Origin of the sequence: Microbacterium sp. LB12 (assembly GCF_037150835.1) — a bacterium.
Lineage (GTDB): Bacteria > Actinomycetota > Actinomycetes > Actinomycetales > Microbacteriaceae > Microbacterium.
The window spans coordinates 618,137-674,235 of sequence record NZ_JBBCPF010000001.1 but is presented as its reverse complement, the minus strand read 5'-3'; the positions used below and the strand labels follow the sequence as shown (position 1 = coordinate 674,235).

Annotated in this window: 53 protein-coding genes, 1 pseudogene and 1 riboswitch (2 of these 55 running past the window's edge); of the genes and pseudogenes, 16 read left to right on the top strand and 38 right to left on the bottom strand. The window is 69.9% G+C overall.

All coding sequences use genetic code 11. From position 1 onward, the window contains the following. On the bottom strand, positions 1-173 hold the 5' portion of the coding sequence (locus WFM69_RS03320) for a TetR/AcrR family transcriptional regulator (RefSeq protein WP_337001613.1). Its footprint begins 400 nt before the window's first position; the window shows 173 of its 573 coding nt (coding positions 1-173); its start codon is at positions 171-173; its stop codon lies off the left edge, out of view. Positions 174-238: 65 nt separating this feature from the next. On the opposite strand from WFM69_RS03320, the gene WFM69_RS03315 reads away from it, so the two are divergent. After that, positions 239-859: an NAD(P)H-dependent oxidoreductase gene (locus tag WFM69_RS03315; protein WP_337001611.1), complete on the top strand. Its 621-nt coding sequence runs from the start codon at positions 239-241 to the stop codon at positions 857-859. Between the two features lie 39 nt (positions 860-898). Here WFM69_RS03315 and WFM69_RS03310 read toward each other — a convergent pair whose 3' ends face one another. The 3 genes from WFM69_RS03310 to WFM69_RS03300 are packed head-to-tail and all read right to left on the bottom strand — an operon-like array spanning position 899 to position 3,626. Beyond that, positions 899-1,966, bottom strand: a complete 1,068-nt coding sequence (locus WFM69_RS03310; RefSeq protein WP_337001609.1) for an alpha/beta fold hydrolase — start codon at positions 1,964-1,966, stop codon at positions 899-901. Next, a complete protein-coding gene (locus tag WFM69_RS03305; RefSeq protein WP_337001608.1) occupies positions 1,963-2,859 on the bottom strand; it encodes an alpha/beta fold hydrolase in 897 nt (298 codons plus the stop codon). Before WFM69_RS03305 ends, WFM69_RS03310 begins: the two co-directional genes overlap by 4 nt. Next, the gene (locus tag WFM69_RS03300; RefSeq protein ID WP_337001605.1) at positions 2,856-3,626 is read right to left on the bottom strand and encodes a 3-hydroxybutyrate dehydrogenase; all 771 of its coding nucleotides are present in this window, start codon (positions 3,624-3,626) and stop codon (positions 2,856-2,858) included. The genes WFM69_RS03305 and WFM69_RS03300 overlap by 4 nt, the downstream gene beginning before the upstream one ends. Before the next feature lie 92 nt (positions 3,627-3,718). Here WFM69_RS03300 and WFM69_RS03295 point away from each other — a divergent pair, with 92 nt between their 5' ends. After that, entirely contained in the window at positions 3,719-4,627 is a 909-nt protein-coding gene (locus tag WFM69_RS03295) for a LysR family transcriptional regulator (RefSeq protein ID WP_337002096.1), read from the top strand. 31 nt (positions 4,628-4,658) lie between these two features. On the opposite strand, the gene rlmN is transcribed toward WFM69_RS03295, so the two are convergent. After that, complete coding sequence (rlmN, locus tag WFM69_RS03290) at positions 4,659-5,948, bottom strand: 23S rRNA (adenine(2503)-C(2))-methyltransferase RlmN (protein ID WP_337001603.1); 1,290 nt, start codon at positions 5,946-5,948, stop codon at positions 4,659-4,661. A gap of 71 nt (positions 5,949-6,019) precedes the next feature. On the opposite strand from rlmN, the gene WFM69_RS03285 reads away from it, so the two are divergent. The 3 genes from WFM69_RS03285 (at position 6,020) to WFM69_RS03275 (ending at position 8,156) form a co-directional block, all read left to right on the top strand. Continuing rightward, positions 6,020-6,577 (top strand): ribosomal protein L7/L12, encoded by a 558-nt coding sequence (locus WFM69_RS03285; protein WP_337001601.1) that lies wholly within the window; start codon positions 6,020-6,022, stop codon positions 6,575-6,577. A gap of 76 nt (positions 6,578-6,653) precedes the next feature. Further along, positions 6,654-7,292 (top strand): bifunctional 4-hydroxy-2-oxoglutarate aldolase/2-dehydro-3-deoxy-phosphogluconate aldolase, encoded by a 639-nt coding sequence (locus WFM69_RS03280; protein WP_337001599.1) that lies wholly within the window; start codon positions 6,654-6,656, stop codon positions 7,290-7,292. 117 nt (positions 7,293-7,409) lie between these two features. Continuing rightward, positions 7,410-8,156: a sulfite exporter TauE/SafE family protein gene (locus tag WFM69_RS03275; protein ID WP_337001597.1), complete on the top strand. Its 747-nt coding sequence runs from the start codon at positions 7,410-7,412 to the stop codon at positions 8,154-8,156. Positions 8,157-8,170: 14 nt separating this feature from the next. Here WFM69_RS03275 and WFM69_RS03270 read toward each other — a convergent pair whose 3' ends face one another. Continuing rightward, a complete protein-coding gene (locus tag WFM69_RS03270) occupies positions 8,171-9,001 on the bottom strand; it encodes an SDR family oxidoreductase (RefSeq protein ID WP_337001595.1) in 831 nt (276 codons plus the stop codon). 42 nt (positions 9,002-9,043) lie between these two features. Further along, on the bottom strand, positions 9,044-9,802 hold the full coding sequence (locus WFM69_RS03265) for an SDR family NAD(P)-dependent oxidoreductase (RefSeq protein ID WP_337001593.1): 759 nt from the start codon (positions 9,800-9,802) through the stop codon (positions 9,044-9,046). Positions 9,803-9,913: 111 nt separating this feature from the next. Between WFM69_RS03265 and WFM69_RS03260 the strand changes: the two genes are divergently transcribed. After that, positions 9,914-10,648: an aminoglycoside 3'-phosphotransferase gene (locus WFM69_RS03260; protein WP_337001591.1), complete on the top strand. Its 735-nt coding sequence runs from the start codon at positions 9,914-9,916 to the stop codon at positions 10,646-10,648. Between the two features lie 15 nt (positions 10,649-10,663). Here the strand turns inward: WFM69_RS03260 and WFM69_RS03255 are convergent, their stop codons facing one another. The 5 genes from WFM69_RS03255 to WFM69_RS03235 form a co-directional block, all read right to left on the bottom strand. After that, entirely contained in the window at positions 10,664-12,169 is a 1,506-nt protein-coding gene (locus WFM69_RS03255; RefSeq protein WP_337001589.1) for an amino acid permease, read from the bottom strand. A 9-nt stretch (positions 12,170-12,178) separates the two neighbouring features. Further along, positions 12,179-13,549, bottom strand: a complete 1,371-nt coding sequence (locus WFM69_RS03250) for a glutamate decarboxylase (protein ID WP_337001587.1) — start codon at positions 13,547-13,549, stop codon at positions 12,179-12,181. A gap of 105 nt (positions 13,550-13,654) precedes the next feature. After that, positions 13,655-14,446, bottom strand: a complete 792-nt coding sequence (locus tag WFM69_RS03245; RefSeq protein ID WP_337001585.1) for an energy-coupling factor transporter transmembrane component T family protein — start codon at positions 14,444-14,446, stop codon at positions 13,655-13,657. Continuing rightward, positions 14,443-15,900 (bottom strand): ABC transporter ATP-binding protein, encoded by a 1,458-nt coding sequence (locus WFM69_RS03240; RefSeq protein WP_337001583.1) that lies wholly within the window; start codon positions 15,898-15,900, stop codon positions 14,443-14,445. The genes WFM69_RS03245 and WFM69_RS03240 overlap by 4 nt, the downstream gene beginning before the upstream one ends. Next, complete coding sequence (locus WFM69_RS03235) at positions 15,900-16,544, bottom strand: ECF transporter S component (RefSeq protein ID WP_337001581.1); 645 nt, start codon at positions 16,542-16,544, stop codon at positions 15,900-15,902. The genes WFM69_RS03240 and WFM69_RS03235 overlap by 1 nt, the downstream gene beginning before the upstream one ends. Beyond that, positions 16,535-16,646: riboswitch (TPP riboswitch) on the bottom strand. Its footprint overlaps the gene before it by 10 nt. Positions 16,647-16,726: 80 nt before the next feature. Here WFM69_RS03235 and WFM69_RS03230 point away from each other — a divergent pair. Further along, positions 16,727-18,385, top strand: a complete 1,659-nt coding sequence (locus tag WFM69_RS03230) for a D-alanyl-D-alanine carboxypeptidase family protein (RefSeq protein ID WP_337001578.1) — start codon at positions 16,727-16,729, stop codon at positions 18,383-18,385. A gap of 138 nt (positions 18,386-18,523) precedes the next feature. Here WFM69_RS03230 and WFM69_RS03225 read toward each other — a convergent pair whose 3' ends face one another. From WFM69_RS03225 to WFM69_RS03210, 4 genes are all read right to left on the bottom strand, one after another. After that, positions 18,524-20,911, bottom strand: coding sequence for an arylsulfatase (locus WFM69_RS03225; protein ID WP_337001576.1), 2,388 nt, complete (start codon positions 20,909-20,911; stop codon positions 18,524-18,526). Between the two features lie 170 nt (positions 20,912-21,081). After that, positions 21,082-23,343 carry an ABC transporter ATP-binding protein gene (locus tag WFM69_RS03220; protein ID WP_337001574.1) on the bottom strand — a complete coding sequence of 754 codons (2,262 nt, stop codon included), beginning with the start codon at positions 23,341-23,343 and terminating at the stop codon, positions 21,082-21,084. Continuing rightward, a complete protein-coding gene (locus WFM69_RS03215; RefSeq protein WP_337001572.1) occupies positions 23,340-25,067 on the bottom strand; it encodes an ABC transporter ATP-binding protein in 1,728 nt (575 codons plus the stop codon). The genes WFM69_RS03220 and WFM69_RS03215 overlap by 4 nt, the downstream gene beginning before the upstream one ends. A gap of 241 nt (positions 25,068-25,308) precedes the next feature. Continuing rightward, positions 25,309-26,376: an enoyl-CoA hydratase/isomerase family protein gene (locus WFM69_RS03210; RefSeq protein ID WP_337001570.1), complete on the bottom strand. Its 1,068-nt coding sequence runs from the start codon at positions 26,374-26,376 to the stop codon at positions 25,309-25,311. A gap of 113 nt (positions 26,377-26,489) precedes the next feature. Between WFM69_RS03210 and WFM69_RS03205 the strand changes: the two genes are divergently transcribed. After that, positions 26,490-28,370, top strand: a complete 1,881-nt coding sequence (locus WFM69_RS03205) for an ATP-binding cassette domain-containing protein (protein WP_337001568.1) — start codon at positions 26,490-26,492, stop codon at positions 28,368-28,370. A gap of 59 nt (positions 28,371-28,429) precedes the next feature. On the opposite strand, the gene WFM69_RS03200 is transcribed toward WFM69_RS03205, so the two are convergent. From WFM69_RS03200 to WFM69_RS03150, 11 genes are all read right to left on the bottom strand, one after another. Further along, the gene (locus WFM69_RS03200; RefSeq protein ID WP_337001566.1) at positions 28,430-28,879 is read right to left on the bottom strand and encodes a hypothetical protein; all 450 of its coding nucleotides are present in this window, start codon (positions 28,877-28,879) and stop codon (positions 28,430-28,432) included. A gap of 158 nt (positions 28,880-29,037) precedes the next feature. Next, positions 29,038-30,360, bottom strand: a complete 1,323-nt coding sequence (hemL, locus tag WFM69_RS03195; protein ID WP_337001564.1) for a glutamate-1-semialdehyde 2,1-aminomutase — start codon at positions 30,358-30,360, stop codon at positions 29,038-29,040. Between the two features lie 70 nt (positions 30,361-30,430). Then, on the bottom strand, positions 30,431-31,408 hold the full coding sequence (hemB, locus tag WFM69_RS03190) for a porphobilinogen synthase (RefSeq protein WP_337001562.1): 978 nt from the start codon (positions 31,406-31,408) through the stop codon (positions 30,431-30,433). Beyond that, positions 31,405-32,202, bottom strand: coding sequence for a uroporphyrinogen-III synthase (locus WFM69_RS03185; RefSeq protein ID WP_337001560.1), 798 nt, complete (start codon positions 32,200-32,202; stop codon positions 31,405-31,407). The genes hemB and WFM69_RS03185 overlap by 4 nt, the downstream gene beginning before the upstream one ends. Next, entirely contained in the window at positions 32,199-33,194 is a 996-nt protein-coding gene (hemC, locus tag WFM69_RS03180; protein WP_337001558.1) for a hydroxymethylbilane synthase, read from the bottom strand. The genes WFM69_RS03185 and hemC overlap by 4 nt, the downstream gene beginning before the upstream one ends. A gap of 4 nt (positions 33,195-33,198) precedes the next feature. Continuing rightward, on the bottom strand, positions 33,199-33,879 hold the full coding sequence (gene hemQ, locus WFM69_RS03175; RefSeq protein WP_337001556.1) for a hydrogen peroxide-dependent heme synthase: 681 nt from the start codon (positions 33,877-33,879) through the stop codon (positions 33,199-33,201). A gap of 79 nt (positions 33,880-33,958) precedes the next feature. Next, on the bottom strand, positions 33,959-34,231 hold the full coding sequence (locus WFM69_RS03170) for a hypothetical protein (RefSeq protein ID WP_337001554.1): 273 nt from the start codon (positions 34,229-34,231) through the stop codon (positions 33,959-33,961). Continuing rightward, complete coding sequence (locus WFM69_RS03165; RefSeq protein WP_337001552.1) at positions 34,218-34,625, bottom strand: phage holin family protein; 408 nt, start codon at positions 34,623-34,625, stop codon at positions 34,218-34,220. The genes WFM69_RS03170 and WFM69_RS03165 overlap by 14 nt, the downstream gene beginning before the upstream one ends. Before the next feature lies 1 nt (position 34,626). Continuing rightward, positions 34,627-35,076: a hypothetical protein gene (locus WFM69_RS03160; protein ID WP_337001550.1), complete on the bottom strand. Its 450-nt coding sequence runs from the start codon at positions 35,074-35,076 to the stop codon at positions 34,627-34,629. 150 nt (positions 35,077-35,226) lie between these two features. Continuing rightward, the gene (locus tag WFM69_RS03155) at positions 35,227-36,810 is read right to left on the bottom strand and encodes a protoporphyrinogen/coproporphyrinogen oxidase (RefSeq protein ID WP_337001548.1); all 1,584 of its coding nucleotides are present in this window, start codon (positions 36,808-36,810) and stop codon (positions 35,227-35,229) included. 24 nt (positions 36,811-36,834) lie between these two features. Continuing rightward, positions 36,835-37,167: a metalloregulator ArsR/SmtB family transcription factor gene (locus WFM69_RS03150; RefSeq protein WP_337001546.1), complete on the bottom strand. Its 333-nt coding sequence runs from the start codon at positions 37,165-37,167 to the stop codon at positions 36,835-36,837. A 66-nt stretch (positions 37,168-37,233) separates the two neighbouring features. On the opposite strand from WFM69_RS03150, the gene WFM69_RS03145 reads away from it, so the two are divergent. Beyond that, positions 37,234-38,133 carry an NAD(P)H-binding protein gene (locus tag WFM69_RS03145; RefSeq protein ID WP_337001544.1) on the top strand — a complete coding sequence of 300 codons (900 nt, stop codon included), beginning with the start codon at positions 37,234-37,236 and terminating at the stop codon, positions 38,131-38,133. 3 nt (positions 38,134-38,136) lie between these two features. Here WFM69_RS03145 and hemE read toward each other — a convergent pair whose 3' ends face one another. Then, complete coding sequence (hemE, locus tag WFM69_RS03140) at positions 38,137-39,159, bottom strand: uroporphyrinogen decarboxylase (RefSeq protein WP_337001542.1); 1,023 nt, start codon at positions 39,157-39,159, stop codon at positions 38,137-38,139. An 85-nt stretch (positions 39,160-39,244) separates the two neighbouring features. On the opposite strand from hemE, the gene WFM69_RS03135 reads away from it, so the two are divergent. From WFM69_RS03135 to WFM69_RS03125, 3 genes are all read left to right on the top strand, one after another. Then, the gene (locus tag WFM69_RS03135) at positions 39,245-40,543 is read left to right on the top strand and encodes a glutamyl-tRNA reductase (protein ID WP_337001540.1); all 1,299 of its coding nucleotides are present in this window, start codon (positions 39,245-39,247) and stop codon (positions 40,541-40,543) included. 187 nt (positions 40,544-40,730) lie between these two features. After that, on the top strand, positions 40,731-41,303 hold the full coding sequence (locus tag WFM69_RS03130; RefSeq protein ID WP_337001538.1) for an HhH-GPD-type base excision DNA repair protein: 573 nt from the start codon (positions 40,731-40,733) through the stop codon (positions 41,301-41,303). Next, on the top strand, positions 41,300-41,725 hold the full coding sequence (locus WFM69_RS03125; RefSeq protein ID WP_337001537.1) for a DUF1801 domain-containing protein: 426 nt from the start codon (positions 41,300-41,302) through the stop codon (positions 41,723-41,725). The genes WFM69_RS03130 and WFM69_RS03125 overlap by 4 nt, the downstream gene beginning before the upstream one ends. A 156-nt stretch (positions 41,726-41,881) precedes the next feature. Here the strand turns inward: WFM69_RS03125 and WFM69_RS03120 are convergent, their stop codons facing one another. Both WFM69_RS03120 and WFM69_RS03115 read right to left on the bottom strand, forming a co-directional pair. Continuing rightward, complete coding sequence (locus WFM69_RS03120; protein WP_337001536.1) at positions 41,882-42,364, bottom strand: hypothetical protein; 483 nt, start codon at positions 42,362-42,364, stop codon at positions 41,882-41,884. A 139-nt stretch (positions 42,365-42,503) separates the two neighbouring features. Then, positions 42,504-43,649, bottom strand: a complete 1,146-nt coding sequence (locus WFM69_RS03115) for an epoxide hydrolase family protein (protein ID WP_337001535.1) — start codon at positions 43,647-43,649, stop codon at positions 42,504-42,506. 68 nt (positions 43,650-43,717) lie between these two features. Between WFM69_RS03115 and WFM69_RS03110 the strand changes: the two genes are divergently transcribed. Then, positions 43,718-44,674 carry a helix-turn-helix transcriptional regulator gene (locus WFM69_RS03110; protein ID WP_337001534.1) on the top strand — a complete coding sequence of 319 codons (957 nt, stop codon included), beginning with the start codon at positions 43,718-43,720 and terminating at the stop codon, positions 44,672-44,674. 125 nt (positions 44,675-44,799) lie between these two features. Here WFM69_RS03110 and WFM69_RS03105 read toward each other — a convergent pair whose 3' ends face one another. Next, on the bottom strand, positions 44,800-46,185 hold the full coding sequence (locus WFM69_RS03105; protein WP_337001532.1) for a glycine--tRNA ligase: 1,386 nt from the start codon (positions 46,183-46,185) through the stop codon (positions 44,800-44,802). 117 nt (positions 46,186-46,302) lie between these two features. On the opposite strand from WFM69_RS03105, the gene WFM69_RS03100 reads away from it, so the two are divergent. Next, complete coding sequence (locus WFM69_RS03100) at positions 46,303-47,772, top strand: peptide MFS transporter (RefSeq protein WP_337001530.1); 1,470 nt, start codon at positions 46,303-46,305, stop codon at positions 47,770-47,772. Positions 47,773-47,787: 15 nt separating this feature from the next. On the opposite strand, the gene WFM69_RS03095 is transcribed toward WFM69_RS03100, so the two are convergent. Genes WFM69_RS03095 through WFM69_RS03085 form a run of 3 tightly spaced genes read right to left on the bottom strand, consistent with a single transcriptional unit; the run spans position 47,788 to position 50,096 of the window. Further along, positions 47,788-48,477, bottom strand: a complete 690-nt coding sequence (locus WFM69_RS03095; protein ID WP_337001528.1) for a GNAT family N-acetyltransferase — start codon at positions 48,475-48,477, stop codon at positions 47,788-47,790. Positions 48,478-48,524: 47 nt separating this feature from the next. Continuing rightward, positions 48,525-49,850, bottom strand: coding sequence for an alpha-hydroxy-acid oxidizing protein (locus WFM69_RS03090; protein WP_337001526.1), 1,326 nt, complete (start codon positions 49,848-49,850; stop codon positions 48,525-48,527). A 9-nt stretch (positions 49,851-49,859) separates the two neighbouring features. Beyond that, complete coding sequence (locus WFM69_RS03085; protein WP_337002108.1) at positions 49,860-50,096, bottom strand: hypothetical protein; 237 nt, start codon at positions 50,094-50,096, stop codon at positions 49,860-49,862. Here WFM69_RS03085 and WFM69_RS03080 point away from each other — a divergent pair. Next, positions 50,014-51,355, top strand: a pseudogene (locus WFM69_RS03080) (MFS transporter). The gene WFM69_RS03085 and the pseudogene WFM69_RS03080 sit on opposite strands and share 83 nt — an antisense overlap. Before the next feature lie 6 nt (positions 51,356-51,361). Here WFM69_RS03080 and WFM69_RS03075 read toward each other — a convergent pair. The 4 genes from WFM69_RS03075 to WFM69_RS03060 form a co-directional block, all read right to left on the bottom strand. Beyond that, the gene (locus WFM69_RS03075; RefSeq protein WP_337001524.1) at positions 51,362-51,763 is read right to left on the bottom strand and encodes a hypothetical protein; all 402 of its coding nucleotides are present in this window, start codon (positions 51,761-51,763) and stop codon (positions 51,362-51,364) included. A gap of 85 nt (positions 51,764-51,848) precedes the next feature. Next, positions 51,849-52,814: a serine hydrolase gene (locus WFM69_RS03070; protein ID WP_337001521.1), complete on the bottom strand. Its 966-nt coding sequence runs from the start codon at positions 52,812-52,814 to the stop codon at positions 51,849-51,851. A gap of 120 nt (positions 52,815-52,934) precedes the next feature. After that, positions 52,935-54,899, bottom strand: coding sequence for a M13 family metallopeptidase (locus WFM69_RS03065; RefSeq protein ID WP_337001519.1), 1,965 nt, complete (start codon positions 54,897-54,899; stop codon positions 52,935-52,937). A gap of 159 nt (positions 54,900-55,058) precedes the next feature. Beyond that, complete coding sequence (locus WFM69_RS03060) at positions 55,059-55,604, bottom strand: J-domain-containing protein (protein WP_337001517.1); 546 nt, start codon at positions 55,602-55,604, stop codon at positions 55,059-55,061. 95 nt (positions 55,605-55,699) lie between these two features. On the opposite strand from WFM69_RS03060, the gene WFM69_RS03055 reads away from it, so the two are divergent. Next, positions 55,700-56,099, top strand: partial view of an MATE family efflux transporter gene (locus tag WFM69_RS03055; RefSeq protein WP_337001515.1) — the beginning only. The gene runs 923 nt beyond the window's last position; 400 of the gene's 1,323 nt are visible here — the first part of the coding sequence; its start codon is at positions 55,700-55,702; its stop codon lies off the right edge, out of view.

Below are 56,099 nucleotides of genomic sequence, written 5' to 3'. Positions count from 1 at the left end.
CCGAGCCGGTCCGAGAAGTGGTGGTAGGGCGCGTTGTGGCTCACGTTCGCCGCGCGTGCGACCTCCCGGAGGCTGATCTCGGCCGCGGGCATGCGCTCCAGCAGCTGCATCGCGGCGTCTTCGAGGGCGCGGGCGAGGTCGCCGTGGTGGTAGCCGTCCTTCGAACTTGACATGCGCAACATCCTCTCTTATCTTGACAGTGTCCACCAGCTTGACAGTGTCCAGATTGGAATCCCAGATGTCCGCTCTCGTGATCGACGGCCACCCCGACGGCCGCTCTCTGACCGCCGCACTCGCCCGCCGCTACGCCGACGCGCACGGCGACGCCCGTGTGCTCGCGCTGCGTGACCTCGACTTCGACCCGCACCTGCGCTTCGGCTACCGCGAGCGGATGACGCTCGAACCCGACCTCGTCGACGCGAAGCGCGCCCTGCACGACGCAGACACGATCGTCGTCGCCACACCCCTGTGGTGGGGGTCGGTGCCCGCGGTGCTCAAGGGCTTCTTCGACCGCGCCCTGCTGCCGCAACAGGAGTACCGGTTCACGACGCTCGGCCTCCCCCAGGGGTTCCTGCCCGCACGACGCGGACGACTGCTGCTGCTCGCCGACACCCCTTGGTACGCGGCGCCCTTCACCGGACTGCCCGCGCAGCGTCAGGTCGCGCAGAACACGCTGCGGCTGTGCGGCGTGCGCACCGTGCGGACGCACCGCATGCTCGGCGTGAAGAACGCGGATGCGGCGACGATCACGCGCTGGCTCGACCGCGCCGAACGGCTCGGCGCGCGCGACGGACAGGATTCCGTCCAGGTTCGCCGCCGGGAGGAGTTGGCACCTGTCGTCGGAATCAGCGCGCCGTGACGACCACGGGTGCCACCTCGAGCACCCGACCGCCCGCCCTCAGACGGCGATGTGGGCGGCGAGCTCCCGGTCGAACGTATCCGCCTCATCCAGGTGCGGCGCGTGGCCAGCGTCAGGCAGCGACACCTCGCGGTACACGCCTCCTGCCGCGGCGTAACGGTCCAGCACGGCGCGCGTCTGGAGCACCATCGGCTGCGGCGGTGCGACCTCGGCGCCCGGCCATCCGGGGATCACGCCGAGCGCTCCGAGCTGGTTGAGGTCGAAGAACGACGCGTCCGACACGATCGCATCCTTCTCACCGCGGATCCAGAGGATCGGCGGCTTCACCGCCAGGTCGACGATCCCGGAGAGGTCGAGGTGCTGCGGAGCCATCGTGTTCAGCACACCCCGCGTCCCGGCTGCGAAACCAGGCCAGTTCTCCGATGCCACGCCGTCGCCCGGGTAGTTGTCGAGCCCCGTCTTCGTGGTGAGCATCGACGCCACCCAGGCATCCTCGTTCGCGGCCTGCTTCTCCGGTTGCGCGACATACGCGGTGCGATACACCGTTCTCGGCGAGGTCTGCTCGTCGGCACCGGTGTCCCCGCTCTCCAGTCGCGCCACGAAGTCGGGGTTCGCTCCACCTCCGCCCGTGCCCGCGCCGTCGGCGTCGTTGCGCACACCGTCGGGGCCGTGCGTGCCGCCGAAGCCGTAGGGCGAGACGGGCGACTCCAGCGTGAGCGAGAGCACCCGCTCGGGAGCATCGAGCGCGACCTGCAGCACCACTCCGCCACCCATGCTCCACCCCACGAGGTGCACGGCGTCGAGGTCGAGCGCGTCGAGCACCGCCCGCACGTCGTCGGCGAAGTCGCGCAGTCCGCGCGTCGCGTCCACCGGCTTGGTCTCGCTGTCGCCGAAGCCGCGCAGATCGATCGCCAGGGCGCGAACACCCGACGGCAGCGCGAGCATGGTCGGCTGGTAGAAGTGCGCGGACGAGACGTTGCCATGCACGAACACGACGGTCGCCGTGGGCGCCGAGGGATCCGAAGCCGCGCGCTCGAGCACGTTCGCGGTGTAGCGCGGGGTCTCCACCCGGTGCGCGTGGATGCCGTCGAAGAGGGCGGTGGTCAAGGTGACTCCTTCGTCGTGGTCTCAGTTGGCGATGCGAAGTGCGACGCCGCCGCGGCGACACGTGCCGCACCCCGGTCGGCGAACAGGATCGTGTAGTGGTTCACGTCGTCGACCTCGATGATGTCGAGCTGCGGCACGAGCGCGCGGAAAGCCTGGAGCGCACCGACCGGGTAGAGCGGATCCTCGTCGGTCAGCCCGCGCGGGGCACGCAGCACGACGACCGGCATCCGCAGCGATCGCAGTGCTTCGAGGTACCACTCGGGTCCGTAGAGCTCGGCGCCGTCTTCGAGCATCGCCGCCGCAACCGTCGAGGGGCGCAGTTGCGGGGCCTCGCCGTCGAGGTCGTACCGGGCGTAGTCCTCGACAGCCGTCGACCAGTCGCGCCGGAACGCCGGGTGCACCCGCCAGAAGTCGAGATAGGCGTCGTCGTCGGCGAACTGCATCGAGAGCCGCTGCGCTGCGGGACCGAGCAGAGCAGCGATGTCGAGGTCGTCGACGTCGTGCGCGTTCGCGGGGAGTTCCAGCGGGAGTCCCCCGTCGACCAGCACCAGGCGCGCGACGAGGTCGGGGCGGGACGCGGCGAGCGCGACCGTGACGAAGGCCCCCATCGAGTGCCCGAGCACGACGCGTGCACCGCCGCCGTCGGCGTCGAGCAGTGCCGCCAGGTCGGCGGCGTGCCGACGCAGGCCGTAGGGCCCCGGCATCCGGTTGCTCCGACCGCGCCCGCGGAGGTCCGGGGCGAGGAGGCGCTGTTCCGGGAGGTGCGCGGCGACGGTGGCCCAGGAGAGCCCGTTCGCCGTGATGCCGTGGACCGCGAGCAGCGCGGGGTGCGCAGCATCGGTCCCGAAGGCCGTGACCGCGAGAGCCTCGCCGGGCGTGGCATCGACGCTCATCGCGCGCTCCATCCGCCGTCCATCGCATACGAGGCGCCGGTGACCGATGCGGCGGTCGGCCCGCAGAGCCACAGTGCGAGGTCGGCGACCTCGGCGGGTTCCAGCAGTCGTTTGACGGCCGACTCGACGAGCATGACCTTCTCGACCACCTCGGACTCGGGGATGCCGTGCACGCGCGCCTGGTCGGCGATCTGCTTCTCCACGAGCGGCGTGCGCACGTAGCCGGGGTTGAGGCAGTTGCTGGTGACACCGTGCGCCGCCCCCTCGAGCGCCGTGACCTTCGAGAGCCCCTCCAGCGCGTGCTTCGCCGTCACGTAGGCCGATTTGTACTCGCTCGCCCTGATGCCGTGCACCGAGCTGATGTTGACGATGCGCCCCCAGCCTCGCTCGTACATGCCCGGCAGCACCGCACGGGTGAGCAGAAAAGGCGCGGTGACCATGATGTCGAGCATGCGCCGGAACGCCGACGGATCGAACTCGACGATGGGCGCGACGGTCTGGATGCCGGCGTTGTTCACGAGGATGTCGGCGTCGAACGCCCGGTCGGCGAGGGCGGCGAGGTCGGCGAGGTCGAGCACGAGCACCTCTCCCCCGATCTCGGCGGCGACGCGCTCGGCACCCACGGCATCGCGATCGGCGATGAGCACTCGGGCCCCGGCATGCGCGAGGGCGACGGAGCACGCGGCACCGATCCCACTGGCTGCGCCCGTGACGAGCGCGGTCCTGCCCTTCAGATCGATGCCGCGTGCGGCCCCCAGCTCTGTCATCGGGTATGCGTCCGCTCCGTTGCCATGCCTGCACAGTAGTTCAGGTCTCAGCACAGACACCAGGCAACCGGATATGCAAAACTGCAGACGTGATGGCGCATTTCCCCGCACCGCCGCTGAGCGCAGACGACCTGCTGGTGCTGCTCGCGGTCGCCCGCAGCGGCAGGTACACGACAGCGGGCCAGCAGCTCGGCCTCAATCACACGACGATCGCCCGCCGCATCGCCGCGCTCGAAGCGCAGCTCGGCGGGCGGGTGCTGAGCCGGGTCGAGGGCGGATGGGAGCTGACCCCGCTGGGCACGCGTGCGCTGACCGCGGCGGAAGACGTCGAACGCGCACTCGGCGGCCTCGACACCCACGATGATGCACGCGTGGCAGGGCTCATCCGCCTGTCCGCGACCGACGGCTTCAGCGGCTTCGTGGCCGCGCCCGCGATGGCGGCCCTGCAGGAGCGTCATCCCGACGTGCGGCTCGAGATCATCACCGGCACGCGGCAGGCGTCGCAGCAGCGTGCGGGCGCCGACCTCGAGGTCGTGGTCGGCCGTCCACAGGTGCGCCGAGCCCGCGCAGTCCACCTCGCCGACTACACGCTGGGCCTGTACGCCAGCAGGGACTACCTGCGTCACCACCGCGCACCGACCGCGGTCGAGGAGCTCGCCGGGCGGCCACTGGTGTACTTCATCGAGTCGATGCTGCACGTCGACTCGCTCGACGACGCCCGTCGCGCGGTCCCGGGGATGACGGATGCCGTCGCCAGCACCAACGTGTACGTCCATGTGGATGCGACGCGCGGCGGGGCCGGCTTCGGCCTGCTGCCGGCGTTCCTCGCGGATCAGCACGACGATCTCGTGCGGGTCCTGCCGGAGCTCGTCGAGGAGCGGCTGCCGTACTGGCTGGTGGCACGGCCGGAGGCGCTGAATCAGCCGGCCGTCTCCGCGTTCCTCGACGAGCTGCATGCACGCCTCGCCGCGGTGCGTCCGCAACTCCTCGGCGAGCGCTGAACAGTCCGCGCGGTGCCCGCGCGAGCGCGGCTCAGGCCATCGCGGCGGACGCGGCCTCGTCTTCCGTGGTCGCGACCAGCTGACCGCACGCCCCGTCGATCTCCTTGCCGCGGGTGTCGCGGAGGGTCGTCGGGATGCCGGCGTCGTTCAGGCGGCGCACGAACTCGTTCGTGACATCCTTCTCGGATGCGGTCCAGATCGACCCGGGCGTCGGATTCAACGGGATCGGGTTCACGTGCACCCAGCCGCGTCCGCGGGCGTTGAGCTTCTCGGCCAGCAGGTCGGCGCGCCAGGCGTGGTCGTTCATGTCCTTGATGAGGGCATACTCGATCGACACGCGGCGGCCGGTCTTGGCGTAGTAGTCGTACGCGGCGTCGAGCGCCTCGTCGACCTTCCACCGCGAGTTCACCGGAATGAGCTCATCGCGCAGGTGGTCGTCGGGGGCATGCAGCGACAGGGCGAACGTGACCGGGATGTTCTCGTCGGCGAGCTTCTTGATCGCCGGCACGAGACCGACGGTCGACACCGTGATGCCGCGGGCACTCATGCCGAGCCCCTCGGGCTGCGGGGCGACCATGATGCGCACCGCATCCATCACGCGCTTGTAGTTGGCGAGCGGCTCACCCATTCCCATGAAGACGATGTTCGACACGCGCTCCATGCTGTGGTCGTCGGCCTTCTTGCCGCCGAGCCCGCCCTCGGCGATCAGCCGGTTGGCACGCACGATCTGCTCGACGATCTCGGCGGTCGACATGTTGCGGGTGAGCCCCGCCTGTCCGGTCGCGCAGAACGGACAGTTCATTCCGCACCCGGCCTGGCTCGACACGCACAGCGTGATGCGGCCGGGGTAGCGCATGAGCACGGACTCGACCAGGGCGCCGTCGTGCAGCCGCCACAGGAACTTGATGGTGTCGCCACGGTCGGTCTCGAGGCGTCGTACCTCGGTGAGCAGCGGCGGCAGCATCCCCGCGACGAGCTGCTCGCGGGTGTCGGCCGGAAGGTCGGTCATGTGCTCGGGGTCGGACGTGTAGTGGCGGAAGTAGTGCGTCGACAGCTGCTTCGCGCGGAAGCCGGGGAGCCCGAGCTCCTTCACCTTCTCCGTGCGCTCGGCCGGGGTGAGGTCGGCCAGGTGCACGGGCGGCTTGCCCCGCTTCGGGCTCGCGAACTGCAGGAGCGGACGCCCCTCGGCGTCCTTCTGCTGGGTCCATCCCTCGGTCGCCGGGCGCACCTGCGGCGCGCGTGTCTCACGGACCGCCCCCGAACGGGACGACGCGGCGGCTGTCGCGGGGCGCGTCTCGCGCGTGCGGGGAGTCTCAGTCATACCCTCCAGGGTACGCGGTGGCGGATGGGAAGGCCCTGGGGCGGCGGACGGCGCCTCCGTAGACTGAGCCCATGGACGCCGTGCTGTGGATCATCGGGATCGTCGTCGGGGTGACCGTGGTCGTCGTGATCCTCGCCTTCGCGCTGCGCGGCATGCGTCCGAAGCTCCCGGAGCCCCAGACGTACACCCCGGCTCCGACGACGCAGCGCGCGACTCCGACATCCTCCGCTCCGCCGGCGGCATCCCGTCTGACTCCGACCGTGGCCGCCGAGATCGACCGGCTCGTGACCGCCGGGCAGAAGATCCACGCCATCAAGCTGTACCGCGACAACACGGGCGTCGGCCTCAAGGAGGCGAAGGACCGCATCGACCACTGGTCGGTGAGCACGACCGCCCCGCACCTCGCCGCTGTGTCGCACGCCACCGCCGCGCAGTCCGCCGTCATCCCGCCCGCGACGACGGTGTCTTCTGTGCGTTCATCGCTGCCCTCAGACGTCGTGTCGCAGCTCGACACGCTCGTCGCGGGCGACCAGCGGATCACGGCGATCAAGGTGCTCCGCGAGCAGACCGGGCTCGGGCTCAAGGAGTCGAAGCTGCTGATCGACGCCTGGGTGCCCGGCCGGCATTGAGACCCGGCGCTCGCCCCCGACAACGGGATGGCGCGGGCGGGGGAGAATAGGGGTGTCCCCCTCTCTAAGGAGCCTCATGCCCGACCGTCTCGACCGCGCCCGCGCCACCGGAATCCTCGCCGTCCTTCGCGCACCCTCCCCCGAGTCGGCACTGGAGGCCTCGGAGGCCATCATCCGCGGCGGGGTCACCGGCATCGAGGTCACCTTCTCCACGCCCGATGCTCCGGCTGTGATCCGCGAACTGATCGCACGCCACGGCGATGCGGCCTACATCGGCGCCGGCACCGTGACGACGGCGGAGCAGGCGACGCTGGCCGCCGACGCGGGCGCCGAGTTCCTCGTGAGCCCGGGCACCCTCCCCCACCTGACCCGCTCGATGCTCGACACCGGCCGCGTCGTCATGACCGGCGCGATGACCCCGACCGAGGTGATGGGGGCGATCGAGCTCGGCGTCGACGTCGTGAAGATCTTCCCGGCCTCCCTCGGCGGACCGTCGTACCTCGGCGCACTGCGCGGGCCGTTCCCCGACGCTCCCCTGATGCCCACCGGCGGCGTGAACCCCGACAACCTCGCCGCGTGGTTCGCTGCGGGCGCGGTCGCGGTCGGCGCGGGTGGAGACCTGGCCAACGGTGCGTCGATCGCGTCCGCCGACTGGGCCGACATCGAGCTGCGCGCGGCACGGTTCGCCGCAGCGCTCACCGCCGCCCGGGGCTGACCCGCCGCGCCCGCGCATCGTTCTGCCATTCCGGAGGCGTGCGTGTGCGATGGATGATGACCCTTCTACGCCCCCGCCGGAGCCCACCATGCCCGATGTGATCACCGAGTCCGCCCGGTGATCGCACTCGACCCCTGGGCATGGATCGCACTCGGCCTGGCCGCGGTGGCGATCGGCGTCTCGAAGACCGCACTGCCCGGCGGCAGCATCCTGGCTATCGCGCTGTTCGCGGCAGTGCTGCCCGCGCGCACCTCGACGGCGGCGAGCCTGCTGCTGCTCATGGTGGGCGACGCGTTCGCGCTGCTGGCCTATCGCCGGCACGCGCACTGGCCCACGTTGCTGCGCCTCGCACCCGCCGTGATCGCGGGGCTGCTGGTGGGATTCGCGTTCCTCGCCCTCGCCGGAGACGGCACCGTCCGCCGGGCGATCGGGGTGATCCTGCTGCTGATGATCGCCGTGACGTTGTGGCGGCGATGGCGGCAGCGCCGTGAGGATGCCGCGGCGCCCGCTTCCGGTGTCCTGCTCGCGGGGGCCTACGGCACCCTCGGCGGCTTCACGACCATGGTCGCCAATGCCGGCGGACCGGTGATGTCGATGTACTTCCTCGCCACCCGCACCCCGGTGCAGGTGTTCCTGGGCACCTCGGCCTGGTTCTTCGCGATCATCAACCTCGTGAAGGTGCCGTTCCTCGCCGGCCTCGGCCTGTTCGAAGCACCCGTGCTGCTGATGGACGCGGTGCTCGCCCCGCTCGTCGTGGTCGGCGCACTCGTCGGGCTCGCGGTGGCACGACGGCTGAACCAGCGCGTGTTCGACCGCATCGTGATCACGCTCACGATCATCGGCGCGGTGTACCTGCTGCTCTGAACCCGCGACCGGCCTCAGTCGAGGAAGATGTCGGGGAACAGCGCGCTGTCCGGGGTACCGGGGATCGCCGCGTAGCCCGAGAAGTCGGTCACGCCATCGGCCTCGAGCACGTCCTCGACGATGAGCGTCTGCCCGGTGTAGGTCGCAGCGGGCTTGAGGAGCACGGCGTATGCGGCGTCCGCGTAGATGTCGGGCGTGCGGCTGGCGGCCATGACCTTGTCTCCGCCGAGCAGGTTCTGCACGGCGGCGGTCGCGATCGTGGTGCGCGGCCACAGCGTGTTGGCGGCGATCCCGTCGCGGGCGAACTCGGCCGCGAGACCGAGGGTCGCCATCGTCATGCCGAACTTGGCGAGCGTGTAGCCGGTGTGCGCGCCGAGCCACTTCGGGCTGGGGTTGAGAGGCGGCGAGAGCGACAGGATGTGCGGGTTCTCGGCATCCTTGAGGATCGGGATCGCCGCGCGCGAGAGCATGAACGTCCCCCGCACGTTCACGTCCTGCATCAGGTCGTACTTCTTCGCGCCGAGGTCGAGCGAGCGTGACAGGTCGATCACGCTGGCGTTGTTGATGACGATGTCGATGCCGCCGAACTCGCCCTGGGTCTTCATGACCGCTTCGGTGATGTCGTCGTCGTCGCGCACGTCGCCGACGATCGGCAGCGCCTGCCCGCCGGCCGCGCGGATCTGCTCCGCGGCCGTGTGGATCGTGCCCTCGAGCTTGGGGTGCGGGGTGTCGGTCTTCGCGAGCATCGCGATGTTCGCGCCGTCGGCCGCGGCGCGCAGTGCGATGGCGAGGCCGATGCCGCGGCTGCCGCCCGACATCAGGATGGTCTTTCCGGCAAGAGACATGGGGGCTCCTAGGTTCTCAGCGGGGGAAGCGGGGGAAGCGGGTCAACGCGGGGCCATGCGGATGGCGCCGTCGAGGCGGATGGTCTCGCCGTTGAGGTAGCCGTTCTCGACGATCTGCTGCACGAGGGCGGCGTACTCGTCGGGGCGACCGAGACGCGAGGGGAACGGCACCTGCTGACCCAGCGAATCCTGTGCGGCCTGCGGCAGCCCCATCAGCATCGGGGTCTCCATGATGCCGGGGGCGATCGTGCAGACGCGGATGCCGTAGCGGGCGAGCTCGCGCGCCACCGGCAGGGTCATGGCATGCACGCCGCCCTTCGATGCGGAGTAGGCGGGCTGGCCGATCTGTCCGTCGAACGCGGCCACGCTCGCGGTGTTCACGATCACGCCGCGCTCCTCGTCGTGCAGCTCGTTCTTCGCGATCACGGCGGATGCCTGCGAGATGACATTGAACGTGCCGACGAGGTTGATGCGGATCACGCGCTCGAAGTCGGCGAGCACGGCCGGGTTGCCGTCGCGGTCGAGCACCTTCGCGGGAGGGGCGATGCCGGCGCAGTTCACCACGACCCGCAGCGGCGCGGCGGACTGGGCGGTCGCGACGGCCGCCTGCACCTCGTCCGCGTTGGTGACGTCGGCGGCGACGAACAGTCCGCCGAGCTCGTCCGCGATCTCGGCGCCCTTCGACGAGGCGAGGTCGATGATCGTGACGTGTGCGCCGGCGGCGACGAGGCGGCGCGCCGTGGCGAGCCCGAGGCCCGAGGCCCCACCGGTGACGAGTGCACCCTGCCCACTGATCTGCATCTGAGGTTCTCCTTCGAACGTCGTCGTGCGACATGCCATGATGACACGCAGTCTCAGCCTACGTGGTTCCACGTCGCGCCCGCTGCGTGCACCGTCGGGCAGGATGAGAGCATGTCGATCCCCACCGAAGACGTCGCCGTTCCCGCGCGGGTCCGTGAGCTCGCCGCGGGCGCGGAGCTGGAGTGCGTGTGGCGGAACGACTACGGCGGGCTCACCTTCCGCGCGACCGGAACCGCCGCACCGTTCTTCATCAAGTGGGGTCCGCGGAACCTGGAGTTCACGCTTCGCGACGAAGCCGAGAGGATGCGCTGGGCCGTCCGGTGGATCACCGTGCCGACCGTGCTCGACAGCGGTGCCGACGAGACACACGAGTGGATGGTCACGGCCGCGCTCGACGGACTGAGCGCCGTGGACCCGCGATGGGTCGCTGAACCCGCTACCGCCGTACGTGCCGTGGGCGAGGGGCTCCGCGCGATGCACGAGGCCCTGCCCGTGGCGGAGTGCCCGTGGGAGTGGAGCGTTCCGTCGCGCATCGCGAACGCGGAGCGGCGGGGCATCATCGTGCCGGAGTCGTTCCGCACCGCACCCGAGATCGATCGCCTCGTCGTCAGCCATGGCGACGCGTGCTGTCCGAACACCCTCGTCGGCGACGATGGACGTTGGCTCGCGCACGTCGACCTCGCCCTGCTCGGTGTCGCCGACCGTTGGGCGGACCTCGCGGTCGCGTCGATGAGCACGGAGTGGAACTTCGGCCCCGGCTGGGAGGATGCCCTCATCGAGGCCTACGGGCTCGAACCCGACCGCGAGCGACTGGCGTACTACCGCGACCTGTGGAACGCGACTTGACGCCGGAGGGATCGTTCACGCCTCGGGGTGCGCGTCGCTGAGCAGACTCCCATCCGCCGGGCGCCGATCCCAGCTCGGGCGACGCGCCGCATAGAAGAGGAGCGGCGGGGCACCGAGCACGACGATCACGGCCCCCACGATCCACGGATACAGGGTGGGCGCGAACGCCGTGAACCCTTCCGGCGGGATGAAGGCGAGCAGGAAGGCGGCCAGGCATGCCACGAACCCGACCCCGGCGATCAGCGGCAGCGCCGGAACACGATATGCCCGGACGACCTTCGGCTCCTTGCGGCGCAGCACGATCGCCGAGGCGAACATCATCATGTACATGATCAGGTAGAGCGCGGCCGCCATGTCGATGAGCGCGACGAACGCCGCACTGACGTTCGGGACGACGATGAAGATGGCGGCGAGGATCGTGACGATCGTGCCCTGCAGCATCAGGATCCCCGACTGCACGCCCGCCTTGTTGCGCTTCTGCAGCAGCGGGGGCAGCAAGCCGGTCTCGGCCGCAGCCAGCACGCCCTTCGACGGACCTGCCACCCAGGTGACCACCGACGCGAGAGCCCCGGCTGCGATGAGCGCCGAGACGACCGCCGTGGCCCAGCCGATGCCCCAGTGGTCGAAATACACCCCGAACGCGAGCATGATGCCGTTGGTCAGGCCGAGCTCCTTCGAGGGGACGGCGACCGAGATCGCCAGTGTCGGCAGGATGAACACGAGCAGGATCAGGAACGCGGCGAGGAACACCGACCGCGGGAATCCCTTGCCCGGGTCCTTCATCTGATTCACGTGGACCGCGTTCACCTCCATACCGGCGTATGCCAGCACGTTCGACACGATCAGCACGATCGACGCCAACCCGGTGAAGGGCGGGATGAGGGCGGAGGCCTCCAACGGGACCTGGCTCTTCTCCCCGCCGAACACCCAGATCGCCCCGAACACGATCAGCATCACGGCCGGCAGCAGGGTGCCGAGGATGCCGCCCCACGAGCCCAGCTTCGCGAACAGGTTGCCGCCACGGAGCGTCACCAGCGTCGAACCCCAGTAGAAGACGATGATCACCACGGCTGTGAAGAAGCCGCTGCTCGACAATGAGGGATCGACGAACACGAAGGCCAGAGCCCCGGCGATGAAGGCCAGCTGCGTCGGGAACCACACCACGTTCTGGATCCACTGCAGCCACACCGCGGTGAAGCCCCAGCGGTTTCCGAGCGCCTCCCGCACCCAGACGTAGATCCCGCCCTTCCAGCCCGTGGCGAGCTCCGCAGCCACGAGCGCGGTCGGCACGAGGAAGACGATCGCCGGGATCAGGTACAGCATCACGCTCCCGAGTCCGTACGTCGCCATCGCCGGGAGGGAGCGCAGGCTCGCGACCACGACGAGCGTGAGGAGGGCGAGCTGGCCGACTCCGAGGATCGCGACCGCGGGGCGCGACACCTGCTTCGGCGGTGGAGCCGCCACCGGCGGCGCCGCTGACGAGGATGCCGGCGGGACGTGTTCCGCGTCGGATGCAGACATCGCGGCCTCCTAGTGGTGGAACGCCGAATCGGGGTGGTCGCCGGGCATCGGCGCGGTGAGCGCGTCGAGATGCGCGACCTCGGCGGCGATCGCATCGAGGAGGTCGGCGGCCAGGTCCATGCTGAGCCCGTTGCGCACCACGATGCGCTGCACCGTGATCTGCTCGAGGTCGGCGGGCATCGGATACGCCGGGACGAGCCAGCCGCGCATCCGGAGTCGATCCTGCAGGCCGTAGAGGTTCCAGTTCTTCGTGTGCCCGTCCTTGAGTCGCCACGCGAAGACGGGGATGTCGCTCCCGTCGTTCCACAGCTCGAACGCATCGAGCTTCGCGATCCCGGCCGACAGGAACTTCGCGACATCCTGCGAGGCCTGCTGCACGGCGCGATAGCCCTCGACGCCCAGGCGGAGGAACAGGTAGTACTGCAGCAGCACCTGCGCACCCGGGCGCGAGAAGTTCAGTGCGAAGGTGGGCATCTCGCCGCCGAGGTAGCTGACCTTGAACACGAGGTCCTCCGGCAGCCACTGCGCATCCCGCCACACGACCCAGCCGAGACCCGGGTAGACCAGGCCGTACTTGTGGCCGGAGGTGTTGATCGAGTGCACCCGTTCCAGTCGGAAGTCCCAGACGAGGTCCGGCTGCAGGAAGGGTGCGATCATCGCGCCCGATGCCCCGTCCACGTGGATCGGGATGTCGAGGCCGGTCTTCTTCTGGATCTCGTCCAGAGCCGCCGCGATCTCCGCCACCGGCTCGTACATCCCGGTGTAGGTGACGCCCATGATCGCGACCACGCCGATCGTGTTCTCGTCGACGTACTTCTCCAGGTCGTGCCCGTCCAGCGTCTTGTGATCGGCGCTGATCGGCACGTACCGGGGTTCCACGTCGAAGTAGTTGCAGAACTTCTCCCAGCACACCTGCACCGCGCTCGACATCACGAGGTTCGGCGTAGAGGTGTCCTTTCCCGCTGCGCGTCGCGCCTGCTGCCACCGCCGCTTGAACGCGAGCCCGCCGAGCATGCACGCCTCCGACGAGCCGATGGTCGACGTGCCGATGCTCTTCGCGGCATCCGGCGCATTCCACAGGTTCGCCAGCATGTGCCAGCAGTTGTCCTCGATCGCGGCGGTCTGCGGGTACTCGTCCTTGTCGATCATGTTCTTGTCGAACGAGGCGGCGTAGACCTGTTTGGCCTCGTCATCCATCCAGGTGCCCACGAACGTCGCGAGGTTCAGCCGCGCATTGCCGTCGAGGATCGTCTCGTCCTCGACGATCTGCCGTGCGGTCGCCGGAAGCGACCCTTGCGACGGGATGACATGTCGCGCGGCGACCGTCGCCTCACCCGGCCTGGTGAACATCGGCTCGTAGTCGGAATCGGGTGTGCTCATGATCGAAACCTCTCCTCTGATGGATGTCGCGACGCGTGTGCCGCCCACCGTAGTGATGCCGTCGAGCGGTTTCAACGGGTTCTCACCCCGCCCGGATGGCGGATGCTAGGAGGCCGGCCCGAGGATGAAGTTCCAGGCTCCGGTGGCCACGGCCGCGGCGATCGCGATGGCCGAGATCGCGGCGCCGATGCCGAGCAGCGTCCACTCCGCGGCGCCGAACCGCGATTCCCGGGCCCAGGTGCGCGGACCTGGCGCGCCGAATCCGCGAGCCTCCATGGCAGTGGCGAGCTTGGCGCCGCGACGGATCGACAGCACGAGCAAGGCGAACGCCATGCCGAGGAATCGGCGGATGCGGCCGCGGTCGGCCACACCTCGGGCTCGGCGTGCGAGCTCCAGAGCCCGCCAGTCGTCGAGGAAGAGGCCCACCATGCGCAACCCGGCGAGCGCGCCGAGCACGAACCGGGCGGGCAGTCGGAGGATCTGGCCGAGCCCGTCGGCGAGGTCGGTCGGATCGACCGTGATGAACAGCACCACCGACGGCAGCGCGATCGCCAGCACCCGCAGCATGGTCGCCAGCGCCAGAGCGAGCGACCCTTCGCTGATGCGCAGCACGAACCAGTCCACGTACACGACGCCGCTCGTCTCGCCGTACAGCGCGATCGTCAGACCGGTCAGCGGTGCGGCGAGCCACACCGGCCACGTGCGCACCCAGAACTCGCGCCAGCCGATCCCCGCGAACAGGAACAGCACGAACTCGAGGGCGAGCGCGACGGATGCCGACACCGGGTCGAGGGTCAGGATCAGGGGCACCGCGATCAGTGCGCTCACGCCGAGCTTCGCGACCGGATTCACTCCCGCGATCGCACCGGTGCGAGCACGCGTGTCGACGGCCGTCATGCCGCACCGCCGAGCTCGAACCGGGAGGCGTGCAGGGCGCGGGCGACCTCGAGGTCGTGGGTGATCGTCACGATCGCCGATCCCTCATCGCGGAGCGCGGCGAGCATCGCGACGAGTTCCGACCACGTGCGGGAGTCCTGACCGAACGTGGGCTCGTCGAGCACCAGCACGCGCGGCCGTGTCGCGATCGCCGCCGCGACCGTGAGCCGGCGCTTCTCCCCACCGGACAGGGTGTACGGGTTCGCGGCCGCGAGCGCCGTGAGTCCCAGGCGCGCGAGCAGTTCCTCGCTGCGCGCCGCGATCTCGTCCTCCGGCAGGCCGAGCGCGCGTGGGCCGACCGCGAGCTCGTCGCGGACGGTCTTGGCGAGCAGTTGATGCTCCGGCTCCTGGAACACCATCCCGATGCGGGTCAACAGCTCGCGGGATGCCCAGCGGATCGGCGCCGGATCGGCGCCGTCGGCCAGCGCTGCGGATGCGGTGACAGCCCCGGCGGCGGGGGGCAGGAGGCCGGCGAGTGTGAGGCCGAGGGTCGACTTCCCGGCGCCGTTCGGGCCCGTGATCGCCAGCGCCTCGCCCGCACGCACGTCGAGGTCGATCCCGGTGGCGACGGGACGGCCCTTCACCCGCGCGACCGCCAGCCCCCGGGCGGAGAGCAGCGTCTCACCGGGCGCCGACGACGGCGGCGACGGCACACGCGGCGGCCAGCCCGGCACCCACACGCCGTCCGACGAGAGCCGGGAGCCCTCGCGCACCAGCACCTCGCGCGGGGCGCCGTCGGCGACGACACCGCCCGCACCGATCACGATCACGCGCGTGATCAGCGGCAGCCACGCGTCGAGCCGGTGCTCCACCACGACGAGCGTCGCCGGCTGCGCCTGCAGCATCCGCTCCACCGCATCCCGCACCTCGATCACCCCGTCCGGATCGAGGTTCGCGGTCGGTTCATCGAGCAGCACCAGGCCGGGCCGCATCGCCAGCATGCCGGCCAGGGCGAGCCGCTGCTTCTGTCCACCGGACAGGGCCTTGGTCGGGTGGTCGATGGGCACGTCGAGGCCCACCGCGTCCAACGCCTCCGCCACACGCGGCCAGATCTCCGCCCGCGGCACCCCGAGGTTCTCGCACCCGAACGCGACGTCGTCCCCCGCTCGCGCGAGGATGACCTGCGAATCGGGATCCTGCAGCACCAGCCCCGCACGGCCGCGGGTCGCCGTGGCGGGAGCGTCGTCGACCAGCAGGTCGCCGGTGCTCTCGCCCTCCTCCTCGCCGCCGAGCACGCCCGCGAGCCCGTGCAACAGCGTCGACTTCCCGGCCCCGGACGCACCGAGCACCAGCACGCGTTCCCCGGGTTCGATGCGGAACGAGATGTCGTGCAGGGCCCAGGCGATGCGACTCGCATGACGCCATCCCCAGCCCCGCGCCTCGACCGCGACGGGGGCGGTCTGATCCGCCCGCATCAGACGCGGACGCGCGCCTCGCGCCCGGAGCCGAACCGGTCCAGCGCTCCGGTCGCGGCGATCCCGCGTGCCAGCACCCACGACAGCGCGCCCGCGATCACGGCACCCGAGATGACCGTGCTGATCAGGTAGATGATCGTGAAGGCCGGACCGGATCCGGCGTACCAGAGCACGAGGTTGTTGATCCCGCCGGCGAGCGCGGCGCCCGCTCCTGCGAGGATCGCGACCGGCAGCGACCACCGACGGTAGAAGAACAGCAGGAAGATCAGCTCGGCGCCCAGACCCTGCACGAGACCGGCTTCGAGGGTGAGGAATCCGCCCCACTGGTTGCCGATGAGGGCGGAGACGACCGCCGCGAGGAGCTCGACGTAGATCGCGGCCCCCGCCTTGCGGATGATGAGCCCGCCCAGCACGCCCGCGAACAGCCAGGGGCCGTCGAGGAGGCCCTGGACGCCGGGCAGCAGCGGCTCCAGCAGGGCCTTCGGCCCGAGGTAGCCGACGTTCCAGGCCAGGAAGATCAGCCCGGCGGCGACGCCGATCACGCTGGCGACGACGATGTCGACGATGCGCCAGCGCAGGAAGCTCCTGGCGGGTGCGGATCCCTGCGTCTTCGCGGATGCGGACGTGGATGTGGACGTACTCATCTGAACTCCTCCCTGCGCTGGCATGACCCAGATCAGGTTCGACGGTCGAAGCGCGATTCGCTCCCTCTCAGCCCGGCTCGCCGGACTCCCGTGGTTGTGGTGACGATCCTACCGCTCACGACACCGACGCGGCGACGGACCGTGCGCCGCGGATCGCGCCGGAGATTGGGTACTTTAAACGGGTGACCGCTTCAGATCCCGCCGACGAGGCGACGGGCGTCGTCCGCGACGGCAGCCCGGCGACCACCGCCCCCTCCGGACCTGTCGACGGCACGCCGTTCGCCTCGCACGCGTCCGTAGCCGCGTCGTCGGGTGCAGCCACGGGCGTCATCGTCCCGGACGCGCCGACCGCCCCGATCGCTCCGGATGCGGCCACGGCGCCGACGCCTCCGCTGACCAAGCCGCCGTTCTCGCCGCGGGCGCGCCCGGTGGTCGACGACGTCCCCGATGACGCGGCCGCACTGCTCGACGCCTCGGCGCCGAAGTGGGCGGACGAGACCACGACCGCCACCGCCCTCACCTGGGTCGATCCCGCGGAGGTCGCGGCGCACCCTCCCGTGGCCACGTTCGACAAGGTCGCCGACGACGAGCTCGCCACGGGGCTCATGCGCGGGGCACGGTTGCGCCCCGCGATCGCCCGTCCGGGGATCCTCGTTCCGCTGTGCACTCTCGTCGCCCTCCTCGGCGGGTACGCGGGCACCACCTTGCTCTGGCCGCTGCACGAGGTGGCACCGCAGGTCCAATCGGTCGAGTTCGCGACCACTCCCGCCCCCGCCGCCACGGTCGCCTGGCCGGCCCAGGGCAGTGCGGCCGTGGGGATCGCAGGCATCAGCACCGCGGCATCCATCCCCGATCCGGTGAGCATCGCGAGCATCACCAAGGTCGTGAGCAGTCTGATGGTGCTCGACCGGATGCCGCTCGCCCTCGGCGAGCAGGGACCGTCGTTCTCGTTCACGCGCAGCGACAGCACCGAGTACTGGCAGTACCGCAAGAGCGATCAGTCCGCACTCGATGTGCCCGTCGGCGGGTCGCTCACCGAGTATCAGCTGCTGCAGGGCACGCTCATGGGCTCGGCGAACAACTACATCGATCGACTGGCATCCGAGATCTGGGGTTCCGACGCCGCGTTCGCGAAGGCGGCCGAGGTCTGGCTGCGCGATCGCGGGCTGACCGGGATCACCGTGGTGACGCCGTCGGGATTCGATGAGCGCAACACCGCCACCCCCGAGGCCCTGGTCGCGCTCGGCGAGCGCGCGATGCAGAATCCGGTGTTCGCGGAGATTGTCGGCACCGTCTCGGTCGATCTCCCCGGCGCGGGCACTGTCGTGAACACGAACGGCCTGCTCGGCGACCCGGGTGTCATCGGCATCAAGACCGGCACGCTCGTCGGCTGGAACCTGCTCGCCGCGAAGGACATCACGGTGGGCGACACGACGGTGCATCTGTTCGCGACGGCGCTGAACCAGGACGACAACGACCAGCGTCTCGCGGTCACGCGCGGGCTGTTCGCCGAGACCGAGGCCGCCCTGCAGAGCCAGGGCCCCGCGGTCGCGAAGGGCACGGTCGTGGGCGAGGTGACGACGCTGTGGGGCGAGAAGGTCGACGTCGTCGCCGGGGAGGACGCCGACGTGGTGCTGTGGAACGGCGCACTCGCGACAGCGGAGACGGACTTCGCCCTCGGTGAGGTACGCGACAGCGGGGGCACCGTGGGCAGCATGACCACGACAGGTCCGCTCAACTCCACGAAGACGTCGCTGGTGCTCGCCCGCGACGTCGAGGACCCGAGTCCGTGGTGGCGTCTGACCCACCCGCTCGAGCTCCTCGGCCTCACCGCCGACTAGCTCCCCCTCCTCTCCTCCCTTTTCCTCTTCTCTGCCGAACCACCCCTTTCCGCGCGAACCGGCCCCTTCCGCCCGCTCGTAGAGGGGTGGTTCGCACAAAAGGGGGTGGCTCGGCGGCAGGGGACGGAGCGACGCCCCTCACTGTCGACGCATCGCGACGTGGTAGACGTCGTCGGGGTCGATCAGATGACTGTGATCGTCGTCGCCGAGGTCGAGCCGCACCCAGGCGATCCGGCCCGAGAAGCGACTCCCCCGCGCGTCGTAGTCGCCGGAGACCGTCGTCGCCATCTCGGCTCCGACGTCGGTGGTCTCATCCCCGGAGAAGATGAACGGATGCGTCGAGTCGACCCGCCCGCTGCCGACCGTATCCCCATCGACGAACAAGGTGACGCTCCCACCCTTTCCGACACCGCCGCCGTCGTAGGCGAACTCTGCGCGCACCTGATGCGTACCTGACGGCAAAGGTGCGTCCGCACGGACCGTATACCACTCGACGCCCAGCAGGTTGTAGCAGAAGCGGAGGGAACGCTCATGAACGTACAGCGCCCACCCGCCGAAGCGTCCGCCCTGCGCCACGATCGTGCCGTGCACCCCCGCTTCTCCCTCCGGCACCACGATCTCTGCGGTGACCGACCAGGAACGGTTCTTGATGTTGAGAACGGTGTTCTCCGGGAGACGACGCATCGACGGGAACAGCGTCTGCGAAGTCCCCGCGACGAGTTCCGGCCGTCCGGCGATCGTTGCGTTGAGGCGCTCAGCCTTGCGGTCATCGAGCGGAAAGACGTTGTAGCGGTCGGCCTGCAGCAGGAACAGTCGTTGCAGCTCGGCGAGCTTCTCCGGGTGCTCGGCGGCGAGGTCGTGCGCTTGGGACCAGTCGCTTGCACCGTCGTACAGCTCCCACCGGTCGTCGTCGAAGCCCTGGGTCATCTGAGGGATTCCCGGGGCGGTGGGGTAACGGTGCGCGGTGATCGCCGACCACCCCTTGTGGTAGATTCCACGGTTGCCGAGCAGTTCGAAGTACTGGGTCTGATGCCGCTCCGCAGCATCCGCGTCAGCGAACGTGTATGACATCGAGGTTCCGTGCAACGGCTCCTGAGTGACGCCGTTCACGGTCGAGGGCTCGGGCACTCCCACAGCTTCCAGAACGGTGGGAGCCACATCGATCACGTGTGTGAACTGATCCCGGATGCCCCCGCCGTCGGTGATGTGAGATGGCCAGTGCACGATCATCGCGTTGCGGGTGCCGCCCCAGTGCGAAGCCATCTGCTTCGTCCACTGCAGCGGCGTGCACATCGCATGCGCCCAACCGATCGCGTAGTGGTTGTATGCGTCAGGCCCACCGAGATCGTCGATCTTCGCGGCCAAGAATTCCGTCGTCTCGATATCGCCGCGGTAGTTGATGGAGATCAGCTCACTGAACGTGCCTTGCAGCGTTCCTTCGGGCGACGCGCCGTTGTCGCCGATGACGTAGTAGACGAGGGTGTCGTCGAGAATTCCGAGCTGGTCGAGCGAGTCCACCAGTTCGCCCACGTAGTGATCCGCGTACTCCAGATACCCCGCATAGACCTCCATCTGCCGCCGCAGGACCGGCTTGAGCTCATCGGGCATGTCGTCCCACGCGGGCATCACGGGGTCACGCTGCGTCAGGTCGGTGCCCTCGGGCACGATCCCGAGCTTCTTCTGGTTGGCGAATGTGCGCTCCCGCAGCGCATCCCAGCCGTCGTCGAACGCACCCGTGTACTTGTCGGCCCACTCCTTCGGCACGTGGTGCGGCGCGTGCGTCGCTCCCGGAGCGAAGTACACGAAGAACGGCTTGTCGGGGGTCATCGCCTTCTCCGCCCTGATCCAGCCGATGGCGCGGTCCGTCATGTCCTCCATGAAGTGGTAGCCCTCCTCGGGCGTGCGATCGGGTTCGATCGGGACCGTGTTCTCATAGATGGCGGGGTAGTACTGATTCGTCTCGGCACCGAGGAAGCCGTAGAAGTACTCGAATCCCCCGCCGGGCGTCGGCCAGTGATCGAACGGCCCGGTGGGCCCGGTCTCCCACACGGGAACCTCGTGGCACTTGCCGAACTGCGCCGTGGAGAAGCCGTTGAGCTTGAGGATCTCGGCGAGCGGTGCGCATGTGTTCGGGCGCATAGAGCTGGCTCCGGGCGCCGAGGTGGCCATCTCAGTGATCCCGCCCATCCCGACCGTCTGATGGTTGCGGCCGCTGAGCAGCGCCGCTCTGGTGGGCGAGCACATTGCCGTCGTGTGGAAGCGGGTGTATCTGAGCCCTCCTGCGGAAAGCCGTTCCGCCGTCGGCATCGATATCGGCCCTCCGAATGCACTCGACGCCCCGAAGCCGACATCATCCAGCAGGACCACGAGCACGTTGGGCGCGCCCGCTGGCGGTCGCAGTGGACGGATCGCGGGGAACTCGGTGTCAGGATCCTTCGCGTCGAAAGTCGTCAGCACGATCGAGCGCTGGTCGGGAATCGGCAGCACCGTTCGCTGAAGCTCGGGAGCTCCGGCAGCTTCCGCCATCTCGCACCTCCATGTTGGGAAAACGTCATCGGCGCGGTGCCGAACTCTCGGAAACTACGCTCGTCGCAGCGCCCACACGATGCCCCCTCACCTATCTGAGGCGATCACTCGGAGACACAGCGACGCCCCACCCCGCGTGAGCGGGATGGGGCGTCGTCGTGTGAGGCGGGTCAGTCGCGCGGCGCGGAGCCGTCGGCGCCGTCCTCGAACAGCGCCTGCGCGGCGGCGGTCTCCGCGGCCGGAACACTCGCTCCGACCGAGGCGCCGGCCACCGCAGCAGCGGCCTCTGCACGCACACCGTCCGCGTTGCTGGCGTCGCCGGTGACGACGACGGGCGTCGTGCCGGTGAGCGCGTCCTCGGCGTCGATGTCGGTGGCCGCCTGCTCGAACTGCGACTGGTACAGGCGCCAGTAGGCGCCCTGCGCGGCGATCAGCTCGTCGTGCGTGCCCTTCTCCACGATGTCGCCGTGCTCCATCACGAGGATGAGGTCGGCATCGCGGATCGTCGACAGACGGTGCGCGATCACGAACGACGTACGTCCTTCGCGGAGCGCGGCCATCGCGTGCTGCAGCAGCAGCTCGGTGCGGGTGTCGACCGCCGACGTGGCCTCATCGAGGATGAGGATCGACGGCTGCGCGACGAACGCGCGGGCGATGGTGATGAGCTGACGCTCACCCGCCGACACGTTCGCGGCATCCTCGTCGAGCACCGTGTCGTAGCCCTCGGGGAGGGCGTGCACGAAACGGTCGACGTAGGTCGCCTTGGCGGCGGCGAGAACCTCTTCATCGGTCGCGGTGGAGCGGCCGTAGCGGATGTTCTCCCTGATGCTGCCGGCGAACAGCCACGGGTCCTGCAGCACCATGCCGGTGCGGGAGCGCAGCTCGTCGCGGGTCACCTCGGCGATGTCCTGCCCGTCGAGCGTGATCCGCCCGCCGCTGAGCTCGTAGAACCGCATGATCAGGTTGACCAGCGTCGTCTTGCCCGCGCCGGTCGGACCGACGATCGCGACCGTCTGTCCCGGCTCCACCCGGAACGACAGATCGCGGATCAGCGGACGCTCCGGCGTGTACGAGAACGCGACGTTCTCGAACTCGATGACACCCTTGCCGTCCACCAGCTCGGGAGCATCGGCGTCGTCGGCCTCCTGCTCGTCCGCGTCGAGCAGCTGGAAGACCCGTTCGGCGGATGCCGTTCCGGACTGCACGACGGCAGCCATGCCACCCAGCTCGGACAGCGGCTGCGTGAACTGCTGCGAGTACTGGATGAACGCCTGCACGTCGCCGAGACGGAGCTGGCCGTTCGCGACCATCAGGCCACCGAGCACCGCGATGCCCACGTAGCTGAGGTTTCCGACGAACATCATGGCCGGCATGATGATGCCGGACAGGAACTGCGCCTTGAAGCTCGCCTGGAACAGCTCCTCGTTCTCGGCCTGGAACTTGTCCAGCGCGTCCTTCTCGCGACCGAAGACCTTCACCAGCGCGTGGCCGGAGAACGCCTCCTCGACGCGGGCGTTCAGTCGACCGACCTTGCGCCACTGCGTGCCGAAGGCCTTCTGCGAACGCGGTCCGATCACACCGAAGATGACGCCCATCAGCGGCAGGGTGACGAGGGCGACGAGCGCGAGCTGCCACGAGATCGAGAACATCATCACGAGCACGCCGATCACGGTGAGCACCGAGGTGAGCGCGCCCGACAGCGACTGCTGCATGGTCTGCGTGATGTTGTCGATGTCGTTGGTCACACGCGAGATCAACTCACCGCGCTGCACCTTGTCGAAGTACGACAGCGGCAGACGGTTGATCTTCGCCTCGACCGATTCACGCAGTCGCCACATGGTGCGGACCATGATCACGTTGATGACGTAACCCTGGATCCAGGTGAGGAACGCCGCCGCGACGTAGATCCCGAGGACCGCGGCGATGACCAGACGCAGCGCGTCGAAGTCGATGCCCTGGCCGACAGTGAAGTCGCCCAGCGCGCCGACCTGGTTCGCGAAGTCGTCCTGGCCCGCTTGGCGGAGAGCGTCGACCACCGTGTCCTGCGGCGTTCCGGCCGGGAAGCCGGGGAAGCCGTCGGTCGGCTGACCGAGCTGGATGGAGATGAACCCCTTGTAGACGAGGTTCGTCGCCTCGGCGAGCACCTTGGGCGCCGCGACCGTGAGGACCACGCCGATCGCGCCGAGGATCGACACGAAGACGAACCACAGCGCCGACGGCTTGAGCAGTCCGATCATGCGCGCGAAGCTCGGGCCGAAGTTGTCGGCCTTGCCCGGCGCGACGCTGTCCCAGTCTCCGGAGTTCTGCCGGGCCTGCTCGGCGAGCTCGGCCTCGTACTTCTCCTCGGCGGTCAGTTCGACCTCGGCCACTGCCGCTCCTGCCTTGCCACGGCCACGCTTGACCTTGCCCTGTTCGTTGCTCTGCTCGCTCATGCGTCCACCCCCAGCTGCGACTCGACGATCTCTCGATAGGTGTCGCTCGTCTCGAGCAGCTCCTCGTGCGTGCCGACGCCGACCATCGTGCCGCCGTCGAGGACCACGATGCGGTCCGCGTCGGTGATGGTGGAGATGCGCTGTGCGACCACGATCTTCGTGACGTGCGGGAGTTCCCGCCACAGCGCCTGGCGCAGACGGGCGTCGGTGGTCAGGTCGAGTGCCGAGAACGAGTCGTCGAACACGAGGATCTGCGGCTGGTGCACGATCGCGCGGGCGATCGCGAGACGCTGCCGCTGACCGCCCGAGACGTTCGTGCCGCCCTGGGCGATGCGGGAGTCGAGGCCGTCCGGCATCTCCTCCACGAAGTCGCGCCCCTGAGCGATGTCGAGCGCGTGCCAGAGCTCCTCGTCGGTGGCGTCTTCACGGCCGTAGCGAAGGTTCGACGCCACGGTGCCGGTGAACAGGAACGGGCGCTGCGGCACCAGGCCGATGCTGTCCCACAGCGATTCGACATCGGCCTCGCGCACATCGGTGCCGCCCACGTGCACGGATCCGCCCGAGACGTCGAACAGTCGCGGGATGAGCGAGACGAGCGTCGTCTTGCCGGAGCCCGTGGATCCGACGATCGCGACCGTCTCGCCCGGCTCTGCCGCGAAGCTGATGCCGGTGAGCACCGGGGAGTCGGCGCCGGGGTAGGTGAACTCGACGTCGTCGAGGGCCACGGATCCCGGAACCGGGAACTCGGTGACGCCGTTCTCGGGACGCACGAGCGTGGACTCGGAGTCGAGCACTTCGCCGATGCGCTCGGCCGAGACCGCGGCGCGCGGGATCATCATCGCCATGAAGCTCGCCATGATGACGCCGCCCATGATCTGGCCGATGTACTGCATGAAGGCGAACAGCGTGCCCACCTGCACTGAGCCGTTGTTGACCTCGATGCCGCCGAACCAGATGACGGAGACGACCGTGACGTTGAGGATGAGCATGAACAGCGGGAAGAGCAGCACGAACAGCGAGCCGACCTTGCGCCCGACGACCATGATGTCGGTGTTGGCGCCGCGGAAGCGCTCCTCCTCGATGCGCTCGCGCACGAACGCGCGCACCACGCGAACGCCTGTGAGCTGCTCGCGCATGATGCGGTTGACGTTGTCGAGCTTGCCCTGGTAGCTGCGGAACAGCGGCACCATGCGCCCGATCACGAGCGCGGCGAGGATCAGCAGCAGCGGCACCGCGACCGCGATGAGCCAGCTGAGGCCGGCGTTGGTCTGGATCGCGAAGATGATGCCGCCGATCGCGAGCAGCGGTGCGGTGACGAGCATGGTGGCGCCCATCATCGCGAGCATCTGCACCTGCTGCACGTCGTTGGTGTTGCGGGTGATCAGCGAGCCGGCGCCGAACTGCGACACCTCACGCTCGGAGAAGCCGCTGACCTTGCCGAAGACGTCGGCGCGGATGTCACGGCCGGCGCCCATCGCGGCGCGGGCGGCGAAGTAGGTCGCGGTGACCGAGGCGATGATCTGCCCCAGCGACACCGCGAGCATGAACGATCCGGTGCTCCAGATGTAGCCGGTGTCACCCAGGGCGACGCCCTTGTCGATGATGTCGGCGTTCAGTCGGGGAAGGTAGAGGGTTCCGGCCACGCTGACGAGCTGGAAGACCAGCACGGCAAGCAGGAGCCATCGATATCGAGACAGATAACGGAAGAGGATTTTTCCCAGCACAGGCGGACTTTCTAGGAAGGGTGGAACGGCGGATTTCTCGGCAGACGGATGCCGACCGACAATCGGCCACAAGACAGAGTGCCACGAACCGCCGACATTCGTATCCCCCTCAGGGAGGACCTTCGCTGAGAGCGAACCGGTTCCCGCTGCGATCAGCGCCGGTCACTTGTCGGGAGTTCGGGCCTCGACCCCGCCGGATCGGAAGAATCCGTCCGACATCCGGACATCCTCCCGACAGGTGCTAGTCCTGGAACAGCGGATGCTGCGGGACGTACTCCCGCGCGGGAGCGCCCGCATCCCCGGCGAGCTCGGCGAGCGTCGGCGGGTCCCACTTCGGGTTGCGGTCCTTGTCGACCAGCTGCGCTCTGATGCCCTCGACGAGGTCGGGGTGCTCGTTCACGAACCACAGCACGCGGCGGTACTCGCCCTCCAGCGCGGCCCGCAGCCCCGGCATGGCGCGCGCCTCGCGGACGGCGTCGAGCGTGACGGTCAGTCCGGTCGGGGCTAGTCCTTCCAGCAGGTCGGCCGTGGCGGCGGCCTCCGTCGTGCCGAGCGCCTGCAACCGCTCCACGATCGCGCCCACGGTCGGGGCGGAGAACGCGTCGTCGATCCACTCGCGCGATGCCGGCAGCGCCGACGGCTCGGGCGTCTCGTCGAAGAGCAGCACGATCTCGCTCGGCCCGGTCGGGTCGGCGCGGAACGCGAGTGCTTCGCGCAGTGCATCGAGGCGCTCAGACGGCACGACGTGATCGGCGAAGCCCAGGTACACGGCATCCGCGCCGTTCATGGTCGCCCCGGTCAGACCGAAGTACTCGCCGAAGCGTCCGGGAGCCCTGCCGAGCAGCCAGGTGCCACCGACGTCGGGTGTGAAGCCGATGCGCGTCTCCGGCATCGCGAGCTTGGACCGCTCCGTGACGATGCGGATCGCGGCGTGCCCGGCGAGTCCGATGCCACCGCCCATGGTGATGCCGTCGGCGAAGGCGACGACCGGCTTCGGGTATTCGGCGATCATGGCGTTGAGCGCATACTCCGCACGGAAGAACTCCGCCGTCTGCTCCGCCTGCCCCGCGACGATCTGCGCGTGCAGCGCACGCACGTCGCCGCCGGCGCACATGCCACGGTCTCCGGCGCCGTCGAGCAGCACGATCTGCACGTCGGTGTCGTCACGCCAGGCCTGCAACGTCGTGGTGAGGATCTCGATCATCCCGATGTCGAGGGCGTTGATCGCCTCCGGACGATTGAGCGTGAGCCTTCCGAGAGCTCCTTCGGTGCGGACGAGGACGCGGGGTGCGGCGTGAGATTCGGTCACGCGAGCCAGGCTACCCCTTTCGCGGTGGGCGGTTTTCCGCGCGAAATGCGGGATCCGACAGGGTTTTCCGGCAGGATAGGGAGGAACTGTTCAAATGCGACGAGAGGTCACGGATGCCTGAAGGACAGGTGCTCGAGTTCACGCACGTGACGAAGCGCTTCAATGAGGTGACCGCCGTCTCGGACTTCTCGGCGCGCGTCGAGCCCGGCGCCGTCACCGCCTTCCTCGGTCCGAACGGGGCCGGCAAGACCACGACGCTGCGCATCCTGCTCGGCCAGGTGCGCGCCACCTCCGGGACTGCGACGATCGGCGGCACCCCCTTCGCCGAACTCCGACAGCCGCTGCGCACGATCGGCTCCGTGCTCGAGGAGACCGTGTACCGGCCCCGTCGCACGGCCGAGCGCCAGTTGACCATCGCCGCGAAGGCGAACGGCATCCCGCTGGCGCGCGTCGGCGAAGTGCTCTCGATGGTCGGCCTCGACGGCGAGGGCGACTCGCGGATCGGCGGCTTCTCGCTCGGGATGCGTCAGCGACTCAGCGTCGCGCACGCGCTCCTCGGCGACCCGGGCGCACTCGTGTTCGACGAGCCGGCCAACGGCCTCGACCCGGAGGGCATCCGCTGGATGCGCCTGCTCATGCGTCGTCTCGCCGACGAGGGCCGCACGGTGCTGGTGTCGTCGCACGTGCTCAGCGAAGTGGAGCAGGTCGCCGACAACGTGCTCGTCCTCTCCAAGGGCAAGCTGGTGCTCGCCAGCGGGATCGAGACGCTCGCCGACCCGAAGGGCGGCTCGGTCATCGTGGATGCCGCAGATCGCGCAGCCCTCACGACCGCTCTCGCCGCCGCCGGCTTCGACATCGAGGTGCTGCGCTCCGGTCTGACCGTCCGCGGTGGCGACGCCGGCACGGTCGGTGCCGTCGCCGCCGACGCCGGGATCGCCCTGAGCACGCTCGTGCAGCGCGGCCCCACGCTCGAAGACGTCTTCATCGACCTGATGCGCGGCGGCCGGCGCGTGCCCCCTGCCGAGGCGACTCCCGCGCCGCTCGCCGCCGCAACGCCCGTCGAATCCCCTGCCGATGAGGCCTCCGCCCCCGTCGACTCGGCTGTGGCCATTCCGGTCGCCGCAGCAGCAGCATGGGCGGCCGAGGCCGCGTCCACCCCGGCGGATGAGACCGTCGCGGACGACCTCGCCGAGACCGTCTCCGGTGACGTGGACGCGCCTGTCGCGGACGAGGCTGTCGCGGAGGAGGCTGTCGCCGACGAAGGCTCCGACGAGGCTCCGGCATCCGCCGACGATGTCACCGTGGACGAGTCCGGCGACGAGGAGGCCTCGAATGAGGCCCCCGCCACGGATGACGCCCCGGCTTCGGATGACGCTCCGGCCACGGACGAGACTCCGGTCGAGGATGCCTCCGCCGACGACGCCACCGGCGAGGCGACTCCGGACACCTCTCCGACCGATGAGACCGAGGCGGCTCCGGCCCCGTCCTTCGACGAGATCCTGTTCGGTTCGCCCCTTGGCGCGGCAGCATCCGACGAGACCCAGACGGACACCGCTGACGCCGACGGTTCCGACGACCACCCCGGTGTCGAGATCTTCTCCGAGCTCGACGCCGCGTCCCACGCTGACGATGCCGCCGCCTCCGACGAGGATCCGCGTTCGGCTGCCGTGAGCTCGATGCTGGCCGCCGCCGCGAAGGCGTACTACGTGGACGAGCCCAAGGACTACCCGCTGGCCGGCTCCGAGGCGTCCGCGGAATCCTCCGACGACGGCGCGCACTGGAGCGTCGCCTCCACCGGCGTCATCGACACCGTGCCGCTGTCAGACGCGGAATCCGCATCGGGCGAGTCCGACTCGGACGAGAACGACTCCCCCGAGACGGTCGCCGACGAGCACACGGAGGAGAACGGCACCGAGGAGAACGGTGCCGAGGAGAACTCGGACGAGCACCACGACTCCGAGCGCCACGACGGAGGCGAACCGCACCACGACTGACCCTGTCGACGAGAACGCCCTCCGGACCGTGCGGTCGCGGAGGGCGTTCTGCGTGCGGATCAGGCCGGCCGGGGTCGGATGACGGGGCGGCGGCTCCCCTTCGTGACCGGCACGGGCGCGGTCGCCACGATCTCCTCGACGTTCGCCGGTTCGGTCGACACGTCCAGTCGCAGCGCCTGCGTGAGGGCAAGCCCATGCCGCGTGGTGAGGATGAGGCGGCGGTACTGCTCATCGCCTTCGAGGTCGATCACGACGCTGGGCCGCCGACGACGGATCAGCACGAAGTCGAGGCTGCCCGCCGCCTTCCAGCTGCCGGCGGCGAGAACACCGGGAATGTGCGTGCCCGGATTCGGCACTCCGCGCAGCCAGGTCCACGCGTCTTCCGTCAGCTGGACCTTGGTGATGGTGTCGCGCGAGATTCGAAGGTTGTCCCGGTGGAAGGTGGCTGCTCGTTCGATCGGTGAGAGCACGACTTCGAGTTGCGTCTGGTCCAGCAGCAACGTCACCATGTGACCCAGTCTGCCAGCGCGGCCCTGCCAGTTGTCTGGAAGTTGCTCACAGGAACGCAACGATCCCTTGTGGACTGACACCATTCATCACGAACTCCTCCGCAGTATCGAATATATGTACGATACTGCAGGAGTGGCCCCGAGCGCGCGCTGCGGGATTACGGGCGCGCCGCGGCGGCCGCCTCCGCCGCGACGGGGAGCGCCGCTTCGATGCGCTGCAGCTCCTCCTCGCCGTGCGCCGCCGTGAGGAACCAGGCCTCGAACACGCTCGGCGGGAGGGCGATCCCCTGCTCGCGCAGGGAGTGGAAGAACGGGGCGTAGCGGAACGATTCCTGCGCCTGCGCCTCGGCGTAGTCGCGTGGTGCGGACGCGCGGAACGACGCGTTGAACAGGTTGCCCGCCGTGGCGACCGCGTGTGTCACGCCCGCGGAGGTGAGCGCGGCGTCGAGTGCGGCGGAGACACGGGCGGATGCCGCATCCACGGTCGCGTAGACCTCCGGGGTCGCGAGCCGCAGCGTGGCGAGACCCGCGGCTACCGAGAGCGGATTCCCCGACAGCGTTCCGGCCTGGTACACCGGACCGAGCGGCGCGAGCAGGTCCATGACCTCGGCCCGGCCGCCGAGCGCGGCCAACGGCATCCCGCCGCCGACGACCTTGCCGAAGGTGACGATGTCGGGGAGGTAGTCCTCGCCCGCCTCGACCTGAAGCCCCCAGAACCCGGCCGGATGCACCCGGAACCCGGTGAGCACCTCGTCGAGGATCATCAGGGAACCGTGAGCGTGCGCGGTCTCGGCGATCAGACGGTTGAATCCGGGGAGCGGCGCGACGACGCCCATGTTCGCGGCCGACGCCTCGACGATGACGGCGGCGATGCGGTCGCCGTGCTCGGCGAACACCGCAGCCAGGGCGTCCGGGTCGTTGTAGCCGATCACGAGGGTCTGCGCGGCGATCGGCGCCGGCACTCCCGCAGAGCCCGGCAGCGCCAGGGTCGCGACGCCGGAGCCTGCCTCGGCCAGCAGGCCGTCGGAGTGACCGTGATAGTGCCCGGCGAACTTCACGAGCAGGTCGCGACCGGTCGCTCCGCGCGCGAGGCGGATCGCCGTCATCGTCGCCTCGGTCCCCGTGGACACCAGACGCACGCGCTCGATCGGACGGATCCCCCCGACACGCACGCGGTCCGCGATCAGCGCCGCGAGCTCCACCTCGCCCTCGGTCGGCGCCCCGAACGACAGCCCTCGCGATGCCGCCTCCTGCACAGCCGCGACGATCTCCGGGTGCGCATGCCCGAGCAGCGCGGGCCCCCACGAGGCGACGAGGTCGACGTAGTCGCGACCCGCGGCATCCGTGACGATCGCGCCCTTGGCCGAAGCGAGGAACCGCGGGGTGCCGCCGACCGACCCGTAGGCGCGCACCGGGGAGTTGACCCCGCCGGGGATCACCGCACGGGCGGCGGAGAACAGGTCGTCATTGCGGTCGGTCATGAATGCTCCTCAGCGATACGCGGAGTCGTCCCGGCATCCTCTCCAGGCTAACCGGCGATCTCCACAGGAATCAGTCGCGCAGCCAGCCCGCGGCCTCGGTGGCCCAGTAGGTCAGCACCGCATCGGCACCCGCACGACGGATGGACAGCAGGGACTCGAGCACGGCAGCGCGCCGGTCGATCCAGCCGTTCGCACCGGCCGCCTCGATCATCGCGTACTCCCCGGACACCTGGTATGCCCACACCGGAATACTCACGGTGTCGCGCACCTCGCGCAGCACATCGAGGAACGCCATCGCCGGCTTCACCATGACGATGTCCGCACCCTCGGCCTCATCCACGACCGCCTCGCGTGCACCCTCGCGCCGGTTGCCGGGATCGAGCTGGTATGTGCGACGGTCGCCCTTCAGCTGCGAGTCGACGGCTTCACGGAACGGTCCGTAGAAGGCGCTCGCGTACTTCGCGGCGTAGGCCAGCAGCAGCGTGTCGGTGAAACCCTCGGCGTCGAGCGCGTGGCGGATCACGGCGACCTGGCCGTCCATCATCCCGGACAGTCCGAGAAGCTGCGATCCGGCACGTGCCTGGGACAGTGCCATCGAGGTGTACCGGTCGAGCGTCGCATCGTTGTCGACCGACCCGTCGGCGGCGAGCACACCGCAGTGACCGTGATCGGTGAACTCGTCCAGGCACAGGTCGGTCTGCACCACGAGCGCATCGCCGACCTCGGCAGTCAGCACCTCGGTCGCGACGTTGAGGATGCCGCGCGGATCGTCGGCCCCGGAGCCCTGCGCATCGCGCACGGCCGGCACGCCGAACAGCATCACGCCGCCGACACCGGCCTCCGCCGCCTCGACCGCCGCAGCGCGCAGCGAATCGAGCGAATGCTGAGCGACGCCCGGCATCGACCCGATCTCGACCGACTCGGCGAGCCCCTCGCGCACGAACATCGGCAGCACGAGCTGTCGCGGCTGCAGCGAGGTCTCGCGCACGAGGTCGCGCACGGCGCGCGACTGCCTCAGCCGACGCAGACGGACGTCGGGAAAGCTCACGGCGCGAACTCGTCGGCCGCGTGCGGAAGCGTGAAGTGCGAGACCGCGTCGATCAGCGCGTCGACGGTCTGCCGGTCGGCCACGACCGATACGGGAAGTCCCGCCCGCTGCGCGTCCTTGGCCGTGCGCGGGCCGATCGCGGCGAGGAGCGTCTCGTCCGGGATCTCCGGGAACTGCTCACGGACCTGCTCGGCGACGGACCCGCTGGTGATGAGGATCGCGTTGATCCTGCCGTTCTCGACATCGCGACGGATGCGTTCGGTCACCGGGACGCCCACCGTGCGATAGGCGACGACACCGTGCACATCGTGCCCGGCGTCGGACAGCAACCGGCTCAGCACCGGCTTGGCGATCTCACTGCGCAGCGCGAGGATGCGGCGGGGCTCCTTCTCGAGGGCGATGAGCTGCTGCGCCATCCCCTCCGCGGAATTGTCCTGCTCCGGCACCAGGGTGACCTCGTAGCCGACGGCCTGCAGAGCAGCCGCGGTCGTCTCTCCCACCGCCGCGATCTTCGTCGACCGCGGCACGATGGCCCGGTACGCGAAGAGCACGTCGACGGTGGTCGCGCTCGTGACGGTCAGCCAGTCGAACTCCCCCGCGGCCAACTGCGCCAGTGCGGTGTCGAGCGTCGCCTGGTCGGTCGTCGGTGCGAAGTTGATGAGGGGTGCGACGACGGGCACGGCGCCCAGCGCACGCAGGCTCGCGGCGACACTGTCGCCCCACGGCCCGCCACGGGGCACGAGGATGCGCCAGCCGTCCAGCGGTCGGTCCTGCTTGATTTCGGAAGTGGTCATGAGGATTGCTCTCGGGATACGAGGCCGGCCGCCCCTTGATCGAGCAGCCGACGGGCAACAGCGAACCCGAGCTCGCGCGCTGCGTGCATCGGGTCTGCACCATCGGCAGCATCTGCGTCATTGCCACTGCCGTTCCGACGAATATACTCCCCGTTCAGGTCCTCGGTGACGTCGAGGCCGATCCGACGCCCGCCGTCGGCGGCGTAGACGACCGTCCTGACCCGGACAGACGAGCCGTCGACGACGGCGTGCGCGGCCATCGGCGCCTGGCATCCCGCATCCAGTCCCTGAAGGATCGCCCGCTCCACCGTCACGGCCAGTCGGGTGTCTCGGTCGTCCAGACCGGCGAGGGCCGAGAGCAGCTCCGCAGGCGCATCCGCGCGCGTCTCCACGGCCAGCGATCCCTGCCCCGGCGCGGTCGGCCACTCGGCCAGACCGAGCTCCTCCCGTCGCAGCGGCGATCTGGCTCCCAGCCGCGACAGACCCGCGGCCGCGAGGATCACGGCATCCAGCTCGCCGGATGCGACCCGCGCGAGGCGGGAGTCGACGTTGCCGCGGATGTCGACGACCTCGGCGCCCGGTGCCCGGCGACGCACCTGCGCGATGCGGCGGGGAGACCCGGTGCCGACCGTGCTGCCCGAACGCAGCTGGTGCAGGGGGATACCGTCACGCGTGATGGCCACGTCGCGCGGATCCTCGCGCTTCGGAGTGGCCGCGATCAGCAATCCCTCCGGGATCGCCGTCGGCAGATCCTTGAGCGAGTGCACGAGGAAGTCGCACTCCCCGGCCAGCAGGGCCTCACGGAGGCGGGTGGCGAAGATGCCCTGCCCGCCGATCTCCGACAGCGACGCGCGGTTGGTGTCGCCCTCACTGGTGATCGGGACGAGCTCGACCCGACGCCCCGAGATCTTCTCGAGGGCGGCGGCGACATGACCGGACTGCGCCTGCGCGAGCGCGCTGCGGCGGGTACCCAGACGGATGGCGATGCTCATGCGCTTACTGGAGCACGTCCGCGATCTCGTCGAACCGGAGCCTGCGCCCGGTGTAGAAGGGCACCTCCTCCTTCACGTACATGCGGGCGTCGGTGTAGCGGAGGTCGCGCATGAGGTCGACGAGGTCGGTGAGCTCATCGGCCTCGAGCGGCAGCAGCCACTCGTAGTCGCCCAGGGCGAAGGAGGCCACGGTGTTGGCGAGCACACCCGTGAACGCGGCCCCCTTGCGCCCGTGGTCGGCGAGCATCTTGCGGCGCTCCTCCTCAGGGGCGAGGTACCACTCCGGCGTGCGCACGAACGGGTACAGGCACAGCCAGTCCTTGGGCTCGACGCCACGCAGGAAGCCGGGCACGTGGGCGCGGTTGAACTCGGCGTCGCGGTGCACGCCCATGACGTTCCACACCGGCAGCAGCGAACGCAGCAGCTCGGTGCGGCGCAGGCGGCGGAGCGCCCGCTGCAGCTCTTCGGCGGTCTCGCCGTGCAGCCAGACCATGAGATCGGCGTCGGCCTTGAGGCCGGAGACGTCGTAGAAGCCGCGGACGGTCACGCCCGAGTCCTCGATGTAGGAGACGATCGTCTCGAGCTCGGTCGAGTCGTTCTCCGTCACCGGGGCGTCGGGGTTTCGTCGCCAGACGGCCCAGAGGGTGAAGCCGGACGGGTTCTCAGCGCGCTCTTCGGACATCATGTCCCCAGTCTGCCTCGTTTGCGCAGGTCCCGCTAATCACGTCGCGGGCCCACCGACGCCGCGACGGACGCCCGTCCGATCAGCGCGAGAGAGCCCGCGCGATCGCCCAGACGGTGCCGCCGACGACGACCGCGATGCCCACGGCTGCCGCGATGGCGCCGACCGGGTTGCGATCGGCGAAGGCTCGCGCTTTCGCCGCTGCCCGCGTGGATGCCTTCTCGACGCGGCGGGGGATGTTGCCCTTCACCTCGATCGCGGCGAGCGCGGCCTTCAGCTCGGCACGTGCCGAGGCGACCGGGTCGACGATCCCCGCGGGGACGACGGTACGCGGCAGCGAGTCAGAATTCGTCATCGCCGGCCTCCTTCACGAGTCGGATGTCTTCAGCCACGGCCTGCGCCGGGTTCTGGCGCGCGAGCACCTTGCGGAACTTCAGGATGCCGAGCAGTGCGAACAGCAGCACGGCGAGGAGCAGGATGCCGAACACGACGATCGCCGACAGCCATACCGGCCACCACGACGAGAGTCCGGCGATCGCGAAGACGAGGATGACGGGCACCGCCCAGAACAGGAAGAACAGGGCGACGAGGAACCACACGGATCCGATGCCGGCGTCCTTCGCCGTGCGCGAGATCCAGGCCTTCGCCGCGTCGATCTCCGCCTTGACGAGGTTGGTGACCAGTTCCGGGAGGTCGCCCAGCAGGGTCAGCAGGCTGTCGTCGGCGCGATCTCGGTATCCGCGGGGCATGTCACTCGCCGGACTTCTTGGTGGTCGATTTCGCGGCCGCCGGCTTCTTGGCGGCGGGCTTCTTGGCCGCCGTCTTCGTGGCGGTGGTCTTGCGCAGCGCGGGCTTGTCGGCAGCAGCCTTCGCTGCCTCGACGGCCTCTTCCGTCGCGTCGGCGAGGTCTTCCGCGGCCTCACGGCCGGTGGCGATCGCGGAGTCGAGACGCTGCCCCGGAGTGCCGTTGCCGCTGACCGACTTGGCGACCTTGACGACTCCGGTCCAGAGCACACCGGGAACGGCGGCCGCCTTCTCGCCGACGAAGCCCTTGACCTTGTCGACCTGCTCCTGCACCGGATCGAGGTGCCACACCTTCAGCCACTGCGTCTTGATCTGCTCGTAGCGCTCACGCCCGGCACGGGTGCCGAGGACGTAGCCCACGCCGAGCCCGACGACGAGTCCGATCTTCCCCTTCATGGGGTCTCCTCACCTAGTTCCGGTTTGTCCGGCCTGATTCGCCCGGTTGGGACTGACCGCAGTCTTCGAGACCCTCGACCAGGTACCCAGCGTAACCCCGTATGCCGTTTTCGGCATCTATGCGTCAGAGGGTTGACACGGGGCGATGCCTCAGTCCCACAACAGCGCTCGACGCAGTCGATCGGCCTCGTCCCGCGCGTCCGGGATGACCTGCGCGAGGCCCGTCCCGGCGAGCCACGCCCCGACCACGGCGATGCCGGGTACCGCCTGCACCGCCGCACGCGCGGCAGCACGGCGTTCACCGGAGCCGATGATCGATGCCGGCTGCGACTGCACGAAGCGACCACGATGGGAGGCGAGCACGGACGCGGGGTCGAGGGCGACCCCGAGCATCGCGGCAGCCTCACTCCTGGCGAGGTCGGCGGCGGCCTCATCGCTCAGCGCGGCGGTCGCGGCCGGCTCCCCCTGCGCACCGAACGACACGCGCACGACGTGTCGCGAGCCGGCGGCCTCGCGCACCCAGGCCCACTTCGCCGTGGAGTGCGTGAGCGCCTTGGCCGTGTGGCTTCCGGGCACCGTGAGCACGCCGGTTCCGCGGGGAGCAGCATCCAGCTCGGGAGCGTCGAGCAGCAGGGTGACGATCTCGATCTCGGGCGAGGATGCGGCCTCTGCCGCGCTCAGTGCCGGAACCGCGGTGGCGAGGAGGCCCCGCGCCACGGACTCGGACGTCGCGACGATCACCGCATCGGCGGAGAGCTCCTCGGTCGCGGACTCGGCGGCGGCGAGCTCGGCGGCCCGAAGGTCGGCGACCACGGCGCCCTCGTCGGACGACGGCGCCTCCACAACCGCCTCGGCAGCGACCTCGACCTCGACCGACCACGCGCCGTCGGCCTTGCGGAGGCTGCGGACCCGCGAGCCCGTACGCACCTCCGCACCGAGCCCGGTCAGATCCTCGGCGAGCGCATCGACGAGCGCACTCATGCCGCCGGAGAGCCCCTCGACCGCGGAGCCGGGCGCCTTCGCCTCGGACGTGGCCCCCTGCGCTCGACCGGCCGCGTCATCCCGCAGCGCCTGCACGGCACCGGAGAGCGATCCCACGCGGGTGAGCGCCGCGTTGAGGCCGGGCGCCGCGGCGTCGATGTCGACATCCTCCGGAGAAGCCGAGTACACGCCCGTCGTGACGGGTGCGACGAGACGGTCGCGCACCTTCGCACCCATGCGCGAGGCGACCAGCTTGCCCAGGCTGAGCTGATGCCCGATCGTCAACGGCGGGCGCACACGGTCGAGGTAGGCGCGCCAGACACCGGACCAGCCGATGACCCGGCGCACGTCATCCTGGAACGGGTTCGCGGGGATCCCGAGGATGCCACCCACCGGCACCGGGGCCGCGCCCACGCCCGGGATCCCGGCGAGCCAGGCACCGCCCGCCTGCGGAAGCACGACGCGGTCGCCCAGCCCGAGCTCTTCGACGAGCGCACGCACGTGGCCGCCCCTGGTCGCATAGCTCTCGGCACCGGCATCGACCACGACGCCGTCGAGGTCGACACGACGGATCGCACCGCCGAGCGCGTCGGCCTCTTCGAGCACCGTGACCCGCATGCCGACCTTCGCGCACTCGCGGGCGGCGATCAGCCCGCCGATACCGCCGCCGATGACGACGACGTGCTTCTCGGCCGCGCGCGCAGCCAGATCGGCGGGCTCAGCGGACTCGGAGGATGCGGGCTTCGAGGTCATGCCTCAATTCTCGCATCGGGCGGATCAGGCCTCGACGGGAGCCGCCGCTCCCCGCCCACGCTTGCGCACCTCACGGAGCACGATCTGCTCGGGGCACACGGTGGAGAGGAAGTCGCCGACCGAGAGCGCCAGCCGCTCGCCGACGAGCGAGTAGAGGATGCGGTTGGCGTCGCGGCGCTCGCTGATGAGCCCGGCCTGACGCAGCACGCTCAGGTGGCGGGAGATGGTGGGACCGCTCGCCGAGAACCGCGAGGCGATCTCGCCGGCCGCGAGCTCGCCGTCCTTGAGGTCCTGCAGGATCTGACGCCGGGTGGGGTGCGCCAGCGCGGCGAAGATGTCGGTCGCACTGTCTGCCATGTTTGCAATATAGCACCCTTGCTAGATAGTGTTTAGCCGTCTAGCTAATGAGCGAAGGAGAGCATCATGAAGGTTGCGATCACCGGAGGCACCGGATTCGTCGGCCGGAACCTCGCGGCACGCTTCGACGATCCCGTGGTGATCTCCCGACGCAGCGGCGTCGAGATCACCGACATCGACGCCCTGACCGCCGCGTTCCGCGGCTGCGACGTCGTCGCCCACTGCGCGGGCATCAACCGGGAGATCGGCGAGCAGACCTTCCGGCGCGTTCACGTCGACGGCACAGCCGCCGTCGTGGAGGCCGCTCGTCGCGCCGGTGTGACGCGCATCGTGCTGGTCAGCTTCCTGCGGGCGCGCCCCGACTGCGGTTCGGGCTATCACGAGTCCAAGTGGCAGGCGGAGGAGATCGTCCGGGGCTCCGGGATCCCGCACACCATCCTCAAGTCCGGCATGATCTACGGCCCCGGCGACCACATGGTCGACCACGTCACCCGCGCGGTGCGGACCCTGCCCTTCTTCTGGACCGTCGGCTACCGCGAGCGGACCGCACGACCGGTGCCGATCGAGGATGTGGTCGACGTGCTCGTCGCGGCCATCGAGGGGCGCATTCAGGAGCCGACGATCGCCGTGATGGGCGCCGACGAGGTGACGCTCGGCGAAGCCATCCGCCGCATCTCCCGCGTCGCCGGACGCCGACCCGCGTTCATCCCCGTGCCGACCTGGATGGTGCGGGTGCTCGCCCAGGTCACCGAATGGACGATGGTCGTCCCCCTCGTCGCCAAGGCTCAAGCGCGGATGCTCGCCGAAGGAGTGAGCGATGCGGCCCCGTTCGCGCCCGAAGCGCCCGTCGGCATCCGCCCCGCGCGTCCGTTCGACGATGCGAGCATCCGCGCCGCGCTCCCGATCGGACGCTTCGGTCTCGACGACCTGCGGCTCACGCGTCGATTGCGGCGGACCCGCGCGTGACGGTCAGACGGAGTGCGCCAGCTCGACGATGCGGGTGAGCTGATCGGGATCGGTCTCCGGAGGGACGCCGTGTCCGAGGTTCAGGATGTGCGCCCGCGCCGCGCGACCACGCTCCAGCACGTCGCGCACGTGCGCCTCCAGGACCGACCACGGGGCGGACAGCAGCGCCGGGTCGATGTTGCCCTGCACCGTGACATCCGGTCCCAGGATCGCGGCGGCCTCGTCGAGCGGCAGACGCCAGTCCACGCCCACACCGTCGGCGATGCCGTCCAGGCGCATGTCGGCGAGGAACGGCCCGGTACCGACACCGAAGTGGATGGTCGGGAGGCCGATGCCTTCGAGCGCCGCGCGGGAGTGCGGAGCGACGAACGCCCGGAAGTCGGCGGTACTCAGGGAGCCTGCCCAGCTGTCGAAGAGCTGCACGACCGAGGCACCGGCGTCGCGCTGCGTCTCGAGGAAGCGACGCGAGACGCGGGCCAGCCAGCCGGCGAGTCGGTGCCACGACTCGGGGTCGGAGTGCATCATCGCCCTGGCGCGCAGGTGCTCCTTGGACGGACCGCCCTCGACGAGGTAGGCCGCGAGAGTGAAGGGAGCCCCGGCGAAGCCGATCAGCGGGGTGCCGCCGAGCTCTGTCGTGACGAGACGCACGGCCTCGGCGATCGCCGTGCCGTCGAGGTCGTCCGGGTCGATCGCAGTGATCCGGTCGACGTCGGATGCCGTGCGCACCGGGTTCGCGAACACCGGGCCGCGTCCGGGCTCGATCTCGACCGCCACACCCGCGAGACGCAGCGGGATGACGATGTCGCTGAAGAACACGGCCGCGTCGACCTTGTGGCGGCGCACCGGCTGCAGGGTGATCTCGGCCGCGAGGTCGGGAGTGAGGCAGGCGTCCAGCATCCGCGTCCCCACCCGCAGGTCCCGGTACTCGGGGAGCGACCTGCCGGCCTGCCGCATGAACCACACCGGGGCGTGGGCGGGACGGTCGCCGGCGAGGGCGCGCAGGAGCGGAGCGTCGGAGAGGGCCATGGCTCCATCCTCCCATCCGGCGCATATGGAGCCGCCGAGTCCGCCCGTCGGAACCCGGTCGACGGACCTCCGGTACAATCGATCTGTGCTGCTGTGTGTGACGGCGAGTCACAAGACCGCCTCCTTCGATTTGCTCGAACGCCTGAGCCGCACCCCCGACGACGTCGCTCCCACCCTCGTGGGCATGGCGCCGTGCGTGCAGGGTGCGGTCGTCTTGGCGACGTGCAACCGCTTCGAGGCGTACGTGGAGATGGATGAGCCCGTGACGGCCGCCGGTGCCATCGGCGTCGAGGCCGTGCTCGAAGCGGTCGAGTCCGCGACCGGCATCCCTGCCGCCGAACTCGACGGCGCCTATGCAGTGCACTCGGGCCGTCGCGTCGCCGAGCACCTGTTCTCCGTCGCCTCCGGCCTCGAGTCCGTCGTCTCCGGCGAAGGTGAGATCGCCGGGCAGGTGCGTCGCGCCCTCAAGTCCGCCCGCAAGGACGGCACCACCTCCCCCGAGCTCGAGCGCCTGTTCCAGCGCGCCAGCCAGGCACAGCGCAAGGTCAAGAACGTCACCGCCCTCGGCCGCGCCGGACGCTCCCTCGTCCGCCTCGCACTCGAACTGGCGGACAGCCGCATCGCCGACTGGTCGGCCGAACGCGTGCTGCTGGTCGGTACCGGCGCCTACGCCGCCGTGACCCTCGCCACGCTGCGCGAGCGCGGCGCCGTGAACATCTCGGTGTACTCGCCCTCGGGCCGCGCCGAGGTCTTCGCCGCGAAGCACGGTATCCGCCCCGTTCCCGCCGACGAGTACGCGCGGACCGCCGCCCGGTCGAGCCTGCTCATCACCTGCACCACCGCCACGGAGCCGGTGCTCGGCCCGGAGCACCTGCAGCTTCCGGCCGGCCTCGCCGCAGCGGGCTGCCCCGTCGGTGCACACAACCAGCTCGTGGTCGACCTCGGCATGCCCCGCAACGTCGACCCCGCGGTCGCCGCACTCGAGGGCGTCGCACTGCTCGACCTCGAGACCATCCGACTGCACGCGCCCCTCGAGGAGCTGCAGGCGACGGATGCCGCACGCAGCGTGGTCCGCGAAGCTGCGGAGACCTTCCACGTGGTGGGTGCGCGCCAGAGCGTGACCCCGGCGGTCGTGGCCTTCCGCTCGCACATCTTCGAACTGCTCGAACGCGAGATCGACCGCGCCCGCACCCGCGGCGACGAGGACGGCAAGGTCGAACAGGCCCTGCGCCACCTCTCGGGCGTGCTGCTGCACACCCCGACCGTGCGTGCTCACGAGCTCGCTGCTGCGGGTCGCGCCGACGAGTTCACCGCGGCCCTGGCCACCCTGTACGACATCGCCCCCGAGGCCGTCGCCGACGCGGAAGACGCCGCCACCGCCTGACCGACCACGGTCCGAGCCGCTGCGATCCGCCGGACCCTTGCTCCGCTCGGCCTTCGTCATGTCGCGCGGCCTTTTGGGGTTCACGAGGCCGAGGCTGGTGCAAAAGGCCGAGCTGGCTCAAGATGCCGAGGCTGGTGCGGCAACCACGCATCACGATCGGTCCACCGTGCAATGGCACACTGGAGGCATGGCCCTTCACATCACCGGAGACACCGCCGCCGACGAACTGCTGACCGACAACCCGCTGGCTCTGCTGGTGGGGATGCTGCTGGATCAGCAGGTGCCGATGGAGACCGCGTTCGCGGGTCCGCTCAAGATCGAGCAGCGCACCGGCGCCGCCGACGCCGCGACGATCGCGGGCATGGCACCGGACGCGTTCCTCGAGGCGTTCAAGCAGACCCCCGCTGTGCACCGCTTCCCCGGATCGATGGCGACCCGCGTGCAGACGCTGTGCCAGACCCTCGTGGACGACTGGGGCGGTGATGCCGCGGCCCTCTGGACCGAGGGCGACCCGTCCGGGCCCGAGGTGCTGAAGCGGCTGAAGGCCCTTCCCGGCTTCGGCGAGCAGAAGGCGAAGATCTTTCTCGCCCTCCTCGGCAAGCAGTACGGCTTCACGGGCGCAGGGTGGCGCGAGGCATCCGCGCCCTACGGCGACGACGGCTCGTACCGCAGCGTCGCCGACATCGTCTCGCCCGACTCGCTCGCGAAGGTGCGCGAGCACAAGAAGGCGATGAAGGCTGCGGCGAAGGCCTCGAAATGAAGCCCACCGGGGATGACGTCGCGGGTCTCATCGCCCGTTCCTCCCCCGCCGTGCGCCGTCGGGACGCCGAGACGCTGACCGCCCTGATGCAGGACATCACCGGGCGCGAACCGCAGACGTGGGGCACGATCATCGGATTCGGCTCCTGCCACTACCGCTACCCGACGGGGACGGAGGGCGACAGCGGATTGCTCGGCTTCGCCCCGCGCAAGGCGGCGACCACGATCTACCTGTTCGATGGGGTCGCCGCGCACGCGGATGCCCTGGCACAGCTCGGCCCACACACCACCGGCGTCGGCTGCCTCTACATCAAGGATCTCGAGCAGGTCGACCTCGACGTGCTGCGCGGCATCCTGGAACGCTCACTCGCCTGGGTCGAGGCGGGCGGCACCCCCGAGGTGCAGCTCACCGTGACAGGCTGACGCGAGCCACCCCACCCCCCCCCGCCTCGCAACTCCCCCGCGAGCGACACCGCCGAGCCAACCCCGCCGAACCACCCCTCTGCGCACGAGCGCCCCCTTTCCGAGCGCACGCAAGGGGCCGGGTCGATCACAAGGGGCCGGTTCGGCGGGAGGGGTTCAGCGCAGAACCTCGACCAGCGCGACCCACGACACCACGATCGCCGAGACGATCGCGAGCAGGCACCCCGCCGCCGCGACGTACAGCCCGGCCGGATGCTGCGTCCAGACCAGGATCCCTGCCACGAGATAAGCGGCGATCGGGAGGAAGCCGACGAGGTACTTGAGCGACCGGGCACGATCCTCCGGATTCGGATCCGTCGCGATGAGCCGCGTGGCGTGCACCTGGAACACGGCGGCCAGCACGGTCGCCAGCACTGCGAGTCCACCGAACCAGCGCGCGTCGATGCCCGGTACGAGGGTGAGCGCCGACACCGCGAGTGCGAGAAGCAGCGCGGCGATGCCCGCGAGCAACCGCGCAGTGAGCGTGCGGGACTTGACGATCTCGGCGATGTTGACGCTGGCGGCGACGATCACGAGTCCGGCCAGCGCCGCGGTCGCGCCGGCCATCGCGACGTTGAACTCGCTCCAGGCCTCGAACATGCCGTCATGGTATCCCCCGCCCTGGCGTCGACCCACCCCTTTGGCACCGAGCTACCCCCGTACGTCCGTGCGTACGGGGGTGGCTCGATCGCAGAGGGGTGGGTCGGCGCGAGGAGGAGGGGCGCGAGGAGGAGGTGCGTCAGAACCCTGTGTGGAAGAACGCGCGGAGGTCGGCGGCCAGCAAGTCGGGGCGCTCCAACGCGGCGAAGTGCCCGCCTTCGTCGAAGCGACTCCAGTGCACGATGTTCGCGTTGTCGCGCTCGGCGAAGACACGGATCGTCTGGAAGTCGTCCGCGAACACGGCCACCCCGGTGCGCGCGGAGCTGACCCGGGGCTCCGCATCCTCGGCGGCATCCGCCCTCGCGTTCTCGAGGTAGCTGCGGCTCATGCCGGATGCCGCGTTCGCGAACCAGTTCACACTCACCTCGAGCAGAATCGTCTCGAGCGGCACGAGCGACGTGCCGTTGCCGAACGAGTTGAACAGCTCGCTGTAGGCCAGCAGCCCGACCGGGGAGTCGCTGATCCCCACCGAGACGGTCTGCGGACGCGAGGCGTTCATGGCGTTGTAGCCGCCGACCGACTGGAACCACTGCATGTGCTCGAGGCCGGCGTAGTCGGCGGGCTCCAGCTTCTCGAACTCGGCCGGATCACCGGAGGGGAACGAGAACAGCTGCAGCACGTGCAGCCCGAGGAAGCCCTGCGGCTCCCGCAGTCCGAGCTCGCGTGCGACCATCGCGCCGTTGTCGGATCCGTGGATGCCGTAGCTCTCATAGCCGAGGCCGCGCATGAGCCGGTCGTAGGCTTCGGCGACGCGGGCGGTCGTCCAGCCTGCGGACGCGAGCGGCTGGGAGAAGCCGTAGCCGGGGGCGTCCGGGACCACGACGTCGAAGGCGTCCTCGGCGCGGCCACCGTGCGCGACAGGGTCGACCAACTGGTCGATCAGGTCGAGGTAGTCGACCGCGGAGCCCGGGTAGGTGTGAGCCAGGAGGAGCGGCGTCGCCCCCGCGTGCGGCGAGCGCACGTGGAGGAAGTGGATTGTCTGCCCGTCGATCTCGGTGGTGAAGTGCGGGACGGCGTTGATCCGTTCCTGGGCGGCGGCCCAGTCGAAGTCTCGCCAGGCGACGATCGCCTCGCGCAGGTAGGAGTTGGGGGTGCCGGCATCCCAGTCGTCCGTCGGCGACGGCTGCGGCAGGCGGGTGCGGGCCAGGCGATCCTGGAGATCGGCGACCTCGGCGTCGGAGACCGAGACGGTGAAGGGGCGGAAGGTGAGCGTCGTGTTGTCCATGACTCGAAGGTAGAAGCCCATTAGGTTCGATATGTTCCTAATGAATGGATGAGTTCTCGGGAGTTCTCATGGCAGATCCCACCGCACGTCTGCTCGCTCTGCTGGCTCTGCTGCAGACCGGCCCCGAGCGGTCGGGCAGCGACCTCGCCGCGCGGCTCGGGGTATCCTCGCGCACCGTGCGCCACGACATCGAGCGGCTGCGCGACCTCGGCTACCCGGTCGATGCGACGCGCGGCTCCGTCGGCGGCTACCGCCTCGGCGCGGGCGGCAAGCTCCCCCCGCTGCTCCTCGATGATGAGGAGGCCGTGGCCGTCACGGTCGGCCTGCGCGCTGCGGCCGGCATCGCCGGGGTCGCCGAGTCGGGTGCGCGAGCGCTCGCCAAGCTGGAGCAGGTGCTGCCGTCGCACCTGCGGCCGACCGTGGATGCACTCCGCTCGAGTGTCGACCGCGCGCCGGAGAACAACGACACCGACGCACCGGACCCCGAGGTGGACGCCGCGTCGCTGCAGGCCATCGCGGGGGCGATCCGCAACGAGGAGTGGCTGCGCTTCGACTATCAGGATGAGCCCGTGCTCGTCGAACCGTACCGACTGCTCACCTGGCATCGGCGCTGGTACCTCGTCGCGCGTGCTCCCGAGAGCGGCGAGTGGGCGACGTACCGCGTCGACTGGATGTCGCTGCGGGTGCCGACGCGTCGCCGCTTCGACCCACAGCCGCTGCCCGGCGGCGACTACACCGCCTTCGCGATGCGGACCATCGCGGTGAGCGGCTGGGTCGTGCACGCGCGACTGCGCATCGACGCTCCGGCGGAGGCCGTGCTCGATCGGATCCACGCCGCGGTCGGGATCGTCGAACCGGTCGACGAGGAGCACTGCATCCTCGTCACCGGCGCCGACAGCCTCGACACCGTCGCCGCCTACATCGGGATGCTGATGATGGACTTCACGGTCGAGAGCCCGCCCGAGCTCATCCCGCGCCTGCACCTTCTCTCGGAGCGCTACGCCCGCGCGGTCTCCGGTTCTTGACGCTGCCCCTCCGGTCTCATCGACATCGCCGAGCCACCCCCTAACGAGCGACCCGGCCCCCTGCGTGCGTGCGCAAGGGGCCGGGTCGGTCGGATTGGGGTGGCTCGGCAGAGCCGCGAGCGAGCTCAGGCGCCGCGCAGACGCTCCGCGAGGTAGGCGTGCAGGTCGTCGATCGCGACGCGCTCCTGCGCCATGGTGTCGCGGTCGCGCACCGTCACGGCACGGTCGTCGAGCGAGTCGAAGTCGACCGTGACGCAGAACGGGGTGCCGATCTCGTCCTGGCGGCGGTAGCGACGGCCGATCGCACCGGCGTCGTCGAAGTCGACGGCCCACGAGCTGCGCAGCGTGTCGGCGACCTCGCGGGCGAGCGGCGACAGGTTCTCGTTGCGGCTCAGCGGCAGCACCGCGGCCTTGACCGGGGCGAGGCGCGGGTCGAGCTTGAGCACCGTGCGCACGTCGGTGCCGCCCTTCGCGTTCGGCACCTCCTCCTCGCGGTACGCGTCGACCAGGAACGCCATCATCGCGCGCGTGAGACCGAACGACGGCTCGATCACGTAGGGGGTGTAGCGCTCGCCCGTGGCCTGGTCGAAGTACGTCAGGCTCTGGCCCGATGCCTCACTGTGGCTGGAGAGGTCGTAATCGGTGCGGTTGGCGACGCCCATGAGCTCGCCCCACTCCTTGCCCGCGAAGCCGAACTTGTACTCGACGTCGATCGTGCCGGCCGAGTAGTGCGCGCGGTCGTCTTCCGGCACATCGAACTGGCGCATGTTCTCCGGGTCGATGCCCAGATCGATGAACCAGTTCCAGCAGGCCTCGACCCAGTGCTCGAACCACTGCGGCGCCTCGGCCGGCGGCGTGAAGAACTCGATCTCCATCTGCTCGAACTCGCGGGTGCGGAAGATGAAGTTCCCGGGCGTGATCTCGTTGCGGAACGCCTTGCCGACCTGGCCGATGCCGAACGGCGGCTTCTTGCGGCTCGCGGTGAGCACGTTCGAGAAGTTCACGAAGATGCCCTGCGCGGTCTCGGGACGCAGGTAGTACAGGCCCGACTCGTCATCGACGACGCCGAGGTACGTCTTCACCAGACCCGAGAACGCCTTGGGCTCGGTGTACTGGCCCTTGGTGCCGCAGTTCGGGCAGGGGATGTCGGCGAGGCCGTTCTCGGCCTTGCGTCCCTTGCGCGCCTCGAAGTCCTCGATCAGGTTGTCGGCACGGAAGCGCTTGTGGCACTGCAGACACTCGACCAGCGGGTCGGTGAAGGTCGCGACGTGGCCGGACGCCTCCCAGACGCGCTTGGGCAGGATGATGCTGGAGTCCAGGCCCACCATGTCGCCACGGCCGCGCACGAACGTCTGCCACCACTGGCGGCGGATGTTCTCCTTGAGCTCCGTGCCGAGGGGGCCGTAGTCCCAGGCCGATCGCGAACCGCCGTAGATCTCACCCGCTTGGAACACGAACCCGCGGTGGCGGGCGAGGGCGATGACCTTGTCGAGGCGGGACTGTTCGGCCATGGTGGCTCCAATGGTCGGATGCGGGAGGAGAACCCGTGAGCACGGGCATCCTCATTCTATCCGTGGTTCCCGCGCTCGCCCTGGCCTCGGAGGCCGTCTGCGGAGTACCGTCCAGGCATGAGCACTCCGGCGAAGAGCCCGCGGATCAACGACGACGACACCCGCTTCTTCGGCCAACCCTGGGCGCTCGTGCACATCTTCGGAGTGGAGATGTGGGAGCGCTTCAGCTTCTACGGCATGCAGGGCATCCTGCTCATCTACCTGTACTACTCGGTGTCGCAGGGCGGCCTCGGGATCCCCGAGGGCGTCGCCGGCGGCATCGTGGGCGCGTACGGCGGCTCGGTGTACCTGTCGACGATCCTGGGTGCGTGGCTCGCCGACCGGCTGTTCGGCTCGGAGCGGGTGCTGTTCGTCAGCGCGATGGTGATCGTGGGCGGGCACCTCGCGCTGGCCCTCCTCCCCGGCGCCGTGGGCGTGGGCGTCGGCCTGGTACTCGTGGCTCTCGGCTCGGGCGGGCTGAAGGCGAACGCGACCTCGGTGGTCGGCAGCCTGTACAGCCCGGAGGACCCGCGCCGGGATGCCGGCTTCTCGCTGTTCTACCTCGGCATCAACCTCGGCGCCTTCCTCGGACCGATCCTCACCGGCATCCTGCAGTCGTCGCTCGGCTTCCACTACGGGTTCGGACTGGCCGCCATCGGCATGACCCTCGGGCTCGTGCAGTACTCCTTCGGGCGGCGCGCACTCCCGGCCTCGGTGCGCGAGGTGCCCAACCCGCTCCCGACGTCGCGCTACCCGCTGGTCGGGATCATCGCAGGCGCAGCGATCGTGCTCATCGGCGTGCTCGTGCTGACCGGTGTGATCCGCGCCGACAACCTCGCGACCCTCGTGATCCTGGGCACGATCGTCGCCGCCGTCGCCTACTTCGCCGTCATCCTCTCGAGCCGTCGCATCGACGCCACCGAGCGCTCCCGGGTGTGGGGGTTCCTGCCCCTGTTCATCACGAGCGTCGCGTTCTGGTCGCTGTACCAGCAGCAGTTCACGGTGCTCACCGTCTACTCCGACAAGCGCCTCGACCGGAACCTGTTCGGGTGGGAGATGCCGGTGTCGTGGGTGCAGTCGATCAACCCGGTGTTCATCATCATCCTGTCCGGCGTCTTCGCCGCGATCTGGACGCGCCTCGGTAAGCGCCAGCCCTCGACACCGGTCAAGTTCGGCCTCGCGGCGATCATCATGGGGTCGGCGTTCCTGCTGTTCCTGCCGTTCGCAGGCGGTGGCCCGAACTCCACGCCGCTGCTGGCGATCGTCGGCATCCTGTTCGTCTTCACCGTCGCCGAGCTGCTGCTCTCACCCGTCGGGCTGTCGGTGACCACGAAGCTCGCCCCGGCCGCGTTCCACACCCAGATGGTGGCGCTGTTCTTCCTGTCGATCGCGCTCGGCACCGCCATCTCGGGCGAGCTCGTGAAGTTCTACAACCCCGACGACGAGGTGCCCTACTTCTCGATCCTCGGCGGCATCGCCATCCTGGTCGGCGTCGGACTGCTGTTGAGCGTGAAGCCGGTGCTGAAGCTCATGCGGGGCGTGCGCTGAGCGCCGGGATGCGGATCAGGCGGTGAAGAGGTAGCCGCGGGCGCTGTCGTAGCCCGCGATCTTCAGGCCGCTCCCGAGCAGTCCCTCCATCTGAGCGCGCAGACGCAGGCGCCACTCGTGAGCGGCTGCGGGGTCTGACACACGCATCGCCTCGATGTCGGCGGGGATCTCCAGCGTCTCCACGACCGCGTCGTCGGCCGGGGGCTTGGCGATGTCGGCAAGCGCCCACTCGACATCGAGGCGGTCGCTCTCGTCGCCCGCGTCTCCGCCGCCGAAGATGCCGTAGCGGTTCACCGAGTACCCGGTGGCACGGGCACCCAGCACCGTGAAGAAGAAGTGCGCGTTGCGCGCGACCAGCGGATCGAACACCCAGGTGATGCGCCCGACATCGCGCGAGAACGCCCACTGCCGCTGGTGCTCCTTGAGCTCGCGACCCCACCCGCGGCCGCGGTACTCGGGGAGCAGCGCCGTGATGTGCGAGTGCATCGCGCGGCGGGCGGGTTCGCCGAAGAATGCGATGGATGCGCCGACCATGCGCTCGTCGTCGCCCTCGCCGTCGAAGAACCCGACGACGTAGTTGCCCGACTGCTGCAGGGCGCGCAGGGTGCCGGCATCCACCACGCGCTGCGGACCCCGGATGGAGTCGAGCAGGCCCTGCGCATCGAGGATGAGTTCAACGGTGTCGAGATCGCGGATGGTACGCACGGGACCAGTCTGCCCCTCCTCGGCCCGTTCGAGGAATCGGAACCCGGTCAGACGGCCCGCAGCGCGTCGCGATCGAGCTGGTCCACCGCGGTGAGACCCGCGAGGCCGAGGGTGATGTCGAGCTCGGCGAGCACGTTCCGCACCACCTCGCGCACCCCCGTCTCGCCCGCGATGCCGAGGCCGTACGCGTAGGGGCGGCCGAGGGCCACCACCGTCGCTCCGAGCGCCAAGGCGATCACGGCATCCGCACCGCCGCGCACCCCAGAGTCGAACACGATCGGCACCCGACCCGCGACGCGTTCGGCGATCTCGGGCAGTACGTCGAGCGTCGGCACGGACTGGTCGATCTGGCGTCCGCCGTGGTTCGAGATCCAGATCCCGTCCACCCCCGCGTCCATGGCGGCCTGCGCGTCGTCCGGGTGCACGATCCCCTTCAGGATGATCGGCAGGCTCGTCCACTCCCGCGCCTTCGCCAGGTCGCTCCACGTGAGCGCGGGGGTGGAGAACACATCGAGGAACGCCTCGACGGCCGCGCGCGGCAGCGGCGAGCGGAGGCTGTCCCGCAGCGAGCCGCCATCCGTGAGCGGCGCTCCCTTGCGCGCGATCGTGAGCGCCGAGGCCACCGCCTTCGGGGTGACTCTGACCCCCGGTGCGTCGCCCTTCGGCGCGGCGGCCCGCTCCCGCACGAGCTGCTGGAACACCGGGTCGCTCGTGTACTGCGCGATGCCCATGCCGCGGGTGAAGGGCAGGTAGGCGAGATCGAGGTCGCGCGTGCGCCAGCCGAGCAGATGCGTGTCGAGCGTGACGACGATCGCCTCGCACCCGGACGCTTCGGCACGGGCGAGGAGCGAGCGGTTGAGGTCGTCCGACGCCGACCAGTAGAGCTGGAACAGCCGTGAACCGCTCGGCGCCGCAGCCGCCACCTGCTCCATCGGGAACGAGGCTTGGTTCGAGAGCGTGTACGGCACGCCGAGCGATGCCGCGGCGCGCGCGACCGCGAGATCGGCATCCGCGTGGGCCATCTCCATCACTCCGAGCGGGGCGAGCAGCAGCGGGGTGGGGCGCCTCGTGCCGAGGAAGTCGACGCCGAGATCGCGCTGCGCGACGTTTCGCAGCGGACGCGGCCACACCTGCCAGCGCCGGAACGCGTCGCGGTTCGCGGTCATCGTGCGCTCCGCACCGGCACCACCGGCGATGTACGCGAACGCCTCGGCGCTCAGTGCCTTGCGCGCCGCGGCCTTCAACACCACCGCGTCGACCGGCACCGCGGGCCTCGTGCCGCTGATGCCGGCGCGGTAGATGTCGGACTGGGTACGCCGGGAGATGCCGCGACTCGCGGCGGGATCGTCCGGAGCGACGCTGCTCGTGACCATGTGCACATGCTAACCAGGGCCGATCGGCCCCGCACTGCCGGATCGCCGATAGCCTGAGCCGGTGGGTGCGAGCGACGACAGAGCCAGGAAGCGGCTCTCCCGCACCCCGCCGAGGTGGGCGATCGTCGCGGTGCTCGCCTTCGCCGGCCTGTGCTCCTCGTTCATGTTCACGCTGGTCGTGCCGCTGCAGGCCGAACTGCCGCAGCTGCTGAACTCCTCCCGCGAGGACACGACCTGGGTCGTCACGATCCACCCTGCTCGTCGCCGCGGTCGCCACCCCGATCTCGGGCCGCCTGGGCGACATGTACGGCAAGCGCCGCGTCGTGATCGTCCTGCTCGTGCTGCTCATCGTCGGCTCGCTGATCGCCGCGCTCTCCGGATCGATCGTGGGCGTCATCATCGGCCGCGCTCTGCAGGGCGCCGTGACAGGTGTGGTGCCGCTCGGCATCGCCATCATGCGCGACGTGCTCCCGCCCGAACGCCTCGGCACCGCGGTGGCCCTGATGAGCGCCACCATGGGTGTCGGCGGCGCGATCGGCATGCCGGTGGCCGCCGTGCTCGCCGAGAACGCCGACTGGCACATGCTGTTCTGGCTCGCCGCCGCACTCGGAGCGATCGGCCTCGCGCTCGTGGCCCTCGTGATCCCGGAGGACGTGCTGCGCTCGCCCGGCCGCCTCGATGTGATCGGCGCCATCGGACTCGCGATCGGACTCACCGGCATCCTGCTCTTCGTGTCCCGTGGCGCCGGCTGGGGCTGGACCTCGCCGCTCACCCTCACCTGCATCATCGGCGGCGTCGTGGTGCTGCTGGTGTGGGGCTGGTATCAGCTGCGCACCGAGGATCCCCTGCTCGATCTGCGGGTCGCCGCGCGGCCGGCCGTGCTATTCACGAACATCGCCGCGATCGGCATGGGTTTCGCGCTGTTCGCGTCGAACGTGACGTTCCCGCAGCTGCTCGAGATGCCGGCCGTCGGCGGTGCGGGCTTCGGGCTCGACATGGTCGCCGCCTCGCTCGTGATCATGCCAGCGGGACTCGTGATGATGATCATCTCGCCGCTCTCCGGCTGGCTGGAGCGCACGGTCGGTCCGCGCCCGCTGTTCACGGTCGGCGCGGCCGCCATCGTCCTCGCCTACGTGTTCGTGCTGCTGTGGTCGTCGGAGGTGTGGCACATCTTCATCGCCAACATCTTCATCGGCGTCGGCATCGGATTCACATTCGCCGCAATGCCGATGATCATCATGCGCTCGGTCCCCGCGAACGAGACCGGAGCCTCGAACGGACTGAACGCGCTGTTCCGCTCGGTGGGAACATCGGGCGCCTCCGCCGTGATGGGCGGGATCCTCGCGGCGATGAGCGTCGAGGTCGGCGGTGTCGCCGTACCGACGCGCGCCGCATTCGACGTGTGCTTCTGGCTCGCCATCGCGGCCGGACTCATCGCGGTCGTGCTGTCGCTGTTCATCCCGAAACAGCGCGCGGCCGAGCAGCACCCCTCGCTGCCGAGCTGAGGCGGTTCAGCGCGAGATCGTGCGCGGATCCGGGTCGTCGGCGCGCGGCGGACGCAGCCGGTCCGGGATCGGCCACGACAGCACGAACTGCGCCGTCGCCGGCCGGTTCATGTCGCCGAAGTCGTCGATCTTCACCACGATCCGGCCGGGCGCGCCTTCCTCGTCGGGCGTCACCTCGAGGAGGCGCACCCGCAGCGGACGCTCGTCCTCCCCCTCCAGCATCCACGGATCGGCGAGCCAGGCGATGCCGTGGGCGTCGAGAGCGGCCTCGGCGTCGAGCCACTCGGTCGGGCCGGACACGGTTCGGCCGAGCACATCGATCGCGATCCAGTCGTCGCCCGCCGGGTGGATCCACCCGAGCAGTTCGCCGTCGTCGCGGCGATGCGGGGTCCAGTCAGGTCGTGGCATCCCTCGATGCTACCGACGTCAGGCAGAGCCACGGAATCAGGCCGATTCCGGCATCACACGCCTGATGCGGCGTGGACACCTGACGTCAGTGCGTGTACTCCATGAGTTCGACGCCGAGCACCCGGAACGCATCGTGCGCGCGCAGCCGATGCGTGATCGACAGATCGTCGAAGCACACGATGAGCGAGTACGCGACTCCGGCACGAGGCCCGGCGAGCACCCCGGCCTCGGCGCGGACGCCGCGATCACGGCCGGTCTTGTTCACGAACAGCAGGCCGTGCGCATCGTGGTCGTGCGCGAACGGGTCGAGCCCCGTGGAGGCCGCGACCAGACTCAGGTCCTGGTTCAGGCTCAGCCACTCCGAGACCTGGGCACTGACCGCGGGGTCGACCACCTGCGAGTTCACCAGGGCCGAGAACAGTCCGGCGAGCTCTCGCGCCGAACCCACAGCGACCTGCGGCGCATCGTCGGGGCCACGGCGGTCGCGGAACCGGTCGAGCAGCGCAGTGCGACGCAGTCCCAGCGACTCGATGCGCTCGCGCACCCGGTCGTGGCCCACCTTCTGCAGCAGAGCGTTCACGGCGATCGGATCGCCCGCGGTCGCCGCCAGCACGGCGAGGTCTTCCAGCGGCAGGGCGGGTGCATGGAGGTGTCGCCATAGGCCCGACGTCTCGACCGCCTCGACACTCGAACGCTCGATGATCTCGAACGGGTCGAGCGCCCCGCTCTCGAAGCCCGCCGCGACCTCGATCAGCAGGGGGACGACGCCGAGACCCGCAACAGGCATCGTGACGTGATCGTCGCCGGCGAGCACGTGGACGTGGTTGTCGAGGTCGACGACGTGCACGGACACCTGCGCTCCGGCGTCGACCAGTCCCTCCAGCGAGCGCAGGGTGGCCGTGAAGGATCGACGGCCGGCAGCTGCGCGTCGGGGCAGCCGGCGGCTGGTGCGCTGCGAGCGTCGACCCGTCTCGGACGCGCCCTGGGTGCCGCTGACGGACTCGGGTGCCGAGGAGTTGCGGAACCCTTCACCAGGCTCGAGAGCGCCCACGCGTGATCCTTACGGGGGATGGGATTGCGAGATTGCGGGATACCGAGGGGAGGCGCTCCCCAGCGGCAGGGCTATCGTAACCCCACCGCCGGGGGATGCTTCACAGAGTCGGACGAATGGTCACCAGATGGTCACCCGCGACGCCTCCGGCAGCCAGAGCGCGTCGGCCTCGCCCACCTCGAACGCCTCGTAGAAGGCGTCGATGTTGCGCACGATCTGGTTGCAGCGGAACTCGTTCGGCGAGTGCGGGTCGATCGTCAGCAGTCGCAGCGTCTCAGCCTCGCGGCTCTTCTGCTGCCACACCTGCGCCCACGACAGCAGCAGGCGCTGCACGCCCGTGTAGCCGTCGATGACCGGGGCTTCGGCTCCGCCCAGCGACAGCTCGTAGGCCTTGAGCGCGATGCCGAGGCCGCCGAGGTCGCCGATGTTCTCACCGATCGTGAGGGCGCCGTTCACGTGGTGCTCGGCGTCCAGGCCCTCCGGCACGAGTGCGTCGTACTGCGCGATGAGGGCCTTGGTGCGCTCCTCGAACGCCGCGCGGTCCGCATCCGTCCACCAGTCCTGCAGCCGTCCGTCGCCGTCGTAGCGGCTGCCCTGGTCGTCGAAGCCGTGCCCGATCTCGTGGCCGATGACCGCACCGATGCCGCCGTAGTTCGCGGCCGCGTCACGGCCAGCGTCGAAGAACGGGTACTGCAGGATGGCCGCCGGGAACACGATCTCGTTCATCGAGGGGTTGTAGTAGGCGTTGACCATCTGCGGAGGCATGTGCCACTCGGTGCGGTCGATGGGCTTGCCCACTTTGTCGACGTTGCGGTCGTGCTCGAAGATCGAGGCGCGACGCACGTTGCCGAACAGGTCGGCGCGGTCGATCTCGAGGCTCGTGTAGTCACGCCACACCTCGGGGTGGCCGATCTTCGGCGTGAAAGCATCGAGCTTGGCGAGCGCGCGCTCGCGCGTCTCGGCCGTCATCCACTCCAGGTCGGTGATGCTCTGGCGGTAGGCCTCGATGAGGTTCGCGACCAGCTCGTCCATGGCGGCCTTCGCCGTCGGCGGGTAGTGGCGCTCGACGTAGACCTTGCCGATCGCCTCACCGAGAGCGCCCTCGGTGAGCGAGACACCGCGCTTCCAGCGCTCCCGGATCGTGGGAACACCGGTGAGCTCGGTGCCGTAGAACGAGAAGTTCTCCTGCACCAGGTCGTCGGTCAGGTACGGCGCCGCGGCATGCACGGCCTTGGCCCGCAGCCACGCCTTCCAGTCGTCGAGGCGCTCGGCCGTGAGCAGGGCTCCGAGTCCCTCGAAGAAGCTCGGCTGCGAGACCACGACCTCGTCGAAGGCCGCCGGGTTCGACGGCGAGACCGCGTCGCGCCACGGGGTGAGGTCGACCCCGGCGAGCGCCTGCAGTTCGTCCCAGGTCTTCAGGTTGTAGGTCGCGACCGCGTCACGGCTGCGCACGTTGTCCCAGTGGTGGCCGGCGAGTTCGGTCTCGAGCGCGATCGCACGGTCGGCGTTCGCGGCCGCCTCCGCGACCCCGGCGAGGGTGAGCAGCCGCTCGAGGTGTGCGCGGTATGCGGCGCGGGTGTCGGCGAAGGTGTCGAGACGGAAGTAGCTCTCGTCGGGCAGCGAGAGCCCGGCCTGCACGAGCACGGGCAGGTAGCGCTCCGGGTCGCCGGGGTCGCCGTCGACGTACAGGCCGATCACGGAGGCGCGGCCATCGCGGTCGTAGGCGCCCACCGTGCGCAGGAACGCCGGGATGCCGTCGATCGCATCGATCTCGGCGAGCGTGTCGGCGAGGGGCGCGACTCCGGCGGCGTCGATGCGCTCGGTGTCCATGAAGCTCGCGAACAGGTCGCCGATCTTGCGGGCGAGCGTGCCCTCTTCCGCGTCCTGCGACTCCTCGATGATCGCGCGGACGTCTTTCTCGGCCTGTTCGGCGAGGAGATGGAACGAACCCCAGCGCGCCTTGTCACCGGGGATCTCGGTGCGCGCGAGCCACGCGCCGTTCACGTGGCGATACAGGTCGTCCTGCGGGCGGATGTCGGAGCTGAACTCATCAAGGGCGAGGCCCACGGGAAGAACGTCAGTCATGCGCCCCAGCCTAAGTCCCCCCTCCCCCATCGCGGCCAGACCGTCGGGAGCTTCGCGTTCTGCGACTGCACTTCCTTCGGCCCGTTGCCGCTCCCTCGGCCACACTCCGCGAATCCGGCCGAGGGAAGCGTCGTTCTGCGCGCGAAGCGCGGCCTCGGCTCAGCCCTTCCGGAACCAGCGGCGGCGTCGCGGCGGCTCCGGTGCGGGCGGCGCCGGTCGCGCGGCCCGACGCTCGCGCCAGGCGGCCACCTCCGCATCCACATCACGGAGGGACGTCACGACAGGCGGGCCACCCTGCAGCTGCCGGCGTGCCTCGCGCACCCGCCGGTTGAAGTCGTCGAGCACGTCGCGCACGTCGGACTCCCGCCCGAGCAGGTCGAGCTGGTCGTTCAACTCGCGGTCCTCGGTGCGCAGCAGGATCGCGGGCGGCCCGAGTCCGGTGAGGTTCTCGGTCTCGATCTTGCGCCGGATCCACCAGTCCGGATCGTGGTGGGTGCCGAGACCTTCGAGGGGCTTGCCCGCGCCGGGCAGGTCGTCGAACTCGCCGCGTCGGATCGCCACCTGGATGGCCGACTCGATGAAGGCCGCGCGATCGACGGCAGCGGCGATCCCGGGAGGCGGGCCCGACTCCTCGTCGCCCTCCGCCGCCTCACCATCCCGCCGACCCGCAAGGTATCTCGCGGCCGCGTCTCGAGGATCCGTCATGATGCACCTCCGTGGCATCCGGGTTCTCTTCCACCCTACGACCGCGTCGGGTGCGACGGCCCGGCGATGGGGGTGGCAGGTCATAGGCTCGGAGGATGACCGCGCGCACCTCCCTCAACAGAGAGATCCTGCGCCTGGCGGTCCCGGCACTCGGCGCTCTGATGGCCGAGCCCGCCTTCCTGATCGTGGATGCCGCTCTCGTCGGACACCTCGGCACCACTCCGCTCGCGGGCCTCGGAATCGCCGGGGCCGTGCTGCAGACGATCGTCGGGCTGATGGTGTTCCTCGCGTACTCGACGACACCGGCGGTCGCCCGGCGCTTCGGGGCGGGACGGCCGGGCGAAGCCGTCACGGTCGGCATCAACGGGATGTGGCTCGCGCTGGGCCTGGGCGCCGTGCTCGCCGTGGTCGGTGCCGTGTCATCACCGTGGCTGGTGTCGCTCTTCGGTGCGAGCGACACCGTCGCCGCCCAGGCCAACGAGTACCTCGTCATCT

Excerpts from the sequence above, each read along its gene's own strand:
- WFM69_RS03315 (WP_337001611.1), top strand. The coding sequence starts at position 239 with ATGTCCGCTCTCGTGATCGACGGCCACCCCGACGGCCGCTCTCTGACC.
- WFM69_RS03305 (WP_337001608.1), bottom strand. The coding sequence starts at position 2,859 with ATGAGCGTCGATGCCACGCCCGGCGAGGCTCTCGCGGTCACGGCCTTC.
- WFM69_RS03300 (WP_337001605.1), bottom strand. The coding sequence starts at position 3,626 with ATGACAGAGCTGGGGGCCGCACGCGGCATCGATCTGAAGGGCAGGACC.
- WFM69_RS03295 (WP_337002096.1), top strand. The coding sequence starts at position 3,719 with ATGGCGCATTTCCCCGCACCGCCGCTGAGCGCAGACGACCTGCTGGTG.
- rlmN (WP_337001603.1), bottom strand. The coding sequence starts at position 5,948 with ATGACTGAGACTCCCCGCACGCGCGAGACGCGCCCCGCGACAGCCGCC.
- WFM69_RS03285 (WP_337001601.1), top strand. The coding sequence starts at position 6,020 with ATGGACGCCGTGCTGTGGATCATCGGGATCGTCGTCGGGGTGACCGTG.
- WFM69_RS03280 (WP_337001599.1), top strand. The coding sequence starts at position 6,654 with ATGCCCGACCGTCTCGACCGCGCCCGCGCCACCGGAATCCTCGCCGTC.
- WFM69_RS03270 (WP_337001595.1), bottom strand. The coding sequence starts at position 9,001 with ATGTCTCTTGCCGGAAAGACCATCCTGATGTCGGGCGGCAGCCGCGGC.
- WFM69_RS03265 (WP_337001593.1), bottom strand. The coding sequence starts at position 9,802 with ATGCAGATCAGTGGGCAGGGTGCACTCGTCACCGGTGGGGCCTCGGGC.
- WFM69_RS03260 (WP_337001591.1), top strand. The coding sequence starts at position 9,914 with ATGTCGATCCCCACCGAAGACGTCGCCGTTCCCGCGCGGGTCCGTGAG.
- WFM69_RS03255 (WP_337001589.1), bottom strand. The coding sequence starts at position 12,169 with ATGTCTGCATCCGACGCGGAACACGTCCCGCCGGCATCCTCGTCAGCG.
- WFM69_RS03250 (WP_337001587.1), bottom strand. The coding sequence starts at position 13,549 with ATGAGCACACCCGATTCCGACTACGAGCCGATGTTCACCAGGCCGGGT.
- WFM69_RS03245 (WP_337001585.1), bottom strand. The coding sequence starts at position 14,446 with ATGACGGCCGTCGACACGCGTGCTCGCACCGGTGCGATCGCGGGAGTG.
- WFM69_RS03240 (WP_337001583.1), bottom strand. The coding sequence starts at position 15,900 with ATGCGGGCGGATCAGACCGCCCCCGTCGCGGTCGAGGCGCGGGGCTGG.
- WFM69_RS03235 (WP_337001581.1), bottom strand. The coding sequence starts at position 16,544 with ATGAGTACGTCCACATCCACGTCCGCATCCGCGAAGACGCAGGGATCC.
- WFM69_RS03225 (WP_337001576.1), bottom strand. The coding sequence starts at position 20,911 with ATGGCGGAAGCTGCCGGAGCTCCCGAGCTTCAGCGAACGGTGCTGCCG.
- WFM69_RS03220 (WP_337001574.1), bottom strand. The coding sequence starts at position 23,343 with ATGAGCGAGCAGAGCAACGAACAGGGCAAGGTCAAGCGTGGCCGTGGC.
- WFM69_RS03205 (WP_337001568.1), top strand. The coding sequence starts at position 26,490 with ATGCCTGAAGGACAGGTGCTCGAGTTCACGCACGTGACGAAGCGCTTC.
- WFM69_RS03200 (WP_337001566.1), bottom strand. The coding sequence starts at position 28,879 with ATGGTGACGTTGCTGCTGGACCAGACGCAACTCGAAGTCGTGCTCTCA.
- hemL (WP_337001564.1), bottom strand. The coding sequence starts at position 30,360 with ATGACCGACCGCAATGACGACCTGTTCTCCGCCGCCCGTGCGGTGATC.
- WFM69_RS03185 (WP_337001560.1), bottom strand. The coding sequence starts at position 32,202 with ATGACCACTTCCGAAATCAAGCAGGACCGACCGCTGGACGGCTGGCGC.
- hemC (WP_337001558.1), bottom strand. The coding sequence starts at position 33,194 with ATGAGCATCGCCATCCGTCTGGGTACCCGCCGCAGCGCGCTCGCGCAG.
- hemQ (WP_337001556.1), bottom strand. The coding sequence starts at position 33,879 with ATGATGTCCGAAGAGCGCGCTGAGAACCCGTCCGGCTTCACCCTCTGG.
- WFM69_RS03170 (WP_337001554.1), bottom strand. The coding sequence starts at position 34,231 with ATGACGAATTCTGACTCGCTGCCGCGTACCGTCGTCCCCGCGGGGATC.
- WFM69_RS03165 (WP_337001552.1), bottom strand. The coding sequence starts at position 34,625 with ATGCCCCGCGGATACCGAGATCGCGCCGACGACAGCCTGCTGACCCTG.
- WFM69_RS03160 (WP_337001550.1), bottom strand. The coding sequence starts at position 35,076 with ATGAAGGGGAAGATCGGACTCGTCGTCGGGCTCGGCGTGGGCTACGTC.
- WFM69_RS03155 (WP_337001548.1), bottom strand. The coding sequence starts at position 36,810 with ATGACCTCGAAGCCCGCATCCTCCGAGTCCGCTGAGCCCGCCGATCTG.
- WFM69_RS03150 (WP_337001546.1), bottom strand. The coding sequence starts at position 37,167 with ATGGCAGACAGTGCGACCGACATCTTCGCCGCGCTGGCGCACCCCACC.
- WFM69_RS03145 (WP_337001544.1), top strand. The coding sequence starts at position 37,234 with ATGAAGGTTGCGATCACCGGAGGCACCGGATTCGTCGGCCGGAACCTC.
- hemE (WP_337001542.1), bottom strand. The coding sequence starts at position 39,159 with ATGGCCCTCTCCGACGCTCCGCTCCTGCGCGCCCTCGCCGGCGACCGT.
- WFM69_RS03130 (WP_337001538.1), top strand. The coding sequence starts at position 40,731 with ATGGCCCTTCACATCACCGGAGACACCGCCGCCGACGAACTGCTGACC.
- WFM69_RS03125 (WP_337001537.1), top strand. The coding sequence starts at position 41,300 with ATGAAGCCCACCGGGGATGACGTCGCGGGTCTCATCGCCCGTTCCTCC.
- WFM69_RS03120 (WP_337001536.1), bottom strand. The coding sequence starts at position 42,364 with ATGTTCGAGGCCTGGAGCGAGTTCAACGTCGCGATGGCCGGCGCGACC.
- WFM69_RS03115 (WP_337001535.1), bottom strand. The coding sequence starts at position 43,649 with ATGGACAACACGACGCTCACCTTCCGCCCCTTCACCGTCTCGGTCTCC.
- WFM69_RS03110 (WP_337001534.1), top strand. The coding sequence starts at position 43,718 with ATGGCAGATCCCACCGCACGTCTGCTCGCTCTGCTGGCTCTGCTGCAG.
- WFM69_RS03105 (WP_337001532.1), bottom strand. The coding sequence starts at position 46,185 with ATGGCCGAACAGTCCCGCCTCGACAAGGTCATCGCCCTCGCCCGCCAC.
- WFM69_RS03100 (WP_337001530.1), top strand. The coding sequence starts at position 46,303 with ATGAGCACTCCGGCGAAGAGCCCGCGGATCAACGACGACGACACCCGC.
- WFM69_RS03090 (WP_337001526.1), bottom strand. The coding sequence starts at position 49,850 with ATGGTCACGAGCAGCGTCGCTCCGGACGATCCCGCCGCGAGTCGCGGC.
- WFM69_RS03075 (WP_337001524.1), bottom strand. The coding sequence starts at position 51,763 with ATGCCACGACCTGACTGGACCCCGCATCGCCGCGACGACGGCGAACTG.
- WFM69_RS03065 (WP_337001519.1), bottom strand. The coding sequence starts at position 54,899 with ATGACTGACGTTCTTCCCGTGGGCCTCGCCCTTGATGAGTTCAGCTCC.
- WFM69_RS03060 (WP_337001517.1), bottom strand. The coding sequence starts at position 55,604 with ATGACGGATCCTCGAGACGCGGCCGCGAGATACCTTGCGGGTCGGCGG.